This window comes from Pseudanabaena sp. SR411 (genome assembly GCF_002251945.1).
Lineage (GTDB): Bacteria > Cyanobacteriota > Cyanobacteriia > Pseudanabaenales > Pseudanabaenaceae > Pseudanabaena.
Genome location: NZ_NDHW01000091.1, coordinates 1 through 57,671, shown reverse-complemented (window position 1 = coordinate 57,671; position 57,671 = coordinate 1). Strand labels below are relative to the sequence as shown.

General features: G+C 43.0%; 31 protein-coding genes and 1 tRNA gene (1 of these 32 running past the window's edge). 7 read left to right on the top strand and 25 right to left on the bottom strand.

From position 1 onward, the window contains the following. The 15 genes from B9G53_RS09220 to B9G53_RS09145 form a co-directional block, all read right to left on the bottom strand. Window positions 1-1,400: the 5' portion of an EAL domain-containing protein gene (locus B9G53_RS09220; protein WP_094531427.1), read on the bottom strand. 358 nt of this gene lie to the left of the window's left edge; 1,400 of the gene's 1,758 nt are visible here — the first part of the coding sequence; its start codon is at window positions 1,398-1,400; the stop codon falls past the left edge of the window. A 116-nt stretch (window positions 1,401-1,516) separates the two neighbouring features. Continuing rightward, the gene (locus tag B9G53_RS09215) at window positions 1,517-4,525 is read right to left on the bottom strand and encodes a PAS domain S-box protein (protein WP_094531425.1); all 3,009 of its coding nucleotides are present in this window, start codon (window positions 4,523-4,525) and stop codon (window positions 1,517-1,519) included. A 35-nt stretch (window positions 4,526-4,560) separates the two neighbouring features. Continuing rightward, on the bottom strand, window positions 4,561-5,712 hold the full coding sequence (locus tag B9G53_RS09210) for a hybrid sensor histidine kinase/response regulator (protein ID WP_254923603.1): 1,152 nt from the start codon (window positions 5,710-5,712) through the stop codon (window positions 4,561-4,563). A 139-nt stretch (window positions 5,713-5,851) separates the two neighbouring features. After that, window positions 5,852-8,230 carry a response regulator gene (locus tag B9G53_RS09205; protein WP_094531423.1) on the bottom strand — a complete coding sequence of 793 codons (2,379 nt, stop codon included), beginning with the start codon at window positions 8,228-8,230 and terminating at the stop codon, window positions 5,852-5,854. An 11-nt stretch (window positions 8,231-8,241) separates the two neighbouring features. Then, a complete protein-coding gene (locus B9G53_RS09200) occupies window positions 8,242-11,571 on the bottom strand; it encodes a response regulator (RefSeq protein WP_094531421.1) in 3,330 nt (1,109 codons plus the stop codon). After that, complete coding sequence (locus B9G53_RS09195) at window positions 11,568-11,996, bottom strand: response regulator (RefSeq protein ID WP_094531419.1); 429 nt, start codon at window positions 11,994-11,996, stop codon at window positions 11,568-11,570. Before B9G53_RS09195 ends, B9G53_RS09200 begins: the two co-directional genes overlap by 4 nt. 40 nt (window positions 11,997-12,036) lie before the next feature. After that, window positions 12,037-15,315: a PAS domain-containing protein gene (locus B9G53_RS09190; protein WP_094531417.1), complete on the bottom strand. Its 3,279-nt coding sequence runs from the start codon at window positions 15,313-15,315 to the stop codon at window positions 12,037-12,039. Window positions 15,316-15,605: 290 nt separating this feature from the next. Next, complete coding sequence (locus B9G53_RS09180) at window positions 15,606-18,089, bottom strand: response regulator (protein WP_094531413.1); 2,484 nt, start codon at window positions 18,087-18,089, stop codon at window positions 15,606-15,608. A gap of 333 nt (window positions 18,090-18,422) precedes the next feature. Then, the gene (locus B9G53_RS09175; protein WP_217901543.1) at window positions 18,423-19,892 is read right to left on the bottom strand and encodes a sensor histidine kinase; all 1,470 of its coding nucleotides are present in this window, start codon (window positions 19,890-19,892) and stop codon (window positions 18,423-18,425) included. After that, window positions 19,879-22,131 (bottom strand): ATP-binding protein, encoded by a 2,253-nt coding sequence (locus tag B9G53_RS09170; RefSeq protein ID WP_094531408.1) that lies wholly within the window; start codon window positions 22,129-22,131, stop codon window positions 19,879-19,881. Before B9G53_RS09170 ends, B9G53_RS09175 begins: the two co-directional genes overlap by 14 nt. Window positions 22,132-22,154: 23 nt before the next feature. Beyond that, on the bottom strand, window positions 22,155-22,961 hold the full coding sequence (locus B9G53_RS09165; RefSeq protein WP_094531406.1) for an alpha/beta fold hydrolase: 807 nt from the start codon (window positions 22,959-22,961) through the stop codon (window positions 22,155-22,157). A 22-nt stretch (window positions 22,962-22,983) separates the two neighbouring features. Then, window positions 22,984-26,517, bottom strand: a complete 3,534-nt coding sequence (locus B9G53_RS09160; protein WP_176453158.1) for a PAS domain S-box protein — start codon at window positions 26,515-26,517, stop codon at window positions 22,984-22,986. A 13-nt stretch (window positions 26,518-26,530) separates the two neighbouring features. Beyond that, on the bottom strand, window positions 26,531-29,977 hold the full coding sequence (locus B9G53_RS09155; RefSeq protein ID WP_094531404.1) for a PAS domain-containing protein: 3,447 nt from the start codon (window positions 29,975-29,977) through the stop codon (window positions 26,531-26,533). Next, the gene (locus B9G53_RS09150) at window positions 29,974-32,565 is read right to left on the bottom strand and encodes an ATP-binding protein (protein ID WP_141211746.1); all 2,592 of its coding nucleotides are present in this window, start codon (window positions 32,563-32,565) and stop codon (window positions 29,974-29,976) included. Before B9G53_RS09150 ends, B9G53_RS09155 begins: the two co-directional genes overlap by 4 nt. An 11-nt stretch (window positions 32,566-32,576) precedes the next feature. Further along, a complete protein-coding gene (locus B9G53_RS09145) occupies window positions 32,577-36,251 on the bottom strand; it encodes a PAS domain S-box protein (RefSeq protein WP_094531400.1) in 3,675 nt (1,224 codons plus the stop codon). A gap of 187 nt (window positions 36,252-36,438) precedes the next feature. Between B9G53_RS09145 and kaiC the strand changes: the two genes are divergently transcribed. Together kaiC and B9G53_RS09135 are read left to right on the top strand one after the other, a co-directional pair. Next, window positions 36,439-38,148 carry a circadian clock protein KaiC gene (kaiC, locus tag B9G53_RS09140; RefSeq protein ID WP_094531398.1) on the top strand — a complete coding sequence of 570 codons (1,710 nt, stop codon included), beginning with the start codon at window positions 36,439-36,441 and terminating at the stop codon, window positions 38,146-38,148. A gap of 43 nt (window positions 38,149-38,191) precedes the next feature. Beyond that, a complete protein-coding gene (locus tag B9G53_RS09135; RefSeq protein WP_094531396.1) occupies window positions 38,192-38,509 on the top strand; it encodes a circadian clock KaiB family protein in 318 nt (105 codons plus the stop codon). Window positions 38,510-38,523: 14 nt separating this feature from the next. Here B9G53_RS09135 and B9G53_RS09130 read toward each other — a convergent pair whose 3' ends face one another. The 4 genes from B9G53_RS09130 to B9G53_RS09115 form a co-directional block, all read right to left on the bottom strand. After that, on the bottom strand, window positions 38,524-42,441 hold the full coding sequence (locus B9G53_RS09130; RefSeq protein ID WP_094531394.1) for a PAS domain S-box protein: 3,918 nt from the start codon (window positions 42,439-42,441) through the stop codon (window positions 38,524-38,526). A 34-nt stretch (window positions 42,442-42,475) separates the two neighbouring features. Further along, window positions 42,476-44,854: an ATP-binding protein gene (locus B9G53_RS09125; RefSeq protein WP_094531392.1), complete on the bottom strand. Its 2,379-nt coding sequence runs from the start codon at window positions 44,852-44,854 to the stop codon at window positions 42,476-42,478. A 28-nt stretch (window positions 44,855-44,882) separates the two neighbouring features. Continuing rightward, on the bottom strand, window positions 44,883-49,094 hold the full coding sequence (locus B9G53_RS09120) for a PAS domain S-box protein (protein ID WP_094531390.1): 4,212 nt from the start codon (window positions 49,092-49,094) through the stop codon (window positions 44,883-44,885). A 324-nt stretch (window positions 49,095-49,418) separates the two neighbouring features. After that, window positions 49,419-49,492 (bottom strand) — tRNA-Asp (locus B9G53_RS09115). 474 nt (window positions 49,493-49,966) lie between these two features. On the opposite strand from B9G53_RS09115, the gene B9G53_RS09110 reads away from it, so the two are divergent. Further along, a complete protein-coding gene (locus B9G53_RS09110) occupies window positions 49,967-50,614 on the top strand; it encodes a hypothetical protein (protein ID WP_094531388.1) in 648 nt (215 codons plus the stop codon). Between the two features lie 45 nt (window positions 50,615-50,659). Here B9G53_RS09110 and ccsB read toward each other — a convergent pair whose 3' ends face one another. After that, the gene (ccsB, locus tag B9G53_RS09105) at window positions 50,660-51,715 is read right to left on the bottom strand and encodes a c-type cytochrome biogenesis protein CcsB (RefSeq protein ID WP_094531386.1); all 1,056 of its coding nucleotides are present in this window, start codon (window positions 51,713-51,715) and stop codon (window positions 50,660-50,662) included. A 235-nt stretch (window positions 51,716-51,950) separates the two neighbouring features. Here ccsB and B9G53_RS09100 point away from each other — a divergent pair, with 235 nt between their 5' ends. From B9G53_RS09100 to B9G53_RS09085, 4 genes are all read left to right on the top strand, one after another. Beyond that, window positions 51,951-52,553 carry a transglutaminase family protein gene (locus B9G53_RS09100; protein WP_094531384.1) on the top strand — a complete coding sequence of 201 codons (603 nt, stop codon included), beginning with the start codon at window positions 51,951-51,953 and terminating at the stop codon, window positions 52,551-52,553. A 47-nt stretch (window positions 52,554-52,600) separates the two neighbouring features. Further along, a complete protein-coding gene (locus tag B9G53_RS09095) occupies window positions 52,601-53,230 on the top strand; it encodes an alpha/beta hydrolase (RefSeq protein WP_094531381.1) in 630 nt (209 codons plus the stop codon). Between the two features lie 129 nt (window positions 53,231-53,359). Next, window positions 53,360-53,458, top strand: coding sequence for a photosystem I reaction center subunit XII (gene psaM, locus B9G53_RS09090; RefSeq protein WP_094531379.1), 99 nt, complete (start codon window positions 53,360-53,362; stop codon window positions 53,456-53,458). A gap of 38 nt (window positions 53,459-53,496) precedes the next feature. After that, complete coding sequence (locus B9G53_RS09085) at window positions 53,497-54,063, top strand: hypothetical protein (RefSeq protein ID WP_094531377.1); 567 nt, start codon at window positions 53,497-53,499, stop codon at window positions 54,061-54,063. Window positions 54,064-54,090: 27 nt separating this feature from the next. Here B9G53_RS09085 and B9G53_RS09080 read toward each other — a convergent pair whose 3' ends face one another. The 5 genes from B9G53_RS09080 to B9G53_RS09060 form a co-directional block, all read right to left on the bottom strand. Next, window positions 54,091-54,864 carry a glycosyltransferase family 2 protein gene (locus B9G53_RS09080; RefSeq protein ID WP_094531375.1) on the bottom strand — a complete coding sequence of 258 codons (774 nt, stop codon included), beginning with the start codon at window positions 54,862-54,864 and terminating at the stop codon, window positions 54,091-54,093. A 57-nt stretch (window positions 54,865-54,921) separates the two neighbouring features. Continuing rightward, window positions 54,922-55,485 (bottom strand): Uma2 family endonuclease, encoded by a 564-nt coding sequence (locus tag B9G53_RS09075; protein WP_094531373.1) that lies wholly within the window; start codon window positions 55,483-55,485, stop codon window positions 54,922-54,924. 12 nt (window positions 55,486-55,497) lie between these two features. Further along, complete coding sequence (locus B9G53_RS09070) at window positions 55,498-56,136, bottom strand: bifunctional 2-polyprenyl-6-hydroxyphenol methylase/3-demethylubiquinol 3-O-methyltransferase UbiG (RefSeq protein ID WP_094531370.1); 639 nt, start codon at window positions 56,134-56,136, stop codon at window positions 55,498-55,500. Next, window positions 56,133-57,314 carry a glycosyltransferase gene (locus B9G53_RS09065; protein ID WP_094531452.1) on the bottom strand — a complete coding sequence of 394 codons (1,182 nt, stop codon included), beginning with the start codon at window positions 57,312-57,314 and terminating at the stop codon, window positions 56,133-56,135. Before B9G53_RS09065 ends, B9G53_RS09070 begins: the two co-directional genes overlap by 4 nt. 1 nt (window position 57,315) lies before the next feature. Beyond that, window positions 57,316-57,671 (bottom strand): copper-binding protein (locus B9G53_RS09060; RefSeq protein WP_141211745.1); only part of this gene is annotated, 356 nt, incomplete at its 5' end.

The following is a 57,671-nucleotide window of genomic DNA, read 5'->3' as shown; positions in this document are numbered from 1 at the left end:
GATTCAGCATTGTCCATAATCGCACTTTCGGTAATTTCTAATTTGATATTAGCGGGATTAGCTTTGGTTTCGGCAATGATGTGATCGATATCGGCAAGTAGCGTCGCAGAGGAAAACTGGCGCACGGAAAGATTGACACTCATGGTGAGTTCTGTCCAGCCTTGCTGCTGCCATGCATAAAGTTGCTGACAAGCTTGCTTAAATACCAACATTCCCACAGGTACAATTAAGCCCGTCATTTCCATAGAAGGAATAAATTCTGCGGGTGAAACCATGCCCCGTTCAGGATGTTGCCATCTTATTAAAGCTTCAAATCCTACTAGTTTTTGAGTTTGTAACTCGATGATTGGTTGGTAAAAGAGCATAAACTCTTGTTGTTCTAGCGCTCGTTGCAGATCGTTCTCTAAAATCAGACGATTGTACATAGCTAGATGCATTTGGCGATCAAAGATTTGATGACTGTCTTTGCCACGCAATTTGGCTTGATACATCGCTGTATCTGCATCTTGCAAAAGTTCTTCAGGTTTATGATCGCTATATTTGCCTAGTGCAATTCCCATACAGACAGTGATAAAGATTTCACAATTTGCCACTGCGAAGGGTTGAGAAAAGCTTTGGAGAATTTCTTGCAAAAATGGCTCAAGGGATGTTTCTTCTTCAATCTCATGGAGTAGAAAACAAAATTCATCTCCACCCATTCGTGCTAATAAATCGTGGGGACGCAGATGCCTCTGTAACCGTTGGGCAATCGCCATCAGTAACTGATTACCAACCGCATGACCAAAGGAACCGTTCACCAATTTAAACTGATCGCAGTCTATATAAACTAGAGCCAGCGATGATTCTCCCGCTTGTAATCTATCTTTTAGTTCTTGAACTAAGAATGTCCGACTTGGCAACTTTGTAAGTGCATCCTCCAAAAGCATATTTTGCAATTGGGCGGTGCGCTTCTGCACCATTGCTTCTAATTGAGTATTGAAGGTTGCTAATTGTTGATATTGCTGGTGAATGCGAATCATCGATCGCACTCTTGCGGTTAACTCCAGCCGATTGACAGGTTTACTAATAAAATCGTCAGCACCTGCAAACAAACATTGCGCGAGGTCTTTTTTGGTGGTTAGAGCCGTAACCACAATAATTGGCACGGCTTTCCATTGAGGCATCGCTTTAATGCGCCGACAGACCTCAATGCCATCCATATCAGGCATCATCACATCTAGCAAAATTAGATCGGGCTGAAATATTTCTAGGGATGAGATCGCATCTTTGCCATTAGCTGCATAGTGCAAATTATAGGATTGGGTTTGTTGTTCAAAGTCGTCGCTGGTACTTAAAAGCGTTTCAATTACATCAAAATTATCAGGTTCATCGTCAACAACTAAAATAGAAGGCTTGTTCATGGTTAATTAATATTGATTTGAAATTATATGAAAGCTAAAAGTTAGGGTTTGGCGATTTAATAAAGAACCAGATTTTTTGTAGCACGGCTAAGCTGTGCTACAAAAAATCTGGTTCTTTATTTTACTTCGAGTCTCTTAAGATCTAAAAATTGTTGAATAGTTTTTGTTAATTGCCTCAGCTTAACAGGTTTACTCAAATAATCACTAGCCCCTGCATCGATACATCGCTTAATATCATTTTCCATTGCTAGCGCCGTAAGAGCAATAATCGGAACATTCATTAAATCAGGGATTTGGCGAATTTGTTTCGTAGCTTCTAATCCATCCATCACAGGCATTTGAATATCCATTAGAATTAGATCAGGTTTTGCTGACCGTGCCAAAGCTATCGCCTCCTCTCCATTATTTGCTAAAACAATGACATAGCCTTTGGCAGTTAAGTAACTAGATACGGTCATGACATTGGCTTCATTGTCCTCTGCTAGCAAGATTACAGGAGCAGTTTGCGGAATCTGCCCAGATTCGATAACTAGCTCTGTCTGACTTTCCATAGTAACAAATACAGGTGCTGAAGCTGACTCAGTACAGGGAAGGATAACGGTAAAACAACTGCCCACACCTACTTCACTGGATAACATCACTTTGCCTCCATGCATTTCCACAATCCGTTTTACGAGAGCCAGCCCTAAACCTGTCCCCTGATATTGACGATTGAGGGCGCTATCGATTTGGATAAAGGGTTGAAATAGCTTACTGATATTTTCTGGAGCGATGCCGATACCTGTATCACTTATGGCAATGTGAAGATAGCTATTTACGTCTAATTCGGGTGGGGTAGAACCAATAGCAGCTTCCTGAGCAATAGCAGACAGGGGCTGACGGCTAACTTCTACGGTAATATGTCCACCGTCTGGAGTAAATTTGACCGCATTATTGAGTAAGTTAATCAAGACCTGACGAATGCGCCGTTCATCAACAATTAATTCAGGTAAGTTCGGAGCTAGTTTTGTTTCTAGTTGAATCGATTTTTTGAGAGCTTGCTGTTTAACAAAGGTGAGACTGGATTGACAGAGCGATTCCACAGAGATGGTGGAGTATTCTAGCTCAATCTGTCCAGATTCGATTTTGGCAACATCAAGAATGTCATTAATCAGTTCTAGTAAGTGAGAACCACTACGTTCAATCGTTTGAAGAGCTTTGATTTGGGCATTAGAGATTCTTCCAAAAACCTGCTCTTGCATTCCCTCCGTCATCCCCAGAATTGCATTAAGAGGGGTGCGGAGTTCATGGCTCATGTTAGCCAAAAATTCATCTTTGAGTCGGGTCGCACGAGCCAGTTCTTCATTGGACTCTGCTAGCCGTTGGTTGATTTCAGTAAGGTGTTTTTGGGTTTGTTGCCGATCGCGAAGTTCTTGTTGCAACTGTACAAATAAATCCGCCTGTTGAATGGCGATCGCTAACTGATTGGCAATTTGTTGGAGGAGATTAATCTCCCATGGTTGCCAATGGCGTGGGCGATCGCATTGATGGGCGATCAGCAATCCCCAGAGAGTGTCATTTTGAATAATCGGAACGACGAGTTTCGCTCTAACCTGTATTTCCGTAAGAAACTCAGCTAAGCAGGGTAACACCTCAAGTGGCTCGGCTTCGCGATCTCTGAGGGCAAATATTCTTCCTTGGAGGTAGCGATCGTAATTGACTTTGGGAAAAACCTCTTCAGGAAAAGTAATATCTAAAATTGACTGCCATTGAGATGAGACTGCTTCAGCAATCGCCGCACCTGTTCCGTCAGGAAAAACTCGATAGACTAGCGCTCGATCTGAGTTTAAGACCTGATGAATTTCATCCACGGTGGTTTTGAGAATTTCATCCAGATTTAGAGTGGATCGCATCCGTTGAGTGATTGTTTGCAATAATTTTGAATGATCAACTTGTTGGCGAATCATCTCTTCAGCTTGTTTGCGATCGCTAATATCCACGACCACACAAACACAATCATCCTCAGAGAGCATCGCAATGCCAATCAGCACATGAACTAGATGTCCATCCTTGTGATAGTAGACTTTTTCCCAAGGTGCAATTACGCGACTAAGTTTCAGGTGCTGGAGCGCATGGAGATCGCTGGGCAGATATTCGGCAGGGGTGATAGTTTCCCAACTAATCCGTTTGGCAATCAGATCTTCTCGACTGTAGCCAAGCAGTTCCAAGAAGCGATCGTTCGCATCGGTAATCTGACCGTTAAAGTCAGTAAACATCATCCCCACAATATTAGATTCAAAAACTCGACGGAAACGGGTTTCACTTGACTGTAAAGCAGCTTCGGCAAACTTACGAGCTGTGATGTCAACGCGAATCGCTAGATGATGCAATGTTCGACCTTGACTATTTGCAAAAGGAACAATAGTGCTATCGACCCAATAGAGACTGCCATTCTTAGCGCGATTACAAATTTCACCTCGCCAAATCTGACCATTAGAGATTGTTTGCCACAAATCTTGGAAAAAAGCGTGGGAATGATAGCCAGAGTTAATCAGGCGATGGGTTTGTCCGATCAGTTCGTCACGAGAGTAGCCAGAAATATCGCAAAAGCGATCATTGGCATAGGTAATTACTCCTTGAATATCCGTAATCGCCACGATCGCTGCCTGATCAAGTCCAATTTTAAATGAGGCTAGTTCTTGCAACTGCTTATAGGTAAGCTCAGCCTGTTTGTGAACATCATAGTGTTGCAAACTTTCGTAGGTTACTAAACCTACAAGACGATCGCTTTCATCGACAATGGGCAAATGCCTAATTTGACATTTTTGAAATATATTAATCGCCACCAACGCATCGGTAAAAGCCGACTTTTGCAAGGTAACTACGGGAGAAGTCATCACTTCCCTGATCAATAAATTATCTAATTTAATTAGGGGCTGTTGTTGGACAATCAGTCTGACAACATCTTGATGAGTGAAAATACCCAACAGATGCTCTCTTTCTACCACTAGCAGATAGTCCGCTTTTCCCCTATGCATTTTCGCGATCGCTTCCATCACCGTCGTCTCAGGCTCAACAACAAGAGGTTTGAGAATGATCATAGACGTTAGTGATAGATGGGCTAGAGGATCGGTAGAAGTAAACATAAGTTTATGAAGGGTGTTTTCAGGATTTGGCAAAGCTATAACTGTGGATAGAGCGGTAATGAAATATGTATAGTCGTCTCTTGCTGATAAATGCTAGTAATAGAAAAATTGCCGCCTGCGAGTTCAACAATCTTTTTGACCACCCTTAAGCCCAAACCGATACCTTGCTGCTCATAGCTTTTCCGCTCAAACTGGACAAAAGCATCAATGCGATTAATCTGCTCCTCGGTAAGTCCTCGACCTAAATCCTTCACTGACAAATTAAACATATTGCCTAGCACATGACTACTAATTTTGATCATCGTCCCTGCTATGGAGAATTTCACAGCATTTTCGACCAACTCATGGAGAATCGTCAAAAGGTAGCGATCCGATAGTGCGATCTCGGCATCCTCAAGGTCAAAGCTCAGATCATCACTACGTTTAAGCTCTTGAACATAGGATTTTAATGAAGCTTCAATCATGGCGCTAGAGAAGTTAGTATGAGCCAATTTGAATGACTCTTGGCGACTGGGAGAAACCTCAAGTTCTAGGTAGACCAGAAACTTTTTGGTTAAACTTTCTAAACGCTTTGCTGATTCATCAGCCCAACCTAGCATTTCGTGGATTTCGGCAATATCCATACTTTCGATGTCTTCTTTCAGCATGGCGATCGTGCCGATAATGCCATTGAGGGGTGTATTTAGCTCATGGGACATTCTCGAAGCTAAAGTACCACGCAATTCATTGAGAGTACTTTCCAGAATATTGATCGTATTGGCTTGGATATGGGATAGGGTTTGGATATTGTCATACTGTTGCTTGATTCTCAGCATTGAATGTACCCGCGCCCGCAGTTCAATACTATTAATTGGTTTACTAATAAAATCATCGGCTCCAGCATTGAGGCAATTAGCCATATCAGACTTAGAACTTAAAGCGGTCACCATAATGATCGGCACAGTTTGCCATTGAGTGCTGGCTTTAATCCATTTACAGACCTCAATGCCATCCATCTCTGGCATCATCACATCCAGCAAAATCAGATCGGGCTGAAAGGCTTTGAGACTAGCGATCGCGCTTTTACCATTAGCTGCATAATGCAATTCATAGTTATGTTCGCTCAAGAGAGCCTCAATCACATCAAAATTATTAGGCTCGTCATCAACAACTAAAATTGAGGATATATTTGTCATTGTATTGGTCATTGTTTTACTTTAGAAACCATTTAAGAATTGTCTAGATCCCCCCCAGTCCCCCTTAAAAAGGGGAGAGAATTTTCTTCTTCCCCCTTTTTAAGGGGGATTGATGGGAATCTCTTAGAGCTTTGAACATGAACTAACTATCCTATGAGGAATTCTTCGCAAGGTAATCCTCCAGATATGCAACAACTGAAGGAAAACTTTGATCAATCTCGGATACTAAGCGATCGCTGCCCTCTAATTGATGATTACGTCCTGCCACTTCCAATCCAAAACAAATTTCGGAAAAAGCTTTAGCCCCAAGCATTCTGCTACTTCCCTTTAAGGTATGCGCCACATATTCTATTTGCGAAGCATCTTGATCTAATATAGCTTGATGCAACTTCTCTAACAGGACTGGACATTCTTCGTTTAAGAATATATGGATCATCCGTTGAGGCAAATTCAATGAAACCTTCTCGATTTCCTGAAGCGCTTGATCATCAAAGTCCGTATTCAACTCAGTGGTAGCTGGTTGGATTTCAATTCCTTTAGGAAGATTCCCCCAACGCTCAATGATTCTTTGTAAAGTATCAAAGGAGACTGGCTTACTGATATAGTCATCCATTCCTGCATCTAAGCACATTTCGCGATCGCCTTGCATCGCACTAGCGGTCATCGCGATGAGGATCGGACGGGATGGATTTGTGGATAGCTCAGTCCATTTTTCCACAATATAAGTAGCAGTTTCCAGTCCATTCAAGCGCGGCATCTGCACATCTAAGAACACAATATTAAAGGTATTACTCTTAATCGCTTCTAGAGCTTCGATCCCATCGTTGACAATTACAGGTGCATAGCCCATTTTACTGAGCATTGCCAAAACCATTTCTTGGTTGATCAAATTATCCTCAGCAACCAAAATATTCAGTGGTAGTTGAGTCGCTAGCTCAAAACTAAGGGGCTTAGCATGGCGCAACATCGTTCTCCCCTCAAAGGGAACCATAGCTTGAGGACGTTCGTTTGTAACTGAGACTGGCAAAACAAAGAAAAAGCTAGAACCTTCACCTAAAGAGCTTTCCGCCCAAATATTTCCGCCCATTATCTGCACCAGCTTTTGACAAATTACTAGTCCCAACCCTGTGCCACCGTACTGACGCGCCGTAGCGATCGAGGCTTGGGTAAAGGGTTGAAATAGCTTTTGTAACTGTTCTGGGGAAAGTCCAATTCCTGAGTCCTGCACTTCAAAAAGTAATCTTACTTCGTTCTCAGTCTTTGGAGAAACCGACGGGGAAAGGTCTGGAGATAAGGACACAGAGAGTCGCACTGCGCCTTTATGGGTAAATTTGACCGCATTATTTGCTAAATTCAGCAAAATTTGCCGTAATCTAATGGGATCACCAAGTATATATGTAGGTGTTTGCGGATCAATCTGGTAATCTAATCCAATTCCTTTAGATTCAGCTTGTTGATTCAGGAGCGCACAGGTATCGGCTATAATTCCATGCACATCAATTGGTAGATGCTCTAGTAAAAGTTTTTGGGATTCAAGTTTGGAGAAGTCGAGAATATCATTGATCACTGTTAACAGTATTTCGCCACTAGTTTGAATGGATTGCACAAACTTATTTTGTTCTGAATCAAGGGAAGTAGTCGCTAATAGCTCCGTCATTCCCAAGACTCCATTGATGGGGGTGCGAATTTCATGACTCATCATCGCTAAGAAATCTGACTTAACCCGCAAAGCTGCCTCCGCGATTTCTTTAGATTCTTGGAGATTGGTTTCGTATTGCTTGCGATCGGTAATGTCCCGAAACCGCCAGACAAATCCCCAAAAACGACCAGTCGGAGAAGTAACAGAACTACTAAAATACTCGTAGGTGAGTGCATTAATGACCATCTCACCATGGGTAACTTGATCTGGTTCGTCGTAGGTTTCTTCCAAGATTTGGGTAATTGCTTGGGGGGAGTTAGCCGATTGCAGTAGTGGTAAAAGCGGTAAATTTTGGTGATTGACCTTGGAGGTAATCGCCTTGATATCACATATTTCACATATTTTTTGATTATATGCGACTAGTCGCCCCTGTTCATCGACCGCAATAATTGCCTCTAGGCTAGCTTCAAGTTGTGCGTGGATCAGGGCATTGGCTCGTTCCAGCCGATCGTGTTGCTCTTTAATGCGTAACATGGAACTTACCCTTGCTCGGAACTCCAAAGAGTTTAAGGGCTTACTGATGAAGTCATCGGCTCCCGCATTCATACACCTTGCTAGGTCTTCCTTAGAGTTCAGAGCAGTAACCATAATGATTGGCACAGTCTGCCATTCAGGTAAAGCTTTAATGCGTTGGCAAACCTCAATGCCATCCATAACTGGCATCATCACATCTAGCAAAATTAGATCGGGCTGAAATGTGTCGAGATAGGCGATCGCATCTTGACCACTAGCAGCATAATGCAACTGGTAATCTTGATCGCCCAAGATAGTCTCAATCACATCAAAATTATCAGCTTCGTCATCAATGATTAAAACAGATGCTAGATTCATTGCCTATCTTCTTAATTCGCTAAAAGTTGATGGATAGTAGCCGCCAGTTGCTTTAGCTTAACAGGTTTCGCGAGATATTCATTCGCTCCTGCGGCTAGGCAACGCTCTCGATCATCTGTCATTGCCAAAGCCGTTAACGCAATAATCGGAATATTAACTAAGCTGGGAATCTGGCGAATCTGTTGCATAGCTTCTAACCCGTCCATGACTGGCATTTGGATATCCATCAAAATTAAATCAGGTTTTGCCGATAATGTTATAGAAATTGCCTCTTCTCCATTTTTGGCTAACACAATGCGATAACCTTTGGCGATGAGGTAACTAGAAATTGTCATGATATTGGCTTCGTTGTCTTCAGCGATCAAGATCAGGGGGACTTGAGATTTGCCCACGTTGGGGGAATCCAGATTGCCGATCTCGGTTGTTGGATTGCTGGAAATCGTGTCAGAGGAGTATGTAGTATTAGAACTACAGGGTAACTCAATGGAAAAACAACTGCCTACCCCTAGTTCGCTAGTTATTCCCACCTTACCACCATGTAGTTCTACCATCTGTTTCACTAGGGCAAGCCCCAAACCTGTACCTGCATATTGACGATTCAAGGCACTGTCGATCTGCACAAAAGGCTTAAATAGTTTCTGGATATTTTCTGCGGCAATACCAATACCCGTGTCAATTACTGCGATGCGGACATATTCCCTAACCTCCTCGTTAGTTTGATCTGGAGAAGTAGAAATCAACTGGAGATGGTTAACTTCTAGGGTAATATTTCCTCCCTCTGGCGTGAATTTGACGGCATTGTTGAGAAGATTAATTAATACCTGTCGGATGCGCCGTTCATCCACTAGCAAATCTGGCAAATTTAGCGGCAATTTGGTGAAGATCTGGATGCGTTTTTGCATCGCCAGTTGCTTGATAAACGCCAGACTGGACTGACAGAGATGATTAATTGAAGTAGGGGTACATTCCAGTTCGATTTGCCCAGATACAATTTTGGAAACATCCAAGATGTCATTAATCAGTTCTAATAAATGAGTTGCACTTGCCTCGATGGTTTGTAATGCTTTGAGTTGGCGATCGCTAATTTTACCGAAGACTTGTTCTTGTAAGCCTTCAGCCATTCCCAAAATTGCATTGAGAGGAGTACGAAGTTCATGGCTCATATTTGCCAAAAACTCATCCTTAAGTCGCGTCGCACGGGCTAACTCTTGATTGGTCTGTTGCAGTTGAGCCTCAGCCTGTTTACGAGCGCTAATATCCCGCACAAAAAAGACCACTTCATCATGACCGCAAGGAGAAACGCGCACTTCTTCGTAAAGATATTTATCTTCAACCTGAATCTGCTGTTCATAAATTTGGACAGTCTGGGTGGCGAGGGCTTGTTGTAGCGCTGCATATTTGCGTTCTGCATAAATTCCCGAAGTGGGCAAGGGAAAAGCGTCATAAATACTTTTGCCGATAATTTGCTGGGGATCAACGAGATTTTTACCTTGAGGCGACACCATAAAATCTACATATTTACCCGCACGATTAACTCGAAATACGAGGTCTGGCAATGCTAAAAGAGTAGCACGAGTGCGTTCTTCACTACGTTGGAGAGCTTCTTGCATGGCATAGCGATCGCTAATATCCATGGCAATGCCCAACAATCGGGTTACTTTTCCTGCCGAATTCCAGATCGGCTCAGTTTTAACAAAAATATAACCAATGGAGCCATCCGCACAGACTATTTCGGCATCAATGGTAAAGGCTTGCCGATCATTAATGGCGCGTTCATGTAGTAGTTTTAAACGGGCTTGCTCATGGGGGGCAAAAAATTGAAAAAACTGCTCAAATGTTGGTGCGGGGCTATGGGGATCAAGGGCAAGAATGTTGAAAATCTCCTCTGACCAAGTAACTTTTTTGGTGATGACATCTAGCTCCCAACTACCAAGGTGGGCAATTTGTTGGGCTTCTTGCAAGCGGGCTTCACTGAGTCTCAAAGCCTGAGTGCGCTGTTGTACACGATCTTCCAGTTCTTGATTTAAATTTTCTAGGGCTTGGGTAGCTTGTTCGCGCTCGATCGCAATTTTGACGATATTTGCCGCAAGGGCTATCGCCTCTAGCTCTTGCGGTTGTGGACTATGGATATCTTGATGATAAACAGCAAAAGTGGCTAGGACAGACCCATCGCTCGCGATCGCAGGAAATGACCAGCAAGATCTCAATCCATGGGCTAAAGCTAATTCCTTATAATCTTGCCAAAGTGGATCGTTGGCTAGATCAGAAACAATTATAGGCTCTTTGCGAAAGGCGGCTGTACCACAGGAGCCAGCATTCTCTCCAATTGATAAGCCTTCGAGCGCTTGATTGTAAGCATCGGGTAAATTAGGCGCTGCACCATGATGGAGTTTCCCTTCGCGATCGCATAGCAAAATCGAACAAAGTCCCCCTTCAATTTGATCTTCCGTGGCCCGTACCAAAACCTCCAGAATATCTGGCAAAGCCTCTCCCTTGGCAATGCGCTCCAAGATCGAGTTTTGCATCTCCACTCGCAATTCAGCTTGTTTGCGATCGCTAATATCGAGAGTTGTCCCTGTCATGCGAAGTGGTTTGCCCTCGCCATCCCATTCCACTACCTTACCCCGTGATAACACCCAAACCCATGCCCCAGATTTGTGGAGTTTTCGGAGTTCGCATTCATAAACTAAAGCTTTTTGTTGAAAGTGACTTTCCATCGCTAGTTTCGCTTTCTGCGAATCTTCGGGATGGTTCAATTGCCACCAATTTTTAGTCCCAAATTGGGCTAATTCATCAAGGGTATAACCAAAAATCTCGGCTAATCGCTCATTAATAATTACATCATCAGTCTGAATAGCCCAATCCCACAGACCGATACCCGAACCATCAACCGCTAGTTGTAGCCGTTCTTTAACGAGATCTAGTTCCAGTTGCGATCGTTGACGCTCCACCCGAATTTCAGCATCACGCACTTCTCTCCGTACCGCTTCAGACAGTCGAGTTAGACTTGCTTTCATCAAGTAATCATGAGCGCCTGCTTTCATCAGTTCGACCGCAGCAGTCTCACCAATTGTGCCAGAGACCACGATAAAAGGGAGGTTTGGGTATCTACTTTTAACAATTTGGAGCGCATCAGAAGCATTAAATTTGGGTAAATGATAATCAGAAATAATCACATCCCAAGTCTGTTTTTCCAAAGCTGCACACAAAGCTTCAGCCGTTTCCACCCGTTCCCAGATAATGTTCAATCCAGAACGACGTAGTTCTCGCTGTACTAAAAATGCATCATCTTCTGAATCTTCAATATTTAGTACTTTTAGGGTTAGAGGGTTGTTAATCATCGCTTATCCACTTTAGGTAATACTTCGTTAATTACTGCCCAATAAAGCCCCAACTGGCGCACCGCCTCCGTGAATTTTTCGATTTCCACGGGCTTCCGCACATAGCTATTCGCTCCCAAATTATAGCTATCAATGATATCGCGCTCTTCACTAGAGGATGTGAGTACAACGACAGGTAGCATATGCGTGCGTTCATTAGCACGAATCTGTCGTAAGACTTCCAATCCATCCACTTTGGGCAGCTTTAAGTCTAAAAGAACGACACTGGGTAACGGATTGGCATTCAATACCATTGTCAAGGCTTCTTCACCATTGTGGGCGACAAGAATCTCATTGGCAATGTTGCCACGACGCAAGGCTCGAATTGTCAATCTCTCATCATCAGGGTTATCTTCAACTAGTATGATGGGGCGTAGAGAAGTCATGGGTTAAGTTCCTATATTGCTCGAATCGATAATTGTTCGATTAATTGCTCAATGATTTAGGCAAGATATCAGGCACTGTAAAGTAAATGGTTGCACCTTTCTCTACGGCTCCTTCAGCCCAAATGCGCCCACCATGACGATGGATTGATCGCTGCACGGTGGCTAGCCCAATCCCAGTTCCTGCAAATTCATTGGTGTTGTGGAGACGTTGAAAAACCCCAAAAAGCATGTCAGCATAGCTCATATCAAACCCTGCTCCATCATCGCGTACAAAATAGGTAAACTGATTATCTTGATGTTTTTCTGGTGGAATCACGCCAAATTCAATCCGCGCCTTGCTATGGTGGCTGGTAAATTTCCAAGCATTTTGGATTAAGTTGCTGATCACGACCCGCATGAGGACAATATCGGCGGTGACGCAAACATCAGGGGCGATCGCTATTTCAACCTGCCTTTCTGTGTCTATGGATTGCAGTTCATCTAATTGCTCTTGCACTAACATGCTGAGGTTGACTTTGCTATATTGCATCTCAGAGCGAGATATGCGGGATAAACGGAGTAGGTCATCAATTAACATCCCCATCCGAGCAACATTACGACGAATGCGATCGAAATAATCCTTGCCATCGGCATCAAATTTGTCGCCATAGTCTTCTAGTAGGGCTTTGCTAAAGCCATCGATCGCCCGTAATGGCGATCGCAAATCGTGGGAAACCGAGTAGGCAAAAGCTTCTAGTTCGCGGTTAGAGGCGGCTAATTGTGCGGTGGTGTGCATTAGCTTCACTTCGGCACATTTACGATCGGTGATATCAATGTTCATGCCAATCATGCGCATGGGTTCCCCCTGAGCATTACGCTTTACTAGTGAATAGGCTTTGATATAGTGAAGCGAGCCATCGGAATGCACCACCCGAAATTCGGAGTCAAAGTCTTTTTCTCCTGCAAAGGATTGTTGAATTGCGGCTTCGACAATTGGTTGATCATCTGGATGGATTCTACTTATCCAAGTGTCATAGACACTGGTGATCTGCTCGCGCACGAGGTCATACATTTCATACATGCGGTCATTACAGATCAAGATATTGTCAGGAACATTCCAATCCCAGATAGCAATCTCTCCAGATTCGACGGCTAAAGTCAGGCGATCGGAGAGATTTTGCAATTCGGCTTCCGCTTGTTTGCGATCAGTAATATCCAGAACTGTACCGATCAGTTGCGTTAATTGCCCTGTAGCATCCACAATTGGTTCTCCCCTTGAGAGTAAGTAACCTAATGAACCATCACAGCGATAGAATCGAATTTCAAGGTCATAGGATTGGGCTGTGGCAATAGCTGTTTGGATTACTTGCTGATGATTGTCTTGATCATCAGGATGGATCTGCTCTTGGAGTGCATCAAAACTCGGAGTTCCCATAGCAGGATCACGACCAAAGATGTGAAATACCTCATCCGACCAAACAATCTGTTCAGTATATGGATCAAACTCCCAACTCCCCAATTTGCCAATGCGCTGAGCAGTTTTTAGGTGAACATCACTCTTCTGTAACTGTTCTTCAGATCGCTTGCGATCGCTGATATCAATATGACAACCAATCATTCGCAGAGGTCGATCATTTTCATCCCATGTAATCACTTGCCCTGAGCAAATCACCCAAACCGTAGAGCCATCTTTGTGCCGATATCTGACTTCATTACAAAATGGAAATTCACCGTGGGTTTGGATATGACGATCAAAAGCATCTAGAACTATGGATAAATCTTCATCAAAGATCAAGTGTTGCCATGTTTCAGGAGAATTGGGTAACTCATCATCTTCATAGCCAAACATTTTTTTGAATTTGGGACTGAGGTATTCTTCGTTAGTTTGCAGATTCCAATCCCAATAACCTGCCAACAGCGTATCAAAAATGTTTTCTAATAGCTTTAACTCTTGGCGAATTTGCTCAGTAAGTAATCTTTCGGCTTCTGCTTGTTTGCGATCGCTAATATCTGTATGCGTTCCCAACATTCTCAAAGGATTGCCCTGCTCATCCCAAGATACAATGCGCCCAAGAGAGAGAATCCATTTCCATTCCCCAGTTTGGGTATATTGGCGAAATTCTACTTTATATTCTGGCAAAATCCCCGCCACGTAGTCTTGATAAACCTTAGCAACTTGTTCGCGATCGTCAGGATGCAAACGTTCTAGCCATTTAGCATTAGTTTCCTGAAAAGTCATCGGGTTATAGCCTAGCATCGTGGCATATTCGAGACTAGTGATCGCTTCTCCTGTCTGTAAGTTGAGATCATAAAGCCCTTGATTGGCTGCTCGAAGCGCTAGACGCAAACGCTCCTCACTCTCGTATAGCTGCTGCTCGTCTTGGGCGCGTTGTTGAGCATTGGCAATGGTTTGCGCCATGACTTGCAGTAATCTGATTATTTCCTCGTCCCAAATTACGACATCGCTGAAAGAGGCAAATCCCATTGTTCCTGTGACAACGGATTTTTGAATTATGGGAACCGATAGAGCTGATACAATGTTGAACCGTTGCCAACTTGCTTGGTCGATCGCCGCCTCAATGGGAGCCTCGGCAACTCTAGGCATATTTACAATTTCTCGATGTAGTAATTTGGCATTAGCCCAAGGGAATGCTGTTAAAGGAATATTTTGTACTAGTGTGATTTGTCGAGGGTATTGGGGCTTAGCCCATTCATGGGTCATGCTTACAGTGCCATCTGGGAGCAGAGCGTCAACCTGATCGTTGAGACAAAATTTAATCAAATAGCTAGTATCGGAGTGAGTTGCTTCTCCAATCAGTTTCAGGGTGCGATCAATCTCAGCATCTAGCATCTCTGGGCTAATATCCACAAATCGACTGCTGATTTCCGCAATTAGTTGATTAAAGTCTCGCTGCAATTTCAAAGCTTGTTCTGTGGCCTTGCGATCGCTAATATCTGTAATCGTACCGATATAACCAATAATTTTGCCAGACTCATCACTTTCAGCCACAGCCTGACCGTAAACCCAAGTGATTTCCCCTGCTTTATTTTGAAACCGATACTCTAGTTGGAAGGGACGATTTGCTTGAAGGGCTTTATTCCACTCTACCGTCACAAGTTCGCGATCGCTTGGATGAAGCCCATTAGTCCAACCAAATCCCTCCGCCTCTGTTGAGGTCAGCCCTGCAAGCTGACACCAGCGATCGTTCACATAGCGACAGTTACCAAGATCGTCAGTACGATAAATTCCTACAGGCACAGATGCTGCCAGCGAGATAAACCTTTGTTCACTTGCCAATCTCAGGTCATTTGCGGTAAAGCTATTGGTATAGGTAGACATGATATTGTGTAATCCAAAAAATACACGCAAAAGTCAGTAATTATTTCTCATTTTACCCCTTGTCCTATCATTCACATGAAAAAGTCGAGAATTATTGGAATTATTTTTATGTTAAGTTTGGTCTTCTTTCTGAGCATCTAACTGTCGTCGTAGATTTTTGTAGTTATAGCTATAGACATCAATGTTAAGACAAAGCCAAAACCCAAAAGAGAGTTGCGGCGCGAAGCGCCGCAACTCTCTTTTGGGTTTTATGTCCTGACTTGGCTGGCTATAGCTATAACTGGCGACATCTATAACAGCTTGAGAATAGTTGTGGTGAGTTCCTTCAATTTCATAGGTTTACGTAGGTATTCATTTGCTCCTGCTTCTAAGCAGCGATCGCGATCGCCTGACATCGCTAATGCGGTGACCGCAATAATTGGAATTTCGGCTAGGTTAGGATCAAGGCGAATTTGTTTGATCGCCTCTAGTCCATCCATCACTGGCATTTGAATATCCATCAAGATCACGTCAGGATGGTACACTTTGGCAAGGGCGATCGCCTCCTGTCCATTGGTTGCGTGCTTAATGCGATATCCTTTGGCGATTAGATAGCTGGAAACGGTCATGACGTTGGCTTCGTTATCTTCGGCGATCAAGACTAAAGGCTCTGTCTTCTGTTTAGTCTGACTGAATTCGATGCTTGAGGTCGTCAGAGTTTCCATCGCCACAGGTACAGAAGTAGTTTCAAGGCAGGGAATATCAACCGTAAAGCAACTGCCCACACCCACTTCACTGGTTAAGCCTACTTTGCCACCATGGAGTTCGACAATCCGTTTTACCAGAGATAGCCCCAAGCCAGTACCCTGATACTGACGATTGAGGGCGCTATCAATTTGGATGAAGGGTTGAAATAGCTTTTGAATATTCTCTGGAGCAATACCAATACCTGTATCGATCACCGCAATGCGTAGATAGTTACCTGCCCAAGAATTGTCTAGCGTATTTATAGAAAGATCTGTCCCAGAGAGAGAAGATGAAGATGCTTCTTGTGATCGATAACTCACCTCTAGGGTGATACATCCGCCTTCTGGAGTAAATTTGACAGCATTCGTGAGTAGGTTGATCAAGACTTGGCGAATGCGTCGTTCATCCACAATTAAATTGGGTAGATTGGGTTGTAGTTTTGTCTCTAGCTGGATCTGCTTTTTGAGTGCTTGCTGTCTGATGAAAACAAGGCTGGATTGGCAGAGAGTTTCTATAGATATTAGAGAATATTCTAGTTCGATCTGCCCTGAGGCAATTTTGGCGATATCAAGAATGTCATTGATCAATGAAAGTAGGTGAGAGCCGCTACGTTCGATGGTTTGGAGAGCCTTGATTTGTGGCTCATTAACCTCGCCAAATACACTCTCTTGCATTCCCTCAGCCATTCCCAAAATCGCATTGAGGGGAGTGCGGAGTTCATGGCTCATGTTCGCCAGAAATTCATCTTTGAGTCGAGTCGCACGAGCTAGTTCGGCATTGGTATTAGCAAGTTGTTCATTGGTGGCGATCAGGCTACTTTCTGTCTGTTTCAAATCTTCTGTACGTTGATTTACTCTATCTTCAAGTTCTTTATTGAGTTGAAAGAGCGCAATTTCAACTTGCTTGCGATCGCTAATATTTTGCAGTTGGGCGATCAGATACATGGGTTGATTATTGATATTGCGAACTAGGGAAACGCTCAGGGAGATCCAGACGATATATCCATCTTTATGCCACAGGCGCTTCTCCAGATGAAAAGAACTGATCTCCCCTCTTAATAAACTTTGGACAGCTTCCGAGTCTGATTGCATGTCATCTGCACAGGTGATTTCTTGGTAAGTCAAAGATAATAATTCTGATTCCGAATAGCCCAAGATCTCACATAGAGCTTTATTAACCTTGAGGAATCTTCCATCTAGAGCATTCAACGCCATACCGATCGCAGCAGTCTCGAAGGCGCTGCGGAAGCGGATTTCGGATTCGCGCAGGGCGGCTTCGGTTCTTTTGCGATCGCTCATATCCCAAAGCACCATCACCGCTCCATCAATTTCTCCTGAGGGCAAATAGATCGGGGATGCACTATCCCCCACTGATCTTCTGATGCCTTGGCGATCGATCATAGCCGTAGAGTCATTGAGGAAGGATACTTGCCCAGATCTCAGGACTTGGGGAATTGGATTGATAACTTCCTCGCCACTATTTTCATCGATCAGACAGCAAACATCTGTTACTGATCTCCCTAAAGCCTCACCAACCTGCCATCCTGTCAAATGTTCGGCGGCAGTATTCATATAGGTAACTTCCGCAATCCGATCTGTCGCAATAACCGCATCATTGGTTGATTTGAGAATCATTGACAGTTGTGCTTCGCGCAAGGCAAGCTGTCTTTCCATCTGATGTTTGTATGAGGCAGTCTCGATCGCCACTCGTAAGTCTCTCTCATCAAAGGGCTTGACGAGATAGCCATAGGGTTCAGATTTTCTGGCTCGCTCTAGGGTTGCATCATCGGTATGGGCGGTAATATAAATGACTGGAAGGTGATATTCCTGACGTAGGATCGTGGCAATCTCAATGCCATCTTTTACAGATCCTCTCAAAATTATATCCATTAGCACGATGTCAGGTCGATCTTCAGATATGCTAGCAAGTGTTTCTTCATCAGAGGTCGCAAGATCAGTAACAGCATATCCAATCAGGGTTAACTCTTCGGAAATGACTCTTCCCGTAATCACCTCGTCTTCAACGACTAAAATTTTAATTGGTAGCATTGATGATAATTCTCTCTTTTTTAAATTTTTATAAATATTTTTATATTTTTATATTGAAATACATAGAAGCCCCCATATCTTCAGGGCATGTTTGAGAAGTTTTTAAACCTCACAGGCTAAGAGTAAGGCATTGCACAAGTGCATGATGGTTCTGGTAGATTTCACCCCCCGTGGCTTCCCAGATTGCTAAGGGGTAGGCACGGGGGCGCTACTCCTACAATTTCAATCTTATGGATATGTACAATGCTAAGAGCAAGATAGTTATGTTTAACAATTTTATAACTATTAATAAATGTTTACTAAATATTTTTGATTTCTATGATTTTAGCGATGTCAAGGTTTGATTTTAAAAGAAATTTTGAATGCCATTCCACCACGATGTTCTAGTGAAATTTGTCCTTTTAATTGCTTGGTAGCAAGGGAATAAACAAGCTGTAATCCGAGGCTTTTGGCATGTTTGAGATTAATCGCTTCGGTCATACCAATACCGTTATCTCGAACGATCAGCATGTAGGTATCAGCAGCATCTTGATGAAACTCTATTGTAATCTGACCAGAACGACCTTCAGGGAAAGCATACTTTAATGCATTGGAGACTAGCTCATTGATAATTAAGCCACAGTACATGGCAATGTCAAGGTCAACCTTAACGGTCTCCGCTTCGATATTTAAAGAGATGGATGTAGATGAGGATGCATAGGAACCTTCCAAACTGAGAGACAGACTACGGATATAACCAATAAAATCAATATTTTCTAAATCCTGCGATCGATAGAGCTTTTCATGGAGCAGAGCCATCGATAAGATGCGATCGCGACAGCTTTGGATAATTGCTTGCGCGTCCGCATCTTCCACTTGCCGAAATTGTAGGTACAACAACCCTGAGATAATCTGCAAATTATTCTTTACGCGATGGTGAATCTCTTTGATCAGTACAACTTCTCGATCGTAGGCAGCTTTTAACTGCGCTTCCGATTGTTTTCGACTAGTCACATCTCTCGCAATTTTCGATGCATAGGAGATTTTCCCAGATTTATCCCGTACTGGCGAAATAGTGACGGAAATATCGATCAGTTGACCATCTTTCCTGCGACGGACAGTATCAAAAGATTCGACCCGCTCACCTTGGGCGATTTTGGCTAGAATTTGGGTTTCCTCCTCTGTTCTGTCCAATGGAATCAACATCGATATGGGCTGTCCGATCGCCTCCTGTGCAGAATATCCAAAAATCTTTTCCGCCCCAGAATTCCAACTAATAATAATTCCTTCTAAGGTCTTACTAATAATGGCATCCTCGGAAGACTCCACAATAGCCGCCAACTGTTCACGGGCAATTTCTAGGGTTTTACGCTCAGTAATATCGTTCCGAATTGCCATATATTGATAGGGTTTGCCCTTCTCATTTAAGAAGGGGACGATGGTCGTGTCTACCCAATAGAAAGAACCATCTTTAGCCCGATTTTTGATCTCAGCACGCCAATTTTGTCCATTAGTGATCGTTTGCCACATATCAACAAAAAACTGGTGGGAATGATAACCAGAATTGAGGATGCGGTGATTCTGACCAATTAGATCGTCACGACTATATTTCGATATCTCACAAAACTTTTCATTGACAAAAATAATCTTGCCTTGAGTATCGGTAATCGCCACAATTGCGGTTTGATTCAGCGCATAGACAACTCTCTCTAGCCAAACCTGTTTGCTACTTGGCTGATCAAGCTGATCAATATTCGGGATTTGATGGTTAATCAGCAGAGCCGATTCATCATTACCATTAATTTCCAGATTAGGTGGTTCCATCTGTTTCGCCCCTCGCATTTAAAAGCTCTTGAATCATCGTCTCCAATTGCCTCAGTTTCATCGGCTTACTTAGGTATTTATTAGCCCCTGCATCCAGACAGCGATCGCGATCGCCTGACATCGCTAATGCAGTCATTGCAATAATTGGGATATCAACCAAGTTAGGATCAAGACGAATTTGTTGAGTTGCCTCGATTCCATCCATGACAGGCATTTGGATATCCATCAAAATTAGATCTGGTTGATTGGACTTCGCTAGGGCGATCGCTTCTTGTCCATTTTTTGCTAAGATCAGATGATAACCTTTAGCATTCAGATAGCTGGAAATCGTCATGATATTGGCTTCGTTGTCTTCTGCAATCAGGATTAAGTGGGGAATGTCTTGCTCAGGTTGATGAGATTCGCTGATTAGTTTCGTCGGAATTTGCGACACTGCCAAAGCTCCTTCAGTATCATCAGCAAAAGGAAGATAAACAGTGAAGCAACTACCCACACCGACTTCGCTAGTTAAATTCACTTTACCGCCATGTATTTCCACAAGGTTTTTCACCAGAGCCAGCCCCAATCCTGTACCTTGATATTGCCGATTAAGAGTACTATCAATTTGAATGAATGGTTGAAACAATTTATTGATACCTTCAGGAGAAATTCCAATGCCTGTATCGATTACAGCAATTTGGATGTATTTTTTTATCCCCATTCCTATATCTGTAGGGCGCATAGTTGGGAAGACTTGCTGCTCTCGACTAACTTCTATCGTGATTTTACCGCCTTCGGGAGTAAATTTAACGGCATTACTGAGCAGGTTGATCAAGACTTGACGAATGCGCCGTTCATCGACTAATAGTTCGGGTAGATGCGGTTGCAGTTTAATCTCTAGTTGGATACGTTTTGTTAAAGCCTGCTGTTTGATAAAGGCAAGACATGATTGACAGAGTGGGGCTATAGATGTCGGCGTAAGGTCGAGCTTAATCTGCCCTGATTCAATTTTGGCAACATCGAGAATGTCATTAATCAGTTCTAGTAAATGGGAGCCACTCCGCTCGATCATCTGGATGGCTTTAATTTGCGACTGATTAATCTCGCCAAACACTTTTTCTTGAAGTCCTTCAGCCATTCCTAAGATGGCATTCAGAGGGGTACGAAGTTCATGGCTCATGTTGGCAAGAAATTCATCTTTGAGGCGGGTAGCTCGGTCAAGTTCTGCGTTGGTGAGTGCTAGTTGTTGATTGCGGTCGGTCAGCAGTTGCTGAGCTTGTTGGCGATCACGTAGTTCTTGCTGCAACTGCTCGAATAGACTCGCTTGTTTAATCGCGATCGCTAGTTGGTTGGCGATTTGCTGCACAAATGTAATCTCGGACTCTTGCCACTGGCGCGGAGTAGAACATTGATGGATACAGAGCAATCCCCACAAATATGTTCCTTCCAAGAGGGGGAAAACTAAATTTGCCCGAACTTGGAATCGCTTTAAAATATCTCGATGACATTCTGTTAGTTCAGCTTTGTCGATGTCTTCAACTACTTGAATCCGACCTTGTTGATAGGAGGCAGCATATTGCCCACCAAAACAGTGGACGCTAATTTTAGCCGCGATCGTAGAGTCAAATCCTTCTACTACAGCTTCAGACACAAACTCGCCATCGCTGAAATTAGAATCTGGATCGAATTTAAAGATGCCAATGCGATCGGCATGAATGGACTGCCGAATCTCTCGAACGGAAACCTCAAAAATAGTTGACAAATCGAGGAATTGTCTAATTCTTTGGGTAATCTCTCCCAGCAGAATCAATCGATCATACTGTTGCCTCAGTGCAATTTCCGCTTGTTTTTGGGCAAGACAGGCTGCTTCTGCTACCTTCTTAGCTTTCAGGATTTCATCTTCAAACTGAATCCGCTGCCGAATGGGAATAAAAATGCAATTGTTGACAAAACTTTCTCCTTGTTGACGACGTACTGCATTGATCAGCATGGGAATATCATTACCCTGTTTCGTTCTTAAGGAGAAATAGATTTCCCCAAGTTTGTCATGCAGTTTTAGCAGTGGAAAAAAATGCGTCTGATAAAAAATGCGACTGGCGATCGGTAAAATTGCATCAATAGTTTTTCCTGATAGATGATCGGGAGGATATTCTAATAGTTCTGATAATGTAAAATTAACCGCCACAATTAAGCCATCGTCGGTAAACGAGAGATAACCACAGGGCGCAAAGTTGAGTAGCTCGTCGATCTGTTGGCTCATGCAGATAATGATCTAAGGTGGCTTTATGGGGTTGTCAAATATTCTTTCATTAAAGTGATTGTTTCGAGAGGATGACTCATATGGGGGCAATGCCCAGTTGCCTGCATCAATTTTAAGGTGCTTTGAGACAGATGACGATGCATATATTGTCCCACATCTGAAGGTGCGATCGCATCTTCAGCACATTGTAAGATCAATGATGGTGTTGTCACTTTAGGAAGGTCGCTACGGTTGTCCCCATAGAAAGTAGCTTTGGCAAAGCGGTTGGCAATCTCAGGATCGGTTGAACAAAAACTAGTTTCCAGCTCTTGCATTAGCTCAGGTCGCTCCTCATTTTTCATCACCATTGGAGCCAAAAAACTCGCCCAGCCAATGTAGTTCTTTTCCATAATATCTAGTAAACCCTCAATATCTGAACGCTCAAAACCACCAATATAATCAGGGAGATCGTTGATGTAGCAAGGAGATGGGCTAACCAGAATCAATCTTTCAAAAAGATGAGGAGCTTGAATAGATGCCAAGATCCCAATCATGCTACTGACGGAATGACCGACTAAAATTACATCTTGTAATTTCAAGGCTTCGCAAATATCGAGAATGTCCTGAGCATAGCCATTCAAGTTTGTGTAACGTTCAGCACTGTAAGCTTGCAGATCTGATTGTCCTGAACCCACATAATCCAAGAGAATTACTTGATAGTCATTCTCGAAAGCGGGTATGACAAAGCGCCACATATTTTGATCGCATCCGAATCCGTGGGCAAACAGCATAGGCTGTTTACCATGTCCGCTTACTTTGACATTGTTCCGTTTTAAAATGTTTTGAGTCATTTGATGTGCTCCTCGTGAATATTCAGAGTTTACACAGTTTTTGAATGATCGCTGTGAGTTCCCTTAATTTAATGGGTTTACTCAGATATTCATTGACTCCCGCAGCAAGGCAGCGATCGAGATCGCCAGCCATTGCTAGAGCCGTCATGGCAATAATCGGTATATCAACCAAACTGGGGTCGAGGCGAATTTGTTGTGTTGCCTCTAGACCATCCATAACGGGCATTTGGATATCCATCAAAATCAACTGAGGATGATGCGCTTTCGTAAGAGCGATCGCCTCCTGACCATTCCTAGCTAGCAAAATGCGATAGCCCTTAGCTTCTAGATAGCTTGCAGTGCTAATGATATTGGCTTCGTTGTCTTCTACTATCAAGATCAGAGGGGTTTGACCATCGGCTTTGAGGGGAAGTGAGTAATCCAATACGGGAGTAGCATCTAGTTTGTTACTGACAGCTAGTGTAGAATCACAGTCATGGGGTAGATCGACCGTAAAACAACTACCCACACCCAATTCACTAGTTAGACCGACTCGACCACCGTGGAGTTCGACGATGCGTTTCACGAGGGCAAGTCCTAGCCCCGTTCCTTCATATTGTCGATTTAAGGCACTATCGATTTGGATAAAGGGCTGAAATAATCTTTTGATATTTTCTGGTGAGATGCCGATACCTGTATCGCTTACAGAAATTCGCAAGTATTGTGGTGAAGGGCGATCGCTAATCACTAAATCAGGGGACAACTGCGTAACTTCCAGTATAATTTTTCCTCCTACTGGAGTAAATTTAACCGCATTGTTCAGCAGATTAATCAAAACTTGGCGAATGCGACGTTCATCGATAAATAGCGACGGCAGATTGCTCTGAAGTTTGATATCCAGTTGAATATGTTTTTGCGAGGCATGTTGTTTGACAAAGGCTACACTGGATTGGCAGAGATGACTAATGGATGTGGGAGTGCAGTCTAACTTGATTTGCCCTGCTTCAATTTTGGCTAAATCAAGAATATCGTTGATTAGCTCTAACAGATGAGCGGCACTGCGTTCAATGGTTAGTAGAGCCTTAAGCTGTCGTTCGTTAATATTGCCAAAAACCTGCTCTTGTAAGCCCTCAGTCATACCAAGAATTGCATTAAGCGGCGTGCGAAGTTCATGACTCATATTGGCGAGAAATTCATCCTTAAGTCTGGTTGCGCGGATCAATTCTTCATTTGTTTGTTGTAGTTGTAGTTCTGATTGTTTGCGATCGCTAATATCAAAATTGACTCCAATCATGCTTTGGGGAGTACCCTGATCATCGCGCACCACAATCCCATAGGCTTTAATAAAATGGATGCTGCGATCAGGATGTACGACTCGAAACTCCGTATCATATTCAGCATTTCCTAAAGCAGCTTGCTGGAGCAATGTTTCTGTTGCTAGCCGATCATCAGGATGTAATCCGTTAGACCAAATATCGTAGACCACATTTTGGTTTGATTCACTGACTCTAAGTAATTCAGATGGTTTTGTGATTCCATAAAGTTCGTACATGCGATCATCCCAAATGATCACATTTTTTCCAATATCCCATTCCCAAGTGCCGATCGCCCCAGATCTTAGTGATAGCGCAAGGCGTTCCGACAGATTTTGTAGTTCTATTTCCCGTTTTTGGAGTTCTGAAGTGCGTTCTTTGACTTTGGCTTCTAGAAATTGATTAAGTTGTTGCAATTGCTGCTCGGCTTGTTTCCGCTCAGTGATATCCCGACAGATCCCAAACTGAACGATCTCACCAGACCAATTCACACTGCTAGCGCTAATTTCCACCGTACAGAGCGAACCATCCTTGCGCCGATGCAAGGTTTCAAACTTGACACTTTTGTCCTGCCCAAACTCTTGAATTCCTTTTCTCAATTCTTCTGCTGTCCATTTAGCATCAATATCGTAAATACTCAATGTCAGCACTTCTTCGCGACTATAGCCCAACATGTTCGCAAAACTTTGATTAGCGTCGATCAAAAAACCTTGAAGATTTAACACAAACAAACCATCTAGAGAAGTATTAAAGAGCATTGCGCTGCGGTAATATTCTTTTTCGAGATTTGCTTCTGCTTGTTTGCGATCGCTAATGTCACGAATCATAAATAGAACTTCATCTTCGCCACTTTTAACCGCTCTAACTTCTTCATAGATCAACCGATCTCCCACTTGAACTTGCTGTTCGTAAACCTGTAGCTCCCCAGTTTCTAGAGCTTTTTGTAAATAGTAAAACTGGCGATCAACTATCGCTTCAGGTAACACTTCCGCCATCGACATACCAGCGCGATCAAGTCTGGGAGCAGCGATCGCAAAATCACGATTTTGAGTAACAAATTCCCGATAAATTCCATCAGATCCCACCCGAAACATCAGATCAGGAATCGCCGCTAACATGACTCGGCTTTGAGCTTCACTCGCAGCTAGGGCTAGTTCGGCTTGTTTACGTTCGCGCATGGCAATGTGCTGTTCGCTAACGTCTCGAACTAACAACAAAACTTCATCTTCACTATAGGGAACTATTCGCACCTCTTCGATTTGTTCTCTACCATCCATGCAGATAGTTTGTTCATACATCTGCATGGAATTAGTTTGAAATGCCCGTTGGATATAATTCATGCGTTGTTCTACCACATCAGCAGGAAGCGTCTCAGATACATGCGTTCCTACCAGATCCGCTAAAACACCTACCACTGCAAAGTTTGGTCTGGTCACAAATTCCGAATAGAAGCCGTCCCGATTCATGCGGATGATCATGTCAGGAATGGCACTAAGGATGGCGCGTTGATGGGTTTCGCTTTTGATTAATTTGGCTTCTGTTTGCTGACGCTCAACTAGTTGATCGTGCAATTTTTGGTTGTTTTGAGCTTGCTCAATGGCGATCGCATGGCTAGCATACTTGATAAATAAAGCGGCGATCGCGACTGACAAGATCAGACTAGTGATGCTAATTTGAAAGCGAAGGACTTTAGCTTGCTTGATAGCCATGTCCACATCTTTTTCCTGTTGGTAGATAATCTGAGCAAAGGGAGCTAAGCGATCGGGAAACTCCACAAATTCAAGAAAATTCTTACTCTTAAAAAACTTGACTAACTGTAATTCTGCCTCTGGTAAAGTTTTCGGCGATGCGGCAAGGGGTTCTAATTTCTTGAGCAGTTCTTGGGTTTCTTGCTTAAATTTTCTTGTAAAAACTTCATAATCCTTAAGCAAAGATTCTAGCCCTTCTATGGTCGAGAACTGTTCTGAAGCGTTATGGTTTTCTAAAAGGTTTAAGGTTGTTTGGATGTTTTCCAGCAGTTGGCGACTCTCACGCCGAAACCCCTCTGAATCTCGTAAATTGGGGGATAGTTGTTTCGCAGGGCGATTGGATAAAACATCTAACTGGAGCGTATTCAGAGCTTTACGCTCTTCGGATACAACTTGAGTTTTTTGGAGTACTTCTTGATGGTAGTAATTTCCCAGCAGCAATCCAGTTGCAGTACCTAAGGAGGTAATACCTAGCGCGATCGCATATCCATAAACTATTTTGTTGCTTAAAAACATTTGGGATGAAAGCTTACGCCAAAAATTGCTGCATGGTGGTAACCAATAGCTTAAGTTTAACTGGTTTCGTCAAATAATCGTTAGCACCTGCATCCAGACATCTTTCGCGATCGCCTGTCATCGCCAAAGCCGTCAAGGCAATAATGGGAATCTTAACCAAATCTGGATCGCGGCGAATTTGTCTAGTAGCCTCAAGTCCATCCATGATCGGCATTTGGATATCCATCAAAATGAGATCGGGATGATGGGCTTTAGCAAGGTCAAGGGCTTCTTGACCATCCTTAGCGATCAAAATCCGATAGCCTTTCGCAGTGAGGTAGCTAGAGAAAGTGCCAATATTGGCTTCGTTATCTTCTGCGATCAGGATTAGAGGCGATCGGGTAGTGGCTACGTTGGCTGGAGAGGATTTTTCTTCTGGAGTAGTCGTTAGGTCTACGCCTGCTGGCATTTTCGGTGACATAGCCTCATCGAGCGCACAGGGTAGCTCGATCGTAAAGCGACTTCCCACTCCAAGTTCACTGGTTAGTCCCACCCTACCGCCGTGGAGTTCCACAATCCGTTTAACGAGAGCGAGTCCCAAGCCAGTCCCATCATATTGACGATTTAAAGCACTATCGATTTGAATAAAGGGCTGAAATAGCTTCTTAATATTCTCTGCGGAAATACCAATGCCTGTATCGATTACCGCAATCTGTAAAAAGCGTTGTGACGATCGGTCTAGTTCAGGAAGAAGTTGGTGAACTTCTAGGGTGATACGTCCACCCTCTGGGGTGAATTTCACGGCATTGTTAAGCAGGTTAATCAACACCTGACGAATGCGCCGCTCATCCACTAATAGTTGAGGTAGGTTCAGTTGCAGTTTAATCTCAAGCTGAATGCGTTGTTTTAAGGCTTGTTGTTTGATAAAGGCAAGACTGGATTGGCAGAGGGAAGCCACAGTACAGAGATTATAGTCTAGTACCATCTGCCCAGATTCAATTTTAGCGATATCGAGGATGTCGTTGATTAGCTCCAGTAGGTGATTACTACTACGTTCCACAGTTTCTAATGCTTTAACTTGTCGCTCACTTACTGCACCAAAGACTTCCTCTTGTAGCCCTTCAGTCATACCCAATATGGCATTTAGAGGAGTCCGAAGTTCGTGGCTCATGTTGGCTAAAAACTCATCCTTCAAGCGGGTAGCTCGACCAAGTTCTTCGTTAAAAACAGATAGTTCTTGGTTGCTCTTAGTGAGCTTGATCTCTGTTTGCTGCCTCACCACAAGTTCAGACTGAAGTTGCTTGTGGAGACTAGCTTGTTGAATGGCGATCGCTAACCAGTTGGAAATTTGTTGGAGTAAATTTATTTCTAGGTCTTGCCAGTAGCGCGGAGAGTCGCATTGATGGACAATCAACAATCCCCACAGGATTTGATCCTGAATAATCGGAACTGCGAGGGCAGCTCTAACTTTGAGTTTTGTGAGGAATTCGACCCAACTGGGCAAGTCTGACGGGTTTTTTGCTTCGCGATCGCAAAGGATAAACACATCTCCTTGAGTATAGTGATTGTAGCTGTCTTGAGAGATAATATCCTCAGGGAAGACGATATTTAGAAGTTTTGAGCAATTTGGCAAAGTGGATTCAGCTAGAGCAGACTTTGGCTCTCCTGCAATTAACTGATAAATCAGCACTCGGTCTGACTGTAAGACTTCCCGAACATCCTCAACAGTTGCATTGAGAATCTCTGTCAAATCTAGGGACGATCGCATTCGTTGAGTAATCGCTCCGAGAATGCGTTCCTGATCTGCTTGATATTTCAGTCGCAATTCAATTTGGCGGCGAATAGTAACATCCTGCGATATACCTACTAAACCAATAATATAATCTGTCCAGTCACGCAATGGAGCTTTATGGGTTTCTACCCATCGCTGTTCACCATTAGGCAGAGTTATCGTTTCTTCGATCCCCTGTCTGGCTTGACCCGCTTCCATAACGCGCTGATCGTCGGCACGATGGGCGATTATCTCGGCTTGTGTCGAGGGAAGATCAAAGTCAGTTTTCCCAATGATCTCTTCCACCGAGTTCAACCCAAGCACTTTGGCAAATTGCTGATTGCATCCCAAATAGACAGACTCTCGATTCTTCCAAAATAGTGAGAGTGGGACAGTATCAACCACAGTTTGAATAAATTGTTGAGATTCCAATAGAGCTTTTTCGACAAGTTTGCGATCGCTAATGTCACGGATCAGAAAAACGACTTCATCGTTATTGCATGGAGCAACGCGCACTTCTTCGTACCGCAGTTCACCATCAATCCAAACCTGCTGTTCGTAGGTCTGCAAGGTTTGCGTAGTCAGTGCTTGCTGAAGAGTCGTGAATTTAGTCTCTGAATGAGAGGGGATAATATCTGCTGACAAAGCATCAAAAATACTTTTGCCAATTACTTGTTGAGGATCAACCAGATTCTTCCCTTGGGGAGATGTTAAGAAGTCAATATACTCACCATCTCGGTTAACCCGAAATACCAGATCGGGCAAAGCCAAAAGCGTAGCTTGGGTACGCTCTTCACTACGTCTTAGAGCTTCAGTACGTTGCTCCACGCGGCGTTCTAGATCTTGGTTGAGTTGCTGTAGCTCTGCTTCGGCAAGCTTACGAGCCGTAATATTCCGCACGATTGCCAAAACTTCTTGATCATTAATGGCGAGTATCCTCACTTCTTCGTAGACTAAACGATCCTGCTTGAGGAAGTGATGCTCATAGACTTGTAATTCACCCGTCGTGATTGCTTGCTCGATAAATTGCAACTGCCTCTGGAGTAAATTTGGCGGTAGAACTTCCGAAATATGGTTGACAATTGGTAGAAAATTCTCCGCCTCAATGTCTGACTTGATATATGCCAAGCAAGTGCCATCACGCTGAAGTCGCAGCAATAAATCAGGAATTGTGTCCAAGATCGTGCGAAGGGTTGCTTCACTCGCTTGCAAAGCGGCAGTCCGATGTTCTACTTTCCTTTCTAAGTCTTGGTTGAGTTGTTGTAGGGCAGCTTCAGCTTGTCTACGATCAGCTAGATTCGCCATCTCGATTAAAGTGCTTTGGTCTAGTAACCCCACAATGCGATCGCGATCATCTAGCACAGGTAAATGACGAATATGATGCTGTTGCAATAGGGCTAGAGCATCGTTAATATCAGTGAATGTAGATTCTTGGATGGTGATGACGGGATGGCTCATCACCGACTGAATTGGCAACTGGGCTAAGGATATGGGCTGAGTGACAAGACGAATAAGATCACGCTCGGACAGAATGCCGAGCAAACCGCTCTTTTCAGATACGTTCTCCACCACTAACACATAGTTTGAGTCAGTTTCCCCCATCATCGCGATCGCTGCCATGACTGACGTATCTGGTGACACCAAAGGCGAATTGCGGGCGATCGCCGATCGTAAATCTGTTGGATCGAGAAGACTTGCAGTAGTTATCACGGGTATCTCTTCTGAGTGGCTAGCAGGGTTTGAATCATCTGGGATAGTTCTTTGAGTCGAATAGGCTTACTAAAATATTCATTAGCTCCCGCCGCAATGCAACGATCGCGATCACCAGCCATCGCTAATGCTGTCAATGCAATGATTGGGATATTCACCAAGTTGAGATCGAGACGAATTTGTTTAGTTGCTTCTAGTCCATCCATAATTGGCATTTGGATGTCCATCAGGATTAGATCAGGTTGATTAGATTTAACCATCTCGATCGCTTCTTGTCCATTTTTAGCGATCTCAAACCGATATCCCAGAAATTCTAGATAATTAACGAGAATATCAATATTTGACTGATTATCTTCGGCGATGAGAATTAACGGACTAGTTTCAGATTGGTGAGTTAATGAAGAGGTCGATGATGTCGTTGGAATTGTCATGCCCTTCGCCAAAGTAGGGATCTCTGTTACTAAATGGTAAGGAAGCCGCACGATAAAACAACTGCCTTTACCTAGCTCGCTACGCACAGAGATCGAGCCGCCATGAAGTTCCACAATTTCCTTGGCTAAACTGAGTCCTAGCCCAGTACCTTCATATTGGCGATTGAGGCTAGCATCAATTTGGACAAAGGGTTGAAAAAGCTGATCGAGATTGGTTGCCGCAATGCCAATACCTGTATCAGCGATCGCTAAGCAAAGCTCGGACATTTCCAGATAAACTTCTAAGGAAATCTCTCCTCCCTCTGGGGTAAACTTGACAGCGTTATTGAGTAAATTGATTAGCACCTGTCGCATCCGTCGCTCATCGATAGAGATTACGCCTAAGTCATCTTGCCATGAGCTTCTCAGTTGAATATTCTTTTTGCTTGCCATTTGTCTGATCAAGTTTAAACTGGATTCACATAGGTGGACTACAGACACAGGGGCGATATCCAGTTCCAATTTACCCGCTTCAATTTTTGAGAGTTCTAAAATATCGTTGATCAGGGACAGCAAGTGATTGCCACTATTTTCAATCATCGCGATCGCCGAATTTTGCAGTTCGTTGATTAAGCCATAAATTCCTTCTTGTAAGCTTTCAGAAATCCCTAAAATCGCATTAAGTGGGGTGCGAAGTTCATGGCTCATATTGGCAAGGAATTCATCTTTGAGCCTTGTGGCATGGATCAGTTGAGCATTTGAATTCTGTAAAGCTAAAGTGCGTTCGACAACTTTGGATTCGAGGGTTTGATTTAACTGTTGAAGGGTCTGCATAGCTTGTTCGCTTTCGATCGCGATTCTAGTAATATTTACCGCCAAATTGACAACTTCAATCTCAACTGGAGTGGGCGCACAAATTTCATGATGATAAACCACAAAAGTTCCCAAGACTTGATCTTGAGCATCAATCACAGGCACTGACCAACAAGAACGTAGATTATTTGCTAGAGCCAATTCCTTACAGTTTTGCCAGAGTGGATCGGTGGCAATATCACTGACAATCACTAATTCTTTGCGATAGGCGGCTGTACCACAGGAACCGTTGCCTTCAGCGATGGTTAAGGTTTTGATAACTTCCGTATAGTTTTTCGGCAACCTACTACAATTAAATCCTTGATAGAGTCTCCCCTCAGAATTACAGAGCATGATCGAACATAGCCCATCCTCAAACTGTCCCTCGATCGCCACAACTATATCATTGAGGATTTCTGGCAGAGCTACTCCTAGGGCGATTTTCTGTAAAATCTGGTTCTGAGTCTTGATCAGAAACTCGGATTTTTTGTGATCGCTCAAGTCAATATCAATGCAGTATAGTTCTGGCTCATTCCTTGGGTTATTTAGTAAGACATGGCTAGAGTAGACAAAAACGCTAGATCCATCCTTTGCCATTAGGGTTAACTCACTAGCAGGAATAGGCTCGCCACCATTCACCCACGCATCCACAAGATTAATCACAACCTCTCGCATCGGTGGCGGAATAATCAGGGCTTCCAAATTCTGACCGAGGGCTTCATCGGCGGTATAGCCATAGATTTTTTCACTAGCACTATTCCAATAAATGACTTGGCGATCGCTGTTATAGCCCTGTACCGATATCTTAGGGAGAGCATCAAATAATTTTTGCGAACGTTGTTCACTTGCCCAAAACTCGGCATCTTCTGTTTGGCGATCGCCCATTTGCCGATCGCCTATTTCTAAACGATTCTGTGGTTGGGAGAATAGCTCAGTTAAGTTTTCTTTTTCTAGTACTCCAACTAGGCGATCGCCTTCTAGCACAGGTAAATGTCGCATCGAATGCTCTTGAAATAGCGTCATCACAACATTGATCGCAGTATTGATATCCGTAAGCTCTGAAGTTTGGAGCGTTATGACGGGATGGCTCATCACCGTCTGAACTGATAATTGGTCTAAGGGTAAGCGCTGGGAGTTAAGGCGAATAATATCTCGTGCTGTGAGTATCCCCATAACCTCAGCCGAATTTTCTTTGCTCACTAGTACATAACTAGAGCCATTTTGATCCATCAACGCGATCGCCTCGATCACATTTAGCTCTGGCGCAACGATCAGAGGGTTGCGAGAGATTACGGATAGAAGATCCCTAGGCAAAGAGTTGATCACAGGTAACTCCACTAGTGAGCCAAAAAAGTTTGAATCATTTGGGATAATGCTTTTAGTTTGACAGGTTTTGTCAAGTATTCATTGGCTCCTGCTCCTAAACATTTTTCGCGATCGCCTGTCATCGCCAAAGCTGTCATTGCAATAATTGGAACATTGATTAACTCAGGAGCACGGCGAATTTGTCTAGTTGCTTCTATTCCATCCATGACTGGCATTTGAATGTCCATCAGAATCAAGTCTGGATGGTGAGATTTCGCTAAGGCGATCGCCTCTTGCCCATTTTTAGCAACGAGTAGGCTATAGCCCTTGGCGGCTAGATAGCTAGAAACGGTAACGATGTTAGCTTCATTATCCTCGGCCATCAAGATTAAGGGAATCTGAGTAGTTTGGTTTACCCATCGAGATTCAAGTTCGGGAGTAGCTAATGATGGTGTAACCATTACCGTTTCCGAGGAATTAGCTGTATAGGGCAAATCAATCATGAAACAACTGCCCACACCTAATTCACTAGTTAAGCCAACTTTACCGCCATGCAGTTCCACCATCTGCTTAACTAAGGCTAGCCCCAATCCTGTACCTGAGTACTGACGATTTAAAGCACTATCAATTTGGATAAAGGGTTGAAACAATTTATTAATATTTTCTGGGGCAATGCCGATACCTGTATCAGTGATCGCAAAGCGAAGCCAATCGTTAGTATGCGATGGTTCCTGATCTTGATAAGTAGATGCTTCTAGGGTAATGCGACCACCCTCTGGGGTGAATTTCATGGCATTGTTCAGCAAATTAATTAATACCTGACGAATGCGACGTTCATCCAACATTTGGTCGGGTAGATTTTGGGGAAGCTTCACCTCTAACTGAATGCGTTTTTTGAGAGCTTGCTGCTTGATGAAGGCAAGACTAGATTGACAGAGCGAAGCCACATCCGTGGGGGTAAGGTCTAGCTCAATCTGTCCCGATTCAATTTTGGCAACATCAAGAATGTCATTAATCAAAGCTAATAAATGATCGCTACTACGTTCAACGGTTTGGAGGGCTTTACGTTGCTGTTCATTGATACTGCCAAAAATCTGCTCTTGCATTGCCTCAGTCATGCCGAGAATGGAATTGAGGGGCGTGCGAAGTTCATGGCTCATGTTGGCTAAAAACTCATCCTTCAAGCGTGTGGCGCGGGAGAGTTCTTCGTTAGTTAGTTGTAGTTGGACTTCAGCGCGTTTGCGATCGCTAATATCCTGCACCATCAGCACAAAATAATTCGCCGTCCGATCAGGATTACGGAAGCATTGCACTGAGATAATTGTGTGGATAATTTCTCCATTCTTACGAACAAAGCGTTTATCCATCACATATCCTTCTAGCTCCCCTGCCAAAGCCTTATTAAACTTAATCAGATTTGCTTCTAAATCTTCAGGATGGGTAATCTCAGCCCATGTTTTTTGGAGCATTTCATCGTGGGAATAACCGAGCATATTGCATAAGCAACTGTTGACATCTTGCCAACTCTTGTCAGGATTACTAATCGCCATACCGAGCAGAGGCTGATCGAAGTACCGACTGAGACGTTCTTCACTCTTCCGTAGAGATTCTTCAATTTGCTTAAGTTCCGTCAGATCATGGAGACTAGCGAGAACTCCCGTAATGCTGCCATCAATCTCGATATAGGGAGAATAAGCAACTCGAACAAAGCGCCGCGAGCCATCTCCATAGTCAAACCACTCTTCGTAGTGTTGGACTTCGCCTGCCAAACAGCGATCTAGTCTTGGCTGAATAACACTTCTAAAGCGTTCTCCCTTAAACTCTTCTATACTATAACCAATCACTTCCTCTAGTTTTTTATTATGCCAAGCTAGATAGACTTGATTAACTAATTGGAATCTATAGTTACGATCATAGAGAATAATCGCATCAGTAGTAGCCGCCACCACTCGCTCATATCTACGCAACTTAGACTCATTGGCTTTGCGATCGCTTATGTCCATCGCAGTACCAAACAAGTGGGTTACTTCACCTAAGGCATTGCGTTTTGGTGTTCCCTTGACAAAATAATAGCCAGTTGAACCATCAGCTCTAGTAATCTGTATGTCTAATTCGTAGGGTTCGCCAAATTGAATTGCTCGCGCTCCCAGATGGTCGAGGATATCTCGGTCTTGTGGACAAACATATTGAGCAAGATGATCAACGGGTTGCTCCTCCTGCTGAGGCTCCAGCCTTAAGAGACGATACATCTCTTCTGAGCAAGTGATTTTCTGCGTGGTCAAGTCCACCTGCCAACTACCGACATGGGCAATTTGCTGAGCTTCGGTAAGAGCCGTTTGGATTCTCAGTAGTTTCGCCTCTGCTTGCAGACGTTCGGTAATATCGTGCAAAGAGATCAAATATGCAGGTTGTTGATCCCATTCAATTGGTACAACTTGCATCTCACTTTCCCCGATTTTCCCATCAGGTGCTAAGTAAGTAATTTCAAATTGATTATTCAGTACGTTGGGTACACCAATGCTCAAGCCAACGAGTTGGTCAATAGGCATTCCAAAGGTTCTAGCTGCCGATGGATTAGCAAAAACAATCCGTCCTTCTTGATCAGCAATTAGGATGCCATCAGAGATGCTAGAAACAATCAGATTTAGACGATTTTTACTATTTGCTAACTCTATAGTTCGCTCTTCTATTTTGCTCTCCAATCCTTGATTGAGTTGCTGCAAATCTAACATCATATTTGACTGTCGGATCGCAATACTAATATGTGTGGCAAGTTGTTGCAGCAAAGCTACTGATGACCGATCCCAAAAGCGTGGTTGCAAACACTCCTGTGCAGCTAGCAATCCCCAAAGCTGATCTTCCAGCAAAATCGGCACGACGATGATCGCCTTCACCTGAATTTGCTCCAAAAACTTGGTGTGGCAATCAGTCAATCCCACATGGATATCATCTGTGACTTGGATTCTGCCATTTTTGTAAGGCTCCACCATCGCTTCGCCAAAGTGCGGATCGGTGATCACCTGACCCAGCAATGAATCGCAGTAAGAAGTAACTGATTCGGCAACTACCACTCCACTCCAATCTGGCTCAAAGCTATAAACGATCACGCGGTCTGTTTTGAGAAATTGACGAACTTCTTGAACGGTCGCCTTAAGAATGACTTGTAAATCTAGTGACGATTGAATCCGATTAGCGATCGTGGTTAGAAATAATTCGTATTCAATCTGTTTTATTTGATCTTGTTGTAATGTGTAGTCAGTTACCTTTAGTAGCTCTTTTAAGGTAACCAGTCCAATCGGATAGCCATGCTCATTTAGAAGTGGTAAATGACTAAAGCGATATTGACGTAGCAACTTAAGCGGTGTATCCACGTCATAAAACTCTGAGCGCTTCATGGTCACAACAGGATGAGTCATCACCTCTGTAACCTTGATTTTGCTGATATCCGATTCCATGACCATTAACCGAATCAGATCGGACTGAGTTAAAATCCCCACCAGCTTAGACTCAGCCACAACCAAAACGCAGGAGACACAACTTTTAGGCAATTCTGCTCTTTCGTTAGATTGACTTGCCCGCTCAGAATCCTGATTATGTCCTTGATTGATCAATCGCACCACATCACGCAAAGAATCCTCTGCGCTGACAATTAGCAGATTATGAGCGATCGCCTGTTCTAATACTTGAGGACTAAATGCTTTGATCACAGAAGTTTTGATGATAGGAATTCCGAAAGGCTTAGATTTATAGCTACGTGATGAAGTTTTATCTAGATATACAAAAATTATTCTTAGATAATTACATCCAATCTATCATCTCTCAAAGTAAAAGATAACCAGAGATCTGTCACAATTAAAATAGATTAAAGGTTTATAGCTGAAATAGTCTGATTTTATGGTCGAAATTATCAATAATCTCAAAAAACAACTACCTAAGTGTCCGACAGGAATTCAAGGGTTAGACGAAATTACTGGGGGAGGATTACCTCAGGGGCGACCAACTCTAGTCTGTGGCTCCGCAGGTTGTGGGAAGACTCTGTTTGGGGTGGAGTTTCTAGTGCATGGTGCTATTGACTATGATGAAGCAGGCGTATTGATGACCTTTGAAGAGACAGCCGAGGAGATTACCCAAAATGTCACTTCGCTAGGATGGGATCTCGATCAGTTGGTGTCCGATGGCAAATTGATCATCGACCATGTTTACATCAATCCTATTGGCTTAGAAGAAACGGGAGATTATGACCTTGAAGGCTTATTTATCAGACTAGGCAGTGCTATTGACGAAATCGGGGCAAAGCGAGTAGTTTTAGATACGATTGAAGTTTTATTCGCAGGGCTAAATAACGCCAATATTGTGCGAGCCGAGTTACGCCGTTTATTTGGTTGGTTAAAGTCACAGGGTGTAACTGCGATTATTACAGGAGAACGGGGCGCAAATGTCTTAACCCGTCAAGGATTGGAAGAGTACGTCTCGGACTGCGTAATTCGATTAGAGCAAAGAACTTTTGAAGAAATCACCACCCGCTATCTGCAAATATTCAAATATAGAGGTTCTCGGCATAGCTCTAATGAATATCCCTTTTTGATTGAGGAAAATGGTATTTCTGTAATACCGATTACCTCAGTTGGGCTAGACTATGAGATATCAACTGAACGGGTCTCTACAGGAGTCCCCCGACTTGATGGGATGTTAGATGATCATGGTTACTATCGGGGGAGTAGTATTTTGGTTACGGGAATGGCGGGAACGGGGAAGACGACATTAGCAGGATTTTTTGCATCGGCAACCTGCGATCGCGGCGAACGCTGCCTTTATATAGCAATGGAAGAAGCACCGCAACAAATTCTTAGAAATCAGCGATCGGTTGGACTTAACATGACGCATCATGTCGAAAGTGGATTATTGCGATTTGAGTCGGTACGTCCAACAGCCTATGGATTGGAGATGCGGTTACTCACGATTCAGTCTTGGATCAAAGAGTTTCAGCCTAGATCAATTGTGATTGACCCCATGAGCAACCTTGCCACTAGTGGAACCGTGAATCAAACCAAGAATTTTCTCATGCGGTTGATCGACATACTCAAATCTCAACAAATCACTGTCTTTTTTACTAACCTACTCCAAGGCGGTTCTCCTTTTGAGCATACAGAATTAGGTACATCTTCCCTGATGGACACTTGGCTAGAACTCCGCACTACAGAAACCAATGGAGAACGCAATCGGACTCTGTATATTCTCAAATCTCGTGGTATGCACCATTCTAATCAAGTGCGTGAATTTATCTTAACGAGTGATGGTATAGAGTTGGTAGATGTGTACTTAGGACAGAACAACTTTCTGACTGGAACCGCAAGAGTCGCACAACAATCCCAAGAGAAGTTAACCCAACTCAACCGCAAGCAAGAATTTGACCGTAAAAAGCTCCGACTTGAGCAGCAACAATCGCTGGTACAGGCTCAAATTAAAGCCCTTGAGATTCAACTAGCGATTGAGCAAGCAGAATTAGAGATGTTTAGTCAGCAAGAAGAAACTGCTCAACAAGTTTTAACTGACAGTAAAGTTAAAATGTCAGTCCTTCGCAAAGCCGATCAAACAGATTTATAAACCATTTTAAAACCAAACAGAGGTATTAGGAACTCAGAAATCAATGGATATCAATACAAGAGAGAATCTGCCTCTACCTAAAGAAGAAATATGGGAACTACGGCTATATGTTGCAGGGAAATCAGCTAAATCACTGTTAGCGATCGCCAATTTGCAAAAAATTTGTGAGGAATTCCTCAATGGTCAATACAAAATTGAGGTAATTGATTTAATTGAGCATCCGCATATTGCTAGAAAAGAACAGATTATCGCGGTTCCCACTTTAATCAAGAAATTACCTCTGCCTCTTAAACAAATTATTGGCGATTTATCCAATCAAGAAAAAGTGCTACATGGATTAGAGTTACAAAAAATTAATTAGTGCGGTCTGAAAGATTACTTTAAAAGCTGCTGAATGGTTTTAACCAATAGCTTAAGTTTAACTGGTTTCGTTAAATAATCAGTAGCACCTGCATCCAGACATTTTTGGCGATCGCCTGTCATCGCCAAAGCCGTCAAGGCAATAATCGGAATCTCAGCTAAATCTGGATCGCGGCGAATTTGTCTCGTGGCTTCTAGTCCATCGATCACAGGCATTTGGATATCCATCAAAATTATGTCAGGATGATGAGCTTTAGCAAGGGCGATCGCTTCCTCTCCGTTTTTGGCAATGACAAGGCGATATCCTTTGACTTCTAGATAATCATTAATAGTATTTATATTCGATTCATTATCTTCGGCAAGTAAGATCAATGGTAATGCTTTCTGCTCTGTGGGATTACTTTCAAGGTTAAAGGCAGTCTGGTTTATCATCGGAGGTAACGAAGGCAGAGCCGTTTCGTAGGGAAGCTCGATCATAAAGCAACTTCCCACATCTAATTCACTAATCAACCTTACTTTACCTTTATGCAGTTCGACAATTTGCTTGACTAAGGCTAGCCCCAGCCCTGTGCCTTCATATTTACGGTTTAAGGCACTGTCGATTTGGACAAAGGGTTGGAACAATTTTGGGGTATTTGCAGGCGCAATGCCGATGCCTGTATCGATAATCGAAAACCTTAGCCAAGATCTATTCTGAGTTTCTAGATCCTCTTGCCTACTAACTTCTAGGTTGACCTGTCCACCTTCGGGGGTAAATTTCACAGCATTGTTCAGTAAATTAATCAACACTTGGCGCATACGACGCTCATCTAACAAGATGTCAGACAAATGGGGATCGATTTTGACATCCATTTGGATATGTTTTTGGAGAGCCTGCTGTTTGACAAACGCCAGACAGGATTGACAAAGCTGATTGATAGAAGTTTTGGTATAGATTAGCTCGACCTGTCCTGCTTCGATTTTGGCGACATCGAGAATATCGTTAATTAATGTCAGCAAATGATAGCTGCTTTGCTCAACGGTTTTTAATGCTTTGGTTTGACGTTCGTTGACGCTGCCAAATACTTCTTCTTGTAAAGCTTCAGTCATCCCTAAAATTGAATTGAGGGGAGTCCGCAATTCGTGGCTCATGGTCGCCAAAAATTCATTCTTAAGTCGAGTAGCCCGAAGTAATTCGGCATTAGTTCGCTCTAGTTGTTGTTCATATTCTTTTTGAAAACGCATATCGCGCATAATCGTTGAGAAAAACTCCACCTCGCCTTGGGGAGATTTATGAGCAAGCAATAATTGCGATACAGGAATTTCTCGTCCTTCCCTATCTAGTAAAGCGGTTTCCCCAATCCAACTTCCGTTGGCGATCGCGATCGGGACAGCCTGTTGACAGAGAAAATCCACTACCCATTGGGGATGATAATCAATGGGGCTTCGTGGTGTCATTGGATCATTGTCTAGACCTCGAAGTTGTTTGAGCGCAGTGTTATGCCAAATAGTTTTACCTGATGAGTCAGAAATGAGAATATAGTCTGTTGCAGCTTCTAGCATCGCATGTAGGCGATTTTGTGACTGTTCTAGTAGTTTGCGATCGCTAATATCTTCCGCAGTTCCAATAGTTTGCTTGACCCTTCCCTCCGCATCACGACTAAAGACCGCATCACGACTATGGAGCCAATGCCACTCGCCATTGACATGTCTCATCCGATATTCAGCCTCCACGATATCACCTTCCTGAGCTACTTCCATTTTGTCATAGTATTCTGGTAAGACAGTCTGGAGATCGTCGGGATGCAGTAGGTTGAGAGCAAAGTTTTCGCCCATTGCTTGAATTGCCTCAGGCGAGTAACCCAAGGTTGAGAAAATCTCACGGTTGGTGTAGACATTACGTTGTTCTTGAATATCGTAAAGATAAAGGATATTGGGAGATGCGTCGGCAATTTTTTGAATAAAGCTTTGACTCTCTTGCAGAGCTAATTCTGCTTGTTTGCGCTCCGTCATATCGTAATTAAGCCCAATCATTCTTAAAGGCTCACCCTGCTCATTGCGCTGAATGACTGCGTGGGCTTTGAGGTTGCGGAGGCTGCCATTGGGCAGGACAACTCGAAACTCAGTGTTATATTCTTTTTCACCAGATAGTGCTTGACGAGAATCCTCTAAGGCGATCGGCAGATCATCAGGATGCATACCATTGATCCATGCTTCGTATGCACCAGAGAAATCGGCAGGATTCACGCCATAAAGTTTATACATGCGATCATCCCAAATTAGTGCATTGGTGACAATATCCCATTCCCAAATGCCAATTTGTGCAGATTGAAGTGCTAGTTCTAATCGCGCAGATAGATCTTGGAGTAGTAGCTCTGTTTGTTTGCGATCGTTAATATTCGTTAAAATTCCTTGATAGCCGATGATTACGCCTTCGGAATTAAAAACAGGCGTGGTATTAATTCGCATCCATATATATCTGCCATCTTGATGTTGATGTCGAAACTCGGCAATATTCAACTTTTGTCCAGCTTGCAGAGTTTGCACATAGTCAGCAAATAGTGACGAAATATCGTCTGGATGCACAAGATCGATGAATGCTCTACCAATCCATTCATCGGATTCCCAACCGAACATATCCTTAAATTGCGGCGAGAGATATGTAAATACTCCATACTGATCGGCTGACCAGATCAAGTCGTTTCCCCCTTCTACCAATCGGCGAAATTTAGCTTCGCTCTCAATTAATTGGGACTCAATCTGTTTGCGATCGCTAATATCTCTCAAAATTCCTTGGATGATCATCACTCCATCCACATCAATACGACTGCCAGTAATCTCTACAGGAATTTGACGACCATCTTTTCGTAGCACAAGGCTTTCTAAGGGTTGACTTTGGTTAAGCGCAATATTTATGAAATGGTTACGGGCTGCTTCTAGGGCTAGGGGAGGATGAATCTGTGACATATGTAAGCGAGTCAATTCATCGTGGCTATAGCCCAAAAGTTTCTCTGCTTTTTGATTTACTTCGATCAAGTTACCTTGATGATCAGCGAGTAATATGGCATCGCTAGCCCCATCCATTAAGGCGCGATAACATTTCTCACTTTTTTGAAGAGCTAACTCAGCCTGCTTTCGCGCAGTAATATCCGTTAACGTCCCCAGATAGCCAACTATTTGATTGTCAGCATCGATTTCCTTGGCAACTTGGACAAAAAAGAAATTAATGCTGCCATCTGGACGTAAATGTCTACCCTCACTATGGATCACGACGCGAACAGTTGGATCTGTTTGAACATAGCCCTCAGTCCATTGAGCTAGTAGCTGATCGCGATCGTCAGGATGTAAGGCATCCATCCATCCTTTTCCCAAAGCTGATTCTTTGGATCGACCTGTCATCTCACTCCAGCGATCGTTGACATAGGTACAGTTAAATATTTCATCAAAGCAGAAAATAGCCACTGGAGCAGCCGTGGCTAAAGTCGAGTAGTAGCGATCGCTTTTCTGTATATCTTCCTGTGCATAATCACTAGAATTTAAAACTGTCTGGGCTAATAGATCTGTCAAGACATCTTTGGCTAACAGTCCAATGAGGCGATCGCCATCTAGCACAGGCAAATGCCGAATTTGGTGCTGTTGAAACAACCGTAGTACATCATTGAGATCAAGCAGTGCTGATTCTTGGATCGTCAGGACGGGATGACTCATCACAGTTTGGATCGGCAATTGATCGAAGGGCTGAGCCTGAATACTGACGCGCACAAGATCCCGTTCAGTGAAAATACCAATCAAGTCGCTTTTTTGTTTACTGGTAACCACTAGTACACAACTTGTCCCTGTTTCACCCATCATCGCGATCGCTGACATGACCGATGTATCTGGTGTCACCATTAATGGCTGACGGACGATCACCGACATTAATTTTTCTTGGATTAGGCGACTTTTAGGGTTCATCTTGTTCACCTAGCGATTGGGGTATCTAAAATATTCAGGCATTTAAGAGGGTTTGCATCATTTGCTTTAATACTTTTAGTTTGACAGGTTTGGGAAGATATTCAGTAGCTCCTGCGGCAAGACATCGATCGCGATCGCCTGTCATCGCTAGAGCCGTCAGGGCAATGATCGGTACATTAACTAAATGGGGAATCTGGCGGATCTTCGGAATTGCTTCTAATCCATCCATGATCGGCATTTGAATATCCATCAAAATCAAATCAGGCTGTTGTTGCTGTGCTAATGCGATCGCCTCTAGTCCATTTTTTGCCAAGAGAAGACGATAGCCTATGGCTTCTAAATAACTAGAAATCATCTCGATATTGGCTTCGTTATCCTCTGCTAGCAATATTAGATGATTGTCTTGTTTGGGCTTACTGAGTTCGCTCGTAAGTTCCAACTGGGATTCTATTTTCAGAGAAGAGGTTGCAGCATCAGCATAGGGAATAGTGATTGTAAAGCAACTGCCCACACCCACTTCACTAGTTAATCCCACCGTCCCTCCATGCAACTCCACAATGCGTTTTACTAAGGCAAGTCCCAACCCCGTGCCTTCATATTTGCGGTTAAGGGCGCTATCGATTTGAACAAAAGGCTGAAATAGTTTATGAATATTTTCTGGTGCTATACCAATACCTGTATCAGCGATCGCAATTTGCAGATGGTTTCTCATTCCCAAAAGAGCATCTTCCTGTGATGTGAGAGTGACTTCTAAAGTAACTTGTCCACCGTCCGCAGTGAATTTGACAGCATTATTTAGTAGGTTAATCAAGACTTGGCGCATTCGTCGTTCATCTACTAATACATCAGGCAGATTGGCAGATATTTGGGTGTTGATCTGGATACGCTTGGCGATCGCCTGCTGTTTGATAAAAGCAAGACTAGATTGACAGAGTGGGACTATAGCCGTAGGGTGGCAATCAAGTTCGATCTGACCTGATTCAATCTTAGCGACATCCAGAATATCGTTAATCAACTCCAATAAATGGGAGCCACTGCTCTCAATGGTCTGTAATACTTTGGTTTGGCTATCATTAACGTCTCCAAAAATTTGATCGAGAAGTCCTTCGGTCATGCCGAGGATGGCATTGAGCGGCGTGCGGAGTTCATGACTCATGTTAGCCAGAAATTCGTCTTTGAGGCGATTTGCACGGATTAGTTCTTCATTTTGCGATCGCTCAACTTCAGCTTGTTTAGCATCCGTAATATCTCGAATGATGATTAATACTTCTCGATCATTGAGACGGGCAATCCGAACTTCTTCATAACGTTGCTCATCCTCAAATTCAAAAATCTGCTCATATATCTGTAATCTACCCGTTTCGATCGCTTGCCTAGCATAATTCAATCTTTGGGCTGCTAAATCAGGAGGCAAAACACTGTAGACTTCTGGCTGGTTAGGCGAGGTAGAAGGACAAATAACCCGAACCCCACTACCTGCAAACATGCTGAGGTATCGTCCCTCCATATCCATTTGAATGAGGAGATCGGGTAGCGTCTCAATAATTGTGCGGTTAGTCATTTCGCTTTTTTTGAGAGCGGCTTCAGCCTGCTTGCGATCGCTAATATTACGGATCATAAATAGCACTTCATCGTCACCAGTTTTGATGATTCTCACCTCTTCATCTTGGAGGTGATCGCCCACTTGAATTTGTTGCTCATACATCTGCAACTCTCCCGTCTGCAAGGCTAGCTGCATATAGTGCAAATGTCGTTCGGCAATCTCTGCAGACAACAAATCTGTCATGGAGAGACCCGTGGGATCTGAGGTCTGCGACAATATATCAAAATCACGATATTCCGCAACAAACTTGCGATAAATTCCATCAGCTCCCATCCGAAACATGAGATCGGGAATTGCTGCTAAAATTGCTCGGCTTTGGAATTCACTTTGTTTAAGGGCAGCTTCGGCTTGCTTGCGATCGCTAATATTACGGATCATAAATAGCACTTCATCATCGCCACTTTTGATCACTCTGACCTCTTCATCTTGGAGGTGATCGCCTACTTGAATTTGTTGCTCATACATCTGTAACTCCCCCGTCTGCAAGGCTAGCTGCATATAATAAAACTGTTGATTAGCGATCGCTGCGGGCATCAGATCTGCCATCGATTGACCAGTGGGATCGGAGTCCTTTGGCAATATCCCAAAATCTCGATTTTCCGTAATAAATCCGCGATAAATTCCATCAGATCCCACCCGAAACATGAGATCGGGAATTACCTCTAAAATTGCTCGGCTTTGGGCTTCACTTTGTTGGAGTTGAGAGATTTTTGCTTGTTGAGTAGCGATCACTAAGAGTAATGCATGGGTGCTAAAGAAATTGCTGTTTTCAGGATTATGAGGAATTGGTTTGGGAAGATTGTTGGGCATAATGTTTCAGAATACAAAATAAACCCAATTACGACAATGATTTTACTAAAAGCTTTTGAATGATTACAATCAGTTCCTTCAATTTTACAGGCTTTGCAATATATTCATTCGCACCAGCACTAATACAGCGATCGCGATCGCCTTTCATCGCCAGTGCGGTGAGGGCGATAATTGGTATATTAACTAAGCTAGGAATCAGACGAATCTGCTGCATTGCCTCTAAGCCATCCATCACAGGCATTTGCACATCCATCAAAATCAGATCGGGTTGAGTTGACTTTGCCATGGCGATCGCTTCCTCTCCATTATTGGCACAGAGGATTTGATACCCCTTCGCACTTAGATAGCTGGAAATTGTGACGACATTGGCTTCGTTATCCTCTGCTAAGAGAATTAGATACGGATGGCTAGAATCGGATTCAGCAGTAATTGCTTTGGCGTTGAGGTTTCTCTCGCCAAATGGAGAAAAAGTTAGCAACGACTTATCCTCTAATTTAGAGATATAGGGCAAGCGTAAAGTAAAGCAACTCCCAACTCCCAATTCACTATGCAGACTGACATCTCCCCCATGCAGTTCCACGATGCGTTTCACCAGTACTAATCCGAGTCCTGTGCCTTCATATTGACGGTTCAGGCTACTATCGATCTGGACAAAGGGTTGAAAAAGTTTTTCTTGATCCTCAGATTTAATCCCAATCCCATTATCAATGATCGAAATACAGACATAATAATCATTATGAGGTAGCCAGTCATACATAGCAGGATGAGAATCGGGTAATTGGGTAGGTCGGACTATGGGTATCCGCTCAGCAAGGTTAAAATCGATCGGTTCGTAATGTACTTCGATTGTCACTCGCCCCCCTATAGGCGAAAATTTCACAGCATTAGTCAATAGATTAATTAACACCTGTCGAATGCGACGTTCATCTATAGATATTGTTCTTGTATCTTTGGGGAATGACTCATGTAGTTGAATTTGTTTTTTGAAGGCTTGTTGCTTGACAAATACCAGACTCGATTTACAAAGCTCAACGATTGAGACCTGCTCAATGTCTAGCTCCAACTTACCCGCTTCAATTTTTGAGAGTTCAAGAATGTCATTAATCAAGCTTAGCAAATGCTTTCCACTACTCTCGATGGTAATGATCGGTTTTTTTTGACGTTCATTAAGACTGCCGAAAACTTCTTCTTGTAAAGCCTCTGACATGCCTAAAATTGCATTGAGAGGAGTACGCAGTTCATGGCTCATATTCGCTAGAAATTCATCCTTAAGTCGAGTAACACGAAGCATTTCGGCATTCGTTTGCTCTAGTTGCTGTTCATATTCCTTCTGAACTCGGATATCACGCATGATCGTAGAGAAATATTCTACTTTTCCTTCAGATGATTTATGCCCAAGTAGTAATTGCGATACTAAAATTTCCTGTCCGTCAGCGTCCAGCAATGCAGTTTCACCGAGCCAACTACCTTCAGCAAGCACAGTAGGTACAGCTTTCTGCTCCAGCACATCCACTGTCCATTGAGGATGATAATCTATGGGTCTTTGTTGTCTGACTTCAGCATCACTATAAAGCCCTCGCAGCCGTTTGAGAGCGACATTATTCCAGATTGCTTGACCTGTGACATCGGCAATGAGAATATAGTCCGTCGAGGCTTCGAGGATAGATAGTAGATTACTTTGTTCTTGTTCCAAACGTTTACGTTCAGTAATATCTTGAGCAGTGCCAATAGTTTGAATCACATGTCCATTAGCATCACGTTTAAATACTGCATCTCGACCATAGAGCCAACGCCATTCGCCATTTACATGTTTCATCCGATATTCAAATTCGAGAATTTCGCCATCATGCGCCGCATAGATTTGGGCATGGTAAGAAGCCAATCGCTTTAAATCATCAGGATGAATTAAATTAGCAAACAAACTGGAACCCATCGCTTGAATTTCGTCGGGTGTGTATCCAAGAATGATCCCAATTTCGCGATTGACATAAACATTACGCTGTTCTTGGAGATCGTATAGATAGAGGATATTCGGTGAAGCCTCGGCAATTTGTTGAATAAAATGCTGACTTTCTCGTAGTGCTAGTTCAGATTTTTTGCGATCGCTGATGTCCGATAAAATCCCTTGTGCGCCTATTACCTCTCCTTGAGAATTGATAATCGGTCTGGCACTAACCTTTACCCAAAAATAATGTCCATCTCGATGGAGATGGCGAAACTCATTATTATTTGCCGATGTCCGAAATTGGAGATCGTTCCGATGGGCATTTGCTACAAATTGACGCTCATCTGGATGCACAAGATCTACCAACGCCTTCCCAATCCATTCACTTGGCTCCCAACCAAAGAGCGTTTTGAATTGTGGTGAGAGATAGGTGAGGATACCTTCTAGGTCGGCTGACCAAATCAAATCATTCCCTCCTTCTACCAACCGACGGAATTTAGCTTCACTCTCTGCTAATTCGCGCTCAATCCGTCTCCGAGCAGCCGTACGTTCTTGGACTCTAGTTTCCAGTTCTTGATTTAACTGTTCTAGCGCCTGCATTGCGCGTTCTCGCTCTAACTCAGCCGCCGCACGGGATGCAAATACGAGCAATAGGTTTTCGGCCCACAGTGGATCTTGAATTGGCTGCTTATCAAGGATACATAAAGTCCCGATCGCGCGATCATGGCTATCTCGTAAAGCAATACCCAAATAACTATCTACTCCCATCCCTACGAGATCGCGATCCTCTGGGAACTGCTGCTGAAGAAAGCGATCGCAATAAAACTTCCCATCTTGTAAAGTGCGTTGGCAGGGAGACTTTGCAAAATTGTATAAAAAATTGGTTTGCAATGTATCAGTTGTCCAAATAGCAAGGGTATGCAGCCGATCATCTTCCACTTCCGTAATAACGGCATAGGAAACATTGAGAGCTTTGGCAATGTGGCTAACTAAGGCTGGGAAAAAATCTTCACCAGTAATCGAAGAAGTACTCTCAATTAGATTTTGGAGAGCTATTTCCATTTGCTTGCGTTGGGAAATATTGGTGCTAGTTCCCACAATCCGACAAATACGCCCTAATGCATCGTAAATAGGATTGAGGGTCGTAATCCACCAAGTTGTTGCATCCCTAAAAATTAGGCATTCTTCATAGGTAATAGCAGATCCTGCTTGGATACAAGCTACATAGTGCTGACGAACTTCTTCAGTGGGTGATTTACCACATATTTCTGCTGTTAAGCGCCCTGTTAATCTTTCGGCGGCTGGATTAAAGGCAACCAGCCGAAAATCTCCATCTTCTAATACATCAACTGTAAAAATCGCCTGTTCTACGCCTTCGTAGATTGTGCGTAGAAACTGTTCTTTATTTTGTAATGATTCTTCTACTTGCTTAAGTGCTGTCAGATCCTGAAGACTTACCACAACTGCGGTAATCGTGCTGTCGATTTCTCGGTAGGGTGAGTAGGTGACTTTGAGAAACCGCTGCCGCCCGTCTTGATAGTCAAACCAACCCTCATATTGCTGAATTTCGCCCATTAGACATCGATCTAAACGTGGCTGAATTTTCTGAAAGACGACTTCCCCAAGAAGTGCTGCAACAGAATGACCAACAATTTCTTCCTGTTTCCTCTGATGCCAATCTAAATAGACGGGATTAACTAATTTATAGACGTAGTTTCGATCAAGCAGGGCAAGCCCGTTAGTAGCGGCAGAAAATACGCCTTCGTACTGACGTAGTATAAATTCATCCAATGGCTTGCTGATATCTTTAGCATTGCTACCTTCGATCTGTTCAGCCCTAGATAAATCTCCATCCTCGCATTCTCCCTGTAAGATGTTCTGGGCTAATAAATCGACTAAATTATCTTTGCCTAAAATTCCGACAAGGCGATCGCCATCCAGTACAGGTAAATGATGAATCCGATGTTGTTGAAATATATTGAGGACAGATGGGAAATCGATCAGTGCTGATTCTTGGATGGTAATGACGGGATGGTGCATTACCGACTGCATCGATAACTGCTCTAAAGAAATGCGCTGAGCAGTGACATGGAAAATATCATGTTCAGTAAAAATGCCTATTAAGTTATTTGCTTCAGACTCGTTATGGCTACCTACTACTAGCACACAACTTGAGCCTGTTTTTTCCATAGAGGCGATCGCATCCATGACTCCTGTATCCACAGTAACTATCAATGGATCTTGGGCGATCTCCGATAGTAAATTCTTGCGGATTAGGAGACTTGCAGCAGTCATCACATTCACTTAGTTTTAGGAAGACTTATAGAAAGATCTAATTGGTCAGCAGAGTTTGAATCATTGACGATGAAATAACATCCTTTAGTCTGACAGATTTCGGAAAATGTTGATACATTCTCGCCGTGAGACAGCGATCTGTGGGCATCACTAAGGCTGTGACGGCATTACCCAAGCCCTTAAGGTTGCGCCTCTGCGGAGCGCAACCTTAAGGGCTTGGGTTTGTAATTAATTATGCCCATCTACTTAGTAAGTTAATTCTTGTCAAAAATAAAAAGCGAAAGACAGATTCCCCACTACCTTTCGCTTTTTATTTTTTTAGAACGGGTTCGACGGGGCTCGAACCCGCAACTTCCGCCGTGACAGGGCGGTGCTCTAACCAATTGAACTACGAACCCAAATTTTTGCTCTTAAAGTTTTTTCTAAAATCAAACTTTTTTAAAGTTAAATCTTAGAATCGCTGATTACTAACTGGTTTACAGGTCGTTTTTTGCGTTTCTTTATTTAAGCGCTCCTTATTATGTAGATTTAAAAGGCGTTTGTCAATACTCTATGCAGATTTTTTTTGATTTTTCCTCGAACCCTTAGTGTCAGCTATAGCTATAGCCACCTGTATCAGGACAAATCAAAACCCAAATAGTGTGAGGCGGCGCGAAGCGCCGCCTCACACTATTTGGGTTTTATGTCCTAACAAGAATGGCTATAGCTATATAGTTTCATTGCTTTTTGATGTTTTGAGAGGACTGCATGGCGCAAAATATCGTAAAAAGACTGAAAAAGTCATTGCAATTACGCCCGTCCGTGATATCCTTTCACCCATTATTTGCCAGCTAAATTTGTCCATTAGGATTTAATTGGTGTAGAGGACTCCCATGAATTGCTTTAAGAGCGCAAACATCAAAGGTGTAAAGATTGCGATCGCGACAACTCTTTTGATGCAGATCACCAGTATGGCGCTACCGACAACATGGCGCTCAGTTGTGCCATCAGCGATCGCCTTACCAGGACAGACACCCGATCAAGTCATCGACTGGATTAGAACGAATCCAGTATTGCGCCCAGAGGCTGGCGAGCGGCTACTCGTGCGAAAAAGTGACACACCATCAAGACGATTTCAATTTCAAGCCAGTGTCGTGCTACCAGGGATTGCTGCTATTCAGAAGAGCGATGCAAATCTGATTAGAAGTGAGCAGATTAGATTTTTTGACATTATCAATGGTGTCACGAGATCGCGCCTAGAAGAGACACTGCGTTCTATTTATGGTCCAGAGATTATGCGTGATTATGCAACGGCTAAACGGGTTTATGCATACCCAACCGCCGCTATGGTGCAGCGATCGCAAGCTAAAAATGCTTCTCCAATTCTCTGGGCTTTACAAGGAGAATTACGTCAAGGCAAAAAATACGGCTACTGGATCGAGCTATTGCAAAATGGTAGAGGTAGCGCCAATTCTGGGCAAATCACCGTATTTGAGTTAGATAGCCTTCCTAAACTTGAAGAAGAGTTAAGTAAACGTTAAATCCTCAAAAGAAAAGCCTCGCTAAGCGAGGCTTTTCTTTTGAGATTAAAGGAACCATCCGTAACTGTGTAAACCTTTGCCGAGTAAATTTACGCCTAGATAACAAGTCCAGACTACTAAAAGCCCCACACTAGCCAAAATCGCAGGCTTGCGTCCCTGCCATCCTTTGGTAATACGTGTGTGCAAATAAGCTGCAAAAACTAACCATGTGATCAAAGACCATGTTTCCTTCGGGTCCCAACTCCAATAAGAACCCCATGCTTCGTTTGCCCATACTCCGCCTGCAATGATACCAATCGTCAGCAGGGGAAACCCAAGCCCGATCGCTCGATAACTGAGATTGTCCAAAGTTTCGCCAATGGTGAGACGACGTAAGGAAAGGGGCTTAGTTTTAGGAGCGATCGCCTCGGCAGTAATTGTGGCAGTATTGGCAGTTTGCAGATTTCCTGCGTTTAAAATACTGCCCATGCTCTCAACCGCAAAAGCCGCGAATGTTTCAGGGCTAGGGTTGTTGGCATGATTGGCATCCGTAACACTACGCAAGTTAGTACCGAAGGAGCTACCTTGCAATACGACATCTTGACCACGGGTGACAATTAAAAAGGCGATCGCCAAAATACTGCCCGTCATCAAAGCGGCATAGCTGAGCAGCATGACGCTAACATGCATCATCAACCAGTTAGACTTCAGCGCAGGCACAAGCGGCTCGGAAATTTGCATCCCTGAAGGCAGTGCAAGAGCCGCAAAGGCTGTGATTCCCATCGCGAGGGGCGAGATAAAGGCTCCAATTAGACGCTTGGCGGTGTCATTAGCACTTTTGTTGCCGATGCGATTAACCACGATGTGCATAGTGGTCAGACCCCATGCCAAGAAAAATAGCGATTCGTAAAGATTGCTCAGTGGGAAATAGCCTGCATCAATCCAACGCGCTCCCAGTAATGTAGCAATACAGAGATTGGCGATCGCCATGCCCGCATTACCAAGCGATCGTAAATAGGGCAAGTTAGGAAATGCGACATGCACCCAGAAAACGAGCATGGTCGCAAAGAGGACGGCAAATGATGAGTTGTCCAGTAAGTTCTGAAGCGCGACGAGTTGCATTCAGGCAATTCTCCAGCAATTTTTTAGAATGTTTTATGATTTGATTTTTAAAAGTGCAAATCCTATGGGTTTCATTGTAAGCGATGTTGATAATCCTTACCATTTGTCGATTAAAGTCCATTAAATCCAGCATATATAGCGATGTAAGATTTGGAGGGTTGTGAGAGTGCGCCCCGAAGGGGTGCACTCTCACAACCCATTTAGGATTGCTATAAAAGGGGCTAAGCTTTTGGATATGGAAGCCTATTTACAAGTAAGTGAAGTTATCGATTGGCAGCATCCTGAAATCATTAAATGCTCCCAAAAAATCACCTTGGGACACAAAACTCCAGAGGCGATCGCCAAAGCTTGCTTTGAATGGGTGCGAGACGAAATCTGTCATAGCTGTGACTATCAAATGAATCCTGTGACCTGCCGAGCATCTGATGTTCTGCACCACAAAACAGGCTATTGCTTCGCGAAAAGTCATCTATTGGCAGCTTTGCTAAGGGCTAACCAGATTCCCACAGGATTTTGCTATCAGCGCTTGAGCATTGATGATCAAGGTGCGCCCTACAGTTTGCATGGTTTCAATACCATCTATTTACCTACAATTGGTTGGTATCGTGTTGATGCAAGAGGAAACAAAGCAGGAGTCAACGCTCTGTTCAGCCCACCCCATGAACAATTGGCATATAAAATTCAGCTACCAGAAGAAGCCGATTTCAAAGTAATTTTGGCGGAACCACTGCGAATAGTCATAGAAGCACTGCAAGCACAAACTACATGGGATGATATGCTGCGTAACCTACCAGACATTTCGTTGGATTTTGCTAAGAACTATGGGTTGCTGCCATAAAGCTGCCATAAATATGGCGATCGCCATACAAATATATAATTTTGCTCATGACCTTAAATTACCGATCGCTTCCTGCACAATTACCTAATCCCAATGCACTTGGTGCGATCGTCGCACTGCATGGCTGGGGCGCAAACTGTGATGATCTGATCTCGCTTGCGCCCATGGTTGGACTCCGCAATTATCAATGGATTTGTCCCGAAGCTCCCTTTAACCATGCAATGCCCAATGGCAAAATGTGGTACGACCTCCAAAGTCTGGATACTGAGGGTTTAGCGAAAAGCTGCGAACTGCTTAGCCAGTTTCTCGAAGATTTACCAGCGATGACAGGGATACCCCTAGAGAAAACATTTTTACTAGGTTTTTCTCAAGGTGGAGCCATGACCTTAGATGTGGGTTTAGTCTTTCCCTTAGCAGGATTGATTGCTCTGAGCGGATACCTACACATCACAGAAGAAGAACTACAAGAACTTACAGATAGATCCTTTCCACCGATTTTGATCGCTCATGGTACGCAAGATACAGTCGTTCCCGTTAGTGTGGCTCGTAATACAAGAGAGATCTTTGAGCGTCTTGGCGTGAATGTGGAGTATGAAGAATACGAGATGTCCCATGAAATTCGTCCTGAAACCTGCGATCGCATTCAGCAATTTATCCTAGAGTGCCAAGCTAAATAAAAACAAAAAAGGACAGGTCTTGTCCTTTTTTGTTTTTATTTGTTTTTATTTGTTTTAACGGCTAGTCAATTTTTGATATGACAGTGTATTGTTAAGATCGAAATAAGAACTATATTAAGGAGATATTGTATGAATCTTTCAGATACTCAAGTTTTTACAGCACTGGTAGTTGCACTGTTCCCCGCAGTATTGGCAGCTATATTGGGTTCTGCCCTTTCTAATTCCTAGTCCTCATAATATCTATTTTTACAGCCTAGAGGTTGCGAATGGTTGCCAAACGAGACTTATCTCCGCATTTTTCAGTACCAAAGCAAACCCCGCGATCGCAGGGTCAGTACGGACGAAATGATGTTGTGAGTATGCATTCACGCAGCAACCATTCTGACTCTGGCAATCTTGCATCTTTTAATGGTGCTAGTAACTACAGTGAAGCAGTTGCTCAGAACGTCCAACGCAAAAGAGAGAAATATTGCCGAACTAAAGCAACTGAGTCAATCATCGTCATTGCGGTGAATGTTGCCTTATCTTTCGCGGCGATCGCAGCGATCACCAAATTACTTCCCTATCAGTCATCACAAAAAGATCGTCTCGACGAGATTACAACAGAGGTAAACTCGACCGAGCAAAGGGTTAATGGGTTACGAGAAAAATTACCCCAAACTTTAAATTCTGGAAAGAATCAGGAAATGCTACTGAGAAAACAGGGTTGGATCAAAAATAATCAAGTGACGATTAAGCTCCTCGATCCGTCTGAAGTTGCCTCACCTAATAGTGATGGTGTAATGCCCACCACCACAACTGCTCAAAAGTATAACAATCGCCAAAATCCATAAATAAAAGACAGTGCTGAGCGCCGCCTTTTATTTATGGCGTTCTAACTCAATCAACCGAATTGCCAATAAAATTTCAGCTAACGTTCTTTGCCAAGCATAATACCAACCTGCCCAACCATCTAAAATTCCCCCTTTAAGAATTAGGCAGTAAACCAAAATAACAATTGGTGCAATCACCTTTTGCTTGCGAAGGCGATCGCCAAAACTTAATTTACTATTTGGAGTTGTTAATAATTTCTGAGCTTCAATTAATAAATAACGATCTTGAGACTGTAACCAACGACTTAATGGCTTGCGATCGTCATGATTAATGTGAGCTTGAAGATTTCCAGATTTCCCATTTACTTGCAGTAACTGTGTATGCCCGTCATCAATGTAGATAGATTTTTTTTGGCGAAATAGAACTTGACGAGGTGGTAACAAAGTTGATCTTAAAGGCTTTCCAAACACATAATATCGAAATTGAGCAAAATATCCATCAAGGAACTCAGATTCTGGGTTTTCAATCGTTGACTGAATTTCTTTAATAAATTCTTCTGTCAATACATAATCAGCATCAAGAGAAAGTACCCATTCAGAATTTATTTGTTCTAATCCATAGTTCCATTGATCTGTATGCGTGTCAAACCTACGTTGCAAAACTTGTACTTGTGGATAATTATTCAAAATTTCCAAAGTTTCATCATCACTAAAACTATCGATTACGACAATTCTTTTTGCCCATGTTAATCGCTCTAATGTACGTCCAATATTTGGAGATTCATTATAAGTAAGAATTAATGGCGTAATTTGTTCTAGCATTTTAGAGGGCTGTGATTTAATAGCTTTTGTGGCTCGGCAAAGCCTCGTCACAAAAATCTAAATCTCCATTTTTAACCAGCTAAATATAGCTTCAACTGTTATGTCTAAAGGGATTATTTCTAAACTTGGTAAGCGATCGCTATTTGCCATTAGTATAGGCTGTTGATTTGGCTGAAACACAAGAATACTGCGATCGCTAGGATCAAGAAACCATCCTAATTTGCTGCCATGCTGAAGACTATGCAAAATCTTACCGATAACTTTGTTAGCATTCTGATCAGGTGAGAGAATTTCAATAATCCAGTCTGGAGCAAGATTAAAGTTATCAGGAATTTCACCATCTGCAAGAAATGGAATATTTCGCCATTCAAAAACTGCGATATCTGGCACAATTGAACTACCAACAAAGGTACATCTTAGCTCTGGAAAAGCATAGGCAAGCTTTGGCGATTCAGAAACTTGATTAATTTCTTGGCAAAGTTTACCTTGTAATCTACTGTGCCGACCTTTAGGCATAATTTTTTGAGTAACCTTATTGTTAATATATTCGCTAGCAGGTTTAGTCTCTGGCAATTGCAGAAATGCATCTAGAGTAAGAGTTTTAACAGGTGTTGCAATCATAGGAATAAAATTCTAAAAGGATGCCAAAACTAACATAGACTTCCATAAATAGGGGAATCTACCAGTAAACTCAAATTGATAATTGTTACATCCTTCTGTAATCAGCAACTTTGTTAGAGTCTTTACAGAAAAGAACTTGATATGTCCACCATCCCATAGCACAGTAAAATGATTATCCATTTTACCTGTTAGAGCAAGAGCTAGATTCTTCAAGTATCCATGATATGGCGTTGTTAAAATCAGTGTTCCATTAGACTTAAGACATTTCCTAGCAGATTTAATTAACTCTCTTGGATATACTAAATGCTCGATGACCTCGGCTGAGACAATAATATCAAAATCTCCTCCTAAATCAGAGTATGGAATGTCATATAAATTGGCATGAATAAATTTGCATTCTGGAAAGCTATTCATTGCAGTAGTAAATCCTGAGAGAGATTCTTCAATTCCTACAACTTCATAGCCTTCTTTGGAAATTAAGTTGCTTAAGCTTCCATTCCCACATCCCATATCTAATACACGTAGCTGTCTATCCTCATTTGTCTTGATTGTACTCAATAGTTTTTTTAAAGCAGGAAAAATATAATGATGATGATGCCCAGATTCAGCAGTTGTATAAAAGTATTCGCAAGTTGAATTTGTATTCATCATTTGGCATACTTGGTATATGTGGTTATCAGCCTTTGAGCTATTTTAGCCCAAGTATAATGCTCCGCAATATATTGCTGGGCGCGATCGCCTTTTTGTTTAGCAATGTGGGGATGCTCCAAAAAATCTTGGATTATAGAAGTGATCGCATTAATCTCTAATTTAGTAACATAGCCGATTTCCTGTTCTTGTACCATGGGTGCGATCGCTACTCCATCGGTAATCAACACAAGTGTACCAGACGCAAGGGATTCGATCGCCGCAATACCAAAATTCTCAGAATAAGAAGTGAGTGCAAACAAATCTGCACCTTGGAGATATAAATTTTTAGTTTCACCTTCAACAAAACCTACTAGATGCGTTCGCTCTCTTAAACCATGAGTTACTAATAAATCCTGAATTTGACTTACATAATCAGGTTCACCACTACCTGCAATTACAAAGGCAAAATTGTATTCTGTTAATTTACCAAGTGCAGCAATCAAGTATTCCAATCCTTTTTTAGGATGGATACGAGACATAAAAAGAAGAATAGGACAGAGATCAGGAATTTGCAGAATTTTGCGTAGTTGAGATGGAGCTTCGGGAATTAGAGATGGAATCTGCACACCATGGGGCAAAATAAAATTAGGAATATTTAATCCTAATAGATCGAATTCATCTAGTTCTTGTTGAGCCGTGAAATGGAGTGCTTGACTATGCAACAAATTGGAACGTTCAATCACTTGTAGATATATTTGTTTGCGTAACTTACTTTGCTGCCATGACCATTTGCATAACTGTCCATGGGGAGTATTGATATAGGCAACCTTCTGCATACGGGCGATCGCCATGGCAATTGTGGAAGCATAGGAAAAAATTGCATGTACATGGACTAGATCATATTCAGTGATGTGTTGCCATAGCCAAGTTGTCAGCGATCGCGAAAAGGCAAACTCTCGCACCACATTTATATTTGGCGAAAACCGAGGAAAGAAACGAATCGGTACATGCCCATACTCAGCTAACTGATCGGTAAGTTCAGATAGAGGTACATCTAGTAAACCTTTGCCATTGTCATTAGTAGTTGCTATTTCCGCATCTACTCCTTGCGATCTCAAAGCGCTCACCATCTCAATCACCGCTTGACTAGGACCACCACGTACCGTTGCCACAGATGGAATGATATGAAGAACTTTCAATTTAAGCACTCGGTTGAATTGTAATGATGCCGCGCATCCCTGCTTCTGTATGACCAGCGATCGCGCAATGTAACTCATAAGTCCCAGATTTAATGGGTATAAAAGTCCATGCAGCAGTGGTATTCGGGCGTAATTCGAGTTCACGAATATTGCCTTTAACTTCCACGTTACCCACGACGACATTTTGTGTCCAGATTGCATCAGCAAAATCTTTGCTAGTGAAGTAATGTTTTAAGCCGCTAGGATTATTCAGCAATAACTTGTAGCGTTTGCCCGACTCAAAGGTGAAGCGATCGGGAATAAATTTGAGTTCGTTGGCAGTGTTACTCAGACTGACTTTTACCTCGATCAGATCGG

Excerpts from the sequence above, each read along its gene's own strand:
- B9G53_RS09125 (WP_094531392.1), bottom strand. The coding sequence starts at position 44,854 with ATGCCCAACAATCTTCCCAAACCAATTCCTCATAATCCTGAAAACAGC.
- B9G53_RS09180 (WP_094531413.1), bottom strand. The coding sequence starts at position 18,089 with ATGCTACCAATTAAAATTTTAGTCGTTGAAGACGAGGTGATTACGGGA.
- B9G53_RS09195 (WP_094531419.1), bottom strand. The coding sequence starts at position 11,996 with ATGACTTCTCTACGCCCCATCATACTAGTTGAAGATAACCCTGATGAT.
- B9G53_RS09175 (WP_217901543.1), bottom strand. The coding sequence starts at position 19,892 with ATGGAACCACCTAATCTGGAAATTAATGGTAATGATGAATCGGCTCTG.
- B9G53_RS09095 (WP_094531381.1), top strand. The coding sequence starts at position 52,601 with ATGACCTTAAATTACCGATCGCTTCCTGCACAATTACCTAATCCCAAT.
- B9G53_RS09210 (WP_254923603.1), bottom strand. The coding sequence starts at position 5,712 with ATGACCAATACAATGACAAATATATCCTCAATTTTAGTTGTTGATGAC.
- B9G53_RS09205 (WP_094531423.1), bottom strand. The coding sequence starts at position 8,230 with ATGAATCTAGCATCTGTTTTAATCATTGATGACGAAGCTGATAATTTT.
- B9G53_RS09170 (WP_094531408.1), bottom strand. The coding sequence starts at position 22,131 with ATGAGCCAACAGATCGACGAGCTACTCAACTTTGCGCCCTGTGGTTAT.
- B9G53_RS09200 (WP_094531421.1), bottom strand. The coding sequence starts at position 11,571 with ATGATTAACAACCCTCTAACCCTAAAAGTACTAAATATTGAAGATTCA.
- kaiC (WP_094531398.1), top strand. The coding sequence starts at position 36,439 with ATGGTCGAAATTATCAATAATCTCAAAAAACAACTACCTAAGTGTCCG.
- ccsB (WP_094531386.1), bottom strand. The coding sequence starts at position 51,715 with ATGCAACTCGTCGCGCTTCAGAACTTACTGGACAACTCATCATTTGCC.
- B9G53_RS09070 (WP_094531370.1), bottom strand. The coding sequence starts at position 56,136 with ATGATGAATACAAATTCAACTTGCGAATACTTTTATACAACTGCTGAA.
- psaM (WP_094531379.1), top strand. The coding sequence starts at position 53,360 with ATGAATCTTTCAGATACTCAAGTTTTTACAGCACTGGTAGTTGCACTG.
- B9G53_RS09100 (WP_094531384.1), top strand. The coding sequence starts at position 51,951 with ATGGAAGCCTATTTACAAGTAAGTGAAGTTATCGATTGGCAGCATCCT.
- B9G53_RS09110 (WP_094531388.1), top strand. The coding sequence starts at position 49,967 with ATGAATTGCTTTAAGAGCGCAAACATCAAAGGTGTAAAGATTGCGATC.
- B9G53_RS09135 (WP_094531396.1), top strand. The coding sequence starts at position 38,192 with ATGGATATCAATACAAGAGAGAATCTGCCTCTACCTAAAGAAGAAATA.
- B9G53_RS09165 (WP_094531406.1), bottom strand. The coding sequence starts at position 22,961 with ATGACTCAAAACATTTTAAAACGGAACAATGTCAAAGTAAGCGGACAT.
- B9G53_RS09085 (WP_094531377.1), top strand. The coding sequence starts at position 53,497 with ATGGTTGCCAAACGAGACTTATCTCCGCATTTTTCAGTACCAAAGCAA.
- B9G53_RS09160 (WP_176453158.1), bottom strand. The coding sequence starts at position 26,517 with ATGTTTTTAAGCAACAAAATAGTTTATGGATATGCGATCGCGCTAGGT.
- B9G53_RS09190 (WP_094531417.1), bottom strand. The coding sequence starts at position 15,315 with ATGTCTACCTATACCAATAGCTTTACCGCAAATGACCTGAGATTGGCA.
- B9G53_RS09215 (WP_094531425.1), bottom strand. The coding sequence starts at position 4,525 with ATGTTTACTTCTACCGATCCTCTAGCCCATCTATCACTAACGTCTATG.
- B9G53_RS09130 (WP_094531394.1), bottom strand. The coding sequence starts at position 42,441 with ATGAACCCTAAAAGTCGCCTAATCCAAGAAAAATTAATGTCGGTGATC.
- B9G53_RS09075 (WP_094531373.1), bottom strand. The coding sequence starts at position 55,485 with ATGATTGCAACACCTGTTAAAACTCTTACTCTAGATGCATTTCTGCAA.
- B9G53_RS09120 (WP_094531390.1), bottom strand. The coding sequence starts at position 49,094 with ATGACTGCTGCAAGTCTCCTAATCCGCAAGAATTTACTATCGGAGATC.
- B9G53_RS09080 (WP_094531375.1), bottom strand. The coding sequence starts at position 54,864 with ATGCTAGAACAAATTACGCCATTAATTCTTACTTATAATGAATCTCCA.